This window comes from Streptomyces sp. NPDC002206 (assembly GCF_053593595.1).
On the sequence record NZ_JBSFCW010000031.1, the window covers coordinates 1 to 56,064 of the forward strand.

Annotated in this window: 48 protein-coding genes and 3 pseudogenes; 25 read left to right on the forward strand and 26 right to left on the reverse strand. The window is 70.7% G+C overall.

All coding sequences use genetic code 11. The annotated features are described in order from the left end of the window. The first annotated feature begins 271 nt into the window (after nt 1–271). On the forward strand, nt 272–1,570 hold the full coding sequence (locus ACWCP8_RS33455) for a DUF6986 family protein (protein ID WP_451119984.1): 1,299 nt from the start codon (nt 272–274) through the stop codon (nt 1,568–1,570). Nucleotides 1,571–1,632: 62 nt separating this feature from the next. Here the strand turns inward: ACWCP8_RS33455 and ACWCP8_RS33460 are convergent, their stop codons facing one another. Then, on the reverse strand, nt 1,633–2,475 hold the full coding sequence (locus ACWCP8_RS33460; RefSeq protein ID WP_451119986.1) for an alpha/beta fold hydrolase: 843 nt from the start codon (nt 2,473–2,475) through the stop codon (nt 1,633–1,635). A gap of 143 nt (nt 2,476–2,618) precedes the next feature. Here ACWCP8_RS33460 and ACWCP8_RS33465 point away from each other — a divergent pair, with 143 nt between their 5' ends. Next, entirely contained in the window at nt 2,619–3,836 is a 1,218-nt protein-coding gene (locus tag ACWCP8_RS33465; RefSeq protein WP_352267210.1) for a M20 metallopeptidase family protein, read from the forward strand. Nucleotides 3,837–3,978: 142 nt separating this feature from the next. On the opposite strand, the gene ACWCP8_RS33470 is transcribed toward ACWCP8_RS33465, so the two are convergent. Continuing rightward, a complete protein-coding gene (locus ACWCP8_RS33470; protein ID WP_030975253.1) occupies nt 3,979–5,007 on the reverse strand; it encodes a LacI family DNA-binding transcriptional regulator in 1,029 nt (342 codons plus the stop codon). Nucleotides 5,008–5,190: 183 nt separating this feature from the next. Here ACWCP8_RS33470 and ACWCP8_RS33475 point away from each other — a divergent pair, with 183 nt between their 5' ends. After that, the gene (locus ACWCP8_RS33475) at nt 5,191–6,156 is read left to right on the forward strand and encodes an ROK family protein (RefSeq protein ID WP_451119988.1); all 966 of its coding nucleotides are present in this window, start codon (nt 5,191–5,193) and stop codon (nt 6,154–6,156) included. A gap of 464 nt (nt 6,157–6,620) precedes the next feature. Here the strand turns inward: ACWCP8_RS33475 and ACWCP8_RS33480 are convergent, their stop codons facing one another. Then, nucleotides 6,621–8,663 (reverse strand): NPCBM/NEW2 domain-containing protein, encoded by a 2,043-nt coding sequence (locus ACWCP8_RS33480; protein ID WP_451119990.1) that lies wholly within the window; start codon nt 8,661–8,663, stop codon nt 6,621–6,623. A gap of 267 nt (nt 8,664–8,930) precedes the next feature. On the opposite strand from ACWCP8_RS33480, the gene ACWCP8_RS33485 reads away from it, so the two are divergent. From ACWCP8_RS33485 to ACWCP8_RS33500, 4 genes are all read left to right on the forward strand, one after another. Then, nucleotides 8,931–10,220, forward strand: a complete 1,290-nt coding sequence (locus ACWCP8_RS33485; protein WP_451119992.1) for an ABC transporter substrate-binding protein — start codon at nt 8,931–8,933, stop codon at nt 10,218–10,220. Between the two features lie 16 nt (nt 10,221–10,236). Beyond that, nucleotides 10,237–11,151: a carbohydrate ABC transporter permease gene (locus ACWCP8_RS33490; RefSeq protein WP_352267206.1), complete on the forward strand. Its 915-nt coding sequence runs from the start codon at nt 10,237–10,239 to the stop codon at nt 11,149–11,151. Further along, nucleotides 11,148–12,074: a carbohydrate ABC transporter permease gene (locus ACWCP8_RS33495; protein ID WP_326602023.1), complete on the forward strand. Its 927-nt coding sequence runs from the start codon at nt 11,148–11,150 to the stop codon at nt 12,072–12,074. The genes ACWCP8_RS33490 and ACWCP8_RS33495 overlap by 4 nt, the downstream gene beginning before the upstream one ends. A 147-nt stretch (nt 12,075–12,221) precedes the next feature. Continuing rightward, nucleotides 12,222–12,902, forward strand: a complete 681-nt coding sequence (locus tag ACWCP8_RS33500) for a formylglycine-generating enzyme family protein (RefSeq protein ID WP_451119994.1) — start codon at nt 12,222–12,224, stop codon at nt 12,900–12,902. 242 nt (nt 12,903–13,144) lie between these two features. Here ACWCP8_RS33500 and ACWCP8_RS33505 read toward each other — a convergent pair whose 3' ends face one another. Next, the gene (locus tag ACWCP8_RS33505; protein ID WP_267006746.1) at nt 13,145–13,321 is read right to left on the reverse strand and encodes a hypothetical protein; all 177 of its coding nucleotides are present in this window, start codon (nt 13,319–13,321) and stop codon (nt 13,145–13,147) included. A 198-nt stretch (nt 13,322–13,519) separates the two neighbouring features. On the opposite strand from ACWCP8_RS33505, the gene ACWCP8_RS33510 reads away from it, so the two are divergent. Next, the gene (locus ACWCP8_RS33510) at nt 13,520–14,557 is read left to right on the forward strand and encodes an NUDIX hydrolase (RefSeq protein ID WP_352267205.1); all 1,038 of its coding nucleotides are present in this window, start codon (nt 13,520–13,522) and stop codon (nt 14,555–14,557) included. On the opposite strand, the pseudogene ACWCP8_RS33515 reads toward ACWCP8_RS33510, so the two are convergent. Beyond that, nucleotides 14,516–14,907 (reverse strand): annotated as a pseudogene (locus ACWCP8_RS33515) (MBL fold metallo-hydrolase); the annotation flags it as partial. The gene ACWCP8_RS33510 and the pseudogene ACWCP8_RS33515 sit on opposite strands and share 42 nt — an antisense overlap. Nucleotides 14,908–14,931: 24 nt before the next feature. After that, on the reverse strand, nt 14,932–16,296 hold the full coding sequence (locus ACWCP8_RS33520) for a M20/M25/M40 family metallo-hydrolase (protein WP_451119997.1): 1,365 nt from the start codon (nt 16,294–16,296) through the stop codon (nt 14,932–14,934). A gap of 184 nt (nt 16,297–16,480) precedes the next feature. Here ACWCP8_RS33520 and ACWCP8_RS33525 point away from each other — a divergent pair, with 184 nt between their 5' ends. Continuing rightward, entirely contained in the window at nt 16,481–17,695 is a 1,215-nt protein-coding gene (locus ACWCP8_RS33525; protein ID WP_352267203.1) for a geranylgeranyl reductase family protein, read from the forward strand. A gap of 201 nt (nt 17,696–17,896) precedes the next feature. Here the strand turns inward: ACWCP8_RS33525 and ACWCP8_RS33530 are convergent, their stop codons facing one another. Further along, nucleotides 17,897–18,346 (reverse strand): nitroreductase family deazaflavin-dependent oxidoreductase, encoded by a 450-nt coding sequence (locus ACWCP8_RS33530; protein WP_382843033.1) that lies wholly within the window; start codon nt 18,344–18,346, stop codon nt 17,897–17,899. 129 nt (nt 18,347–18,475) lie between these two features. Between ACWCP8_RS33530 and ACWCP8_RS33535 the strand changes: the two genes are divergently transcribed. The 3 genes from ACWCP8_RS33535 to ACWCP8_RS33545 all read left to right on the forward strand — a co-directional run bounded on the left by ACWCP8_RS33535 (nt 18,476) and on the right by ACWCP8_RS33545 (nt 21,389). Continuing rightward, nucleotides 18,476–19,213 carry a TetR/AcrR family transcriptional regulator gene (locus ACWCP8_RS33535; RefSeq protein WP_451120000.1) on the forward strand — a complete coding sequence of 246 codons (738 nt, stop codon included), beginning with the start codon at nt 18,476–18,478 and terminating at the stop codon, nt 19,211–19,213. Between the two features lie 128 nt (nt 19,214–19,341). Further along, nucleotides 19,342–20,727: a sensor histidine kinase gene (locus ACWCP8_RS33540; protein ID WP_451120002.1), complete on the forward strand. Its 1,386-nt coding sequence runs from the start codon at nt 19,342–19,344 to the stop codon at nt 20,725–20,727. Next, the gene (locus tag ACWCP8_RS33545; protein ID WP_356002287.1) at nt 20,724–21,389 is read left to right on the forward strand and encodes a response regulator transcription factor; all 666 of its coding nucleotides are present in this window, start codon (nt 20,724–20,726) and stop codon (nt 21,387–21,389) included. The genes ACWCP8_RS33540 and ACWCP8_RS33545 overlap by 4 nt, the downstream gene beginning before the upstream one ends. Here the strand turns inward: ACWCP8_RS33545 and ACWCP8_RS33550 are convergent. Both ACWCP8_RS33550 and ACWCP8_RS33555 read right to left on the reverse strand, forming a co-directional pair. Further along, nucleotides 21,350–21,664 carry a DUF6332 family protein gene (locus ACWCP8_RS33550; protein ID WP_451120005.1) on the reverse strand — a complete coding sequence of 105 codons (315 nt, stop codon included), beginning with the start codon at nt 21,662–21,664 and terminating at the stop codon, nt 21,350–21,352. The genes ACWCP8_RS33545 and ACWCP8_RS33550 overlap by 40 nt on opposite strands. Nucleotides 21,665–21,767: 103 nt before the next feature. After that, the gene (locus ACWCP8_RS33555; protein WP_451120007.1) at nt 21,768–23,282 is read right to left on the reverse strand and encodes an MFS transporter; all 1,515 of its coding nucleotides are present in this window, start codon (nt 23,280–23,282) and stop codon (nt 21,768–21,770) included. Nucleotides 23,283–23,369: 87 nt separating this feature from the next. On the opposite strand from ACWCP8_RS33555, the gene ACWCP8_RS33560 reads away from it, so the two are divergent. Beyond that, on the forward strand, nt 23,370–23,771 hold the full coding sequence (locus ACWCP8_RS33560) for a MarR family winged helix-turn-helix transcriptional regulator (protein ID WP_352267196.1): 402 nt from the start codon (nt 23,370–23,372) through the stop codon (nt 23,769–23,771). Nucleotides 23,772–23,821: 50 nt separating this feature from the next. Here the strand turns inward: ACWCP8_RS33560 and ACWCP8_RS33565 are convergent, their stop codons facing one another. The 3 genes from ACWCP8_RS33565 to ACWCP8_RS33575 form a co-directional block, all read right to left on the reverse strand. Then, nucleotides 23,822–24,577 (reverse strand): maleylpyruvate isomerase family mycothiol-dependent enzyme, encoded by a 756-nt coding sequence (locus tag ACWCP8_RS33565; protein ID WP_352267195.1) that lies wholly within the window; start codon nt 24,575–24,577, stop codon nt 23,822–23,824. 21 nt (nt 24,578–24,598) lie between these two features. Then, the gene (locus ACWCP8_RS33570) at nt 24,599–24,967 is read right to left on the reverse strand and encodes an SCO4225 family membrane protein (RefSeq protein WP_352267194.1); all 369 of its coding nucleotides are present in this window, start codon (nt 24,965–24,967) and stop codon (nt 24,599–24,601) included. A gap of 121 nt (nt 24,968–25,088) precedes the next feature. Next, nucleotides 25,089–26,306 (reverse strand): MFS transporter, encoded by a 1,218-nt coding sequence (locus tag ACWCP8_RS33575; RefSeq protein WP_451120010.1) that lies wholly within the window; start codon nt 26,304–26,306, stop codon nt 25,089–25,091. A 241-nt stretch (nt 26,307–26,547) separates the two neighbouring features. Here ACWCP8_RS33575 and ACWCP8_RS33580 point away from each other — a divergent pair, with 241 nt between their 5' ends. Further along, nucleotides 26,548–27,762, forward strand: a complete 1,215-nt coding sequence (locus tag ACWCP8_RS33580) for an ROK family protein (protein ID WP_352267192.1) — start codon at nt 26,548–26,550, stop codon at nt 27,760–27,762. On the opposite strand, the gene ACWCP8_RS33585 is transcribed toward ACWCP8_RS33580, so the two are convergent. Beyond that, entirely contained in the window at nt 27,687–28,202 is a 516-nt protein-coding gene (locus ACWCP8_RS33585; RefSeq protein WP_451120012.1) for a TetR/AcrR family transcriptional regulator, read from the reverse strand. The two genes, ACWCP8_RS33580 and ACWCP8_RS33585, sit on opposite strands and share 76 nt — an antisense overlap. Before the next feature lie 203 nt (nt 28,203–28,405). Here ACWCP8_RS33585 and ACWCP8_RS33590 point away from each other — a divergent pair, with 203 nt between their 5' ends. From ACWCP8_RS33590 to ACWCP8_RS33600, 3 genes are read left to right on the forward strand one after another with little or no spacing between them, the layout of a single operon-like run. Beyond that, nucleotides 28,406–28,708, forward strand: coding sequence for an SHOCT domain-containing protein (locus ACWCP8_RS33590; protein WP_356002297.1), 303 nt, complete (start codon nt 28,406–28,408; stop codon nt 28,706–28,708). Next, entirely contained in the window at nt 28,705–29,484 is a 780-nt protein-coding gene (locus ACWCP8_RS33595; RefSeq protein WP_451120014.1) for an ABC transporter ATP-binding protein, read from the forward strand. The genes ACWCP8_RS33590 and ACWCP8_RS33595 overlap by 4 nt, the downstream gene beginning before the upstream one ends. Further along, nucleotides 29,481–32,051: an ABC transporter permease gene (locus ACWCP8_RS33600; RefSeq protein WP_451120016.1), complete on the forward strand. Its 2,571-nt coding sequence runs from the start codon at nt 29,481–29,483 to the stop codon at nt 32,049–32,051. The genes ACWCP8_RS33595 and ACWCP8_RS33600 overlap by 4 nt, the downstream gene beginning before the upstream one ends. 79 nt (nt 32,052–32,130) lie before the next feature. On the opposite strand, the gene ACWCP8_RS33605 is transcribed toward ACWCP8_RS33600, so the two are convergent. Together ACWCP8_RS33605 and ACWCP8_RS33610 are read right to left on the reverse strand one after the other, a co-directional pair. Next, complete coding sequence (locus ACWCP8_RS33605; protein WP_352267187.1) at nt 32,131–32,652, reverse strand: ATP-binding protein; 522 nt, start codon at nt 32,650–32,652, stop codon at nt 32,131–32,133. Between the two features lie 242 nt (nt 32,653–32,894). Continuing rightward, nucleotides 32,895–33,212 (reverse strand): hypothetical protein, encoded by a 318-nt coding sequence (locus ACWCP8_RS33610; protein WP_352267186.1) that lies wholly within the window; start codon nt 33,210–33,212, stop codon nt 32,895–32,897. 254 nt (nt 33,213–33,466) lie between these two features. Here ACWCP8_RS33610 and ACWCP8_RS33615 point away from each other — a divergent pair, with 254 nt between their 5' ends. Further along, complete coding sequence (locus tag ACWCP8_RS33615) at nt 33,467–34,600, forward strand: PLP-dependent cysteine synthase family protein (RefSeq protein WP_451120019.1); 1,134 nt, start codon at nt 33,467–33,469, stop codon at nt 34,598–34,600. 29 nt (nt 34,601–34,629) lie between these two features. On the opposite strand, the gene ACWCP8_RS33620 is transcribed toward ACWCP8_RS33615, so the two are convergent. From ACWCP8_RS33620 to ACWCP8_RS33630, 3 genes are all read right to left on the reverse strand, one after another. After that, nucleotides 34,630–35,115 carry an SRPBCC family protein gene (locus ACWCP8_RS33620; RefSeq protein WP_451120021.1) on the reverse strand — a complete coding sequence of 162 codons (486 nt, stop codon included), beginning with the start codon at nt 35,113–35,115 and terminating at the stop codon, nt 34,630–34,632. A gap of 102 nt (nt 35,116–35,217) precedes the next feature. Beyond that, nucleotides 35,218–35,664 (reverse strand): SRPBCC family protein, encoded by a 447-nt coding sequence (locus ACWCP8_RS33625; RefSeq protein WP_352267181.1) that lies wholly within the window; start codon nt 35,662–35,664, stop codon nt 35,218–35,220. A 75-nt stretch (nt 35,665–35,739) separates the two neighbouring features. Then, nucleotides 35,740–36,585, reverse strand: a complete 846-nt coding sequence (locus ACWCP8_RS33630) for a DeoR/GlpR family DNA-binding transcription regulator (protein WP_326601995.1) — start codon at nt 36,583–36,585, stop codon at nt 35,740–35,742. 289 nt (nt 36,586–36,874) lie between these two features. Between ACWCP8_RS33630 and ACWCP8_RS33635 the strand changes: the two genes are divergently transcribed. Then, complete coding sequence (locus tag ACWCP8_RS33635; protein ID WP_451120056.1) at nt 36,875–39,226, forward strand: hypothetical protein; 2,352 nt, start codon at nt 36,875–36,877, stop codon at nt 39,224–39,226. Here ACWCP8_RS33635 and ACWCP8_RS33640 read toward each other — a convergent pair. The 3 genes from ACWCP8_RS33640 to ACWCP8_RS33650 all read right to left on the reverse strand — a co-directional run bounded on the left by ACWCP8_RS33640 (nt 39,196) and on the right by ACWCP8_RS33650 (nt 43,260). After that, nucleotides 39,196–41,628, reverse strand: a complete 2,433-nt coding sequence (locus tag ACWCP8_RS33640) for a right-handed parallel beta-helix repeat-containing protein (RefSeq protein WP_356002305.1) — start codon at nt 41,626–41,628, stop codon at nt 39,196–39,198. The genes ACWCP8_RS33635 and ACWCP8_RS33640 overlap by 31 nt on opposite strands. 151 nt (nt 41,629–41,779) lie before the next feature. Beyond that, nucleotides 41,780–42,370: an Rv1733c family protein gene (locus tag ACWCP8_RS33645; protein WP_382842347.1), complete on the reverse strand. Its 591-nt coding sequence runs from the start codon at nt 42,368–42,370 to the stop codon at nt 41,780–41,782. A gap of 410 nt (nt 42,371–42,780) precedes the next feature. Next, nucleotides 42,781–43,260 (reverse strand): DUF6643 family protein, encoded by a 480-nt coding sequence (locus ACWCP8_RS33650; protein ID WP_352267177.1) that lies wholly within the window; start codon nt 43,258–43,260, stop codon nt 42,781–42,783. 257 nt (nt 43,261–43,517) lie between these two features. On the opposite strand from ACWCP8_RS33650, the gene ACWCP8_RS33655 reads away from it, so the two are divergent. Next, nucleotides 43,518–44,873, forward strand: coding sequence for a TerD family protein (locus tag ACWCP8_RS33655; protein WP_451120024.1), 1,356 nt, complete (start codon nt 43,518–43,520; stop codon nt 44,871–44,873). Nucleotides 44,874–44,879: 6 nt separating this feature from the next. Here ACWCP8_RS33655 and ACWCP8_RS33660 read toward each other — a convergent pair. Together ACWCP8_RS33660 and ACWCP8_RS33665 are read right to left on the reverse strand one after the other, a co-directional pair. Next, nucleotides 44,880–46,548, reverse strand: a pseudogene (locus ACWCP8_RS33660) (IS200/IS605 family accessory protein TnpB-related protein). A gap of 225 nt (nt 46,549–46,773) precedes the next feature. Continuing rightward, nucleotides 46,774–47,952, reverse strand: a complete 1,179-nt coding sequence (locus tag ACWCP8_RS33665) for a glycosyltransferase (protein WP_356002311.1) — start codon at nt 47,950–47,952, stop codon at nt 46,774–46,776. Between the two features lie 58 nt (nt 47,953–48,010). Between ACWCP8_RS33665 and ACWCP8_RS33670 the strand changes: the two genes are divergently transcribed. Continuing rightward, nucleotides 48,011–48,796, forward strand: coding sequence for a glutamate racemase (locus ACWCP8_RS33670; protein WP_352267175.1), 786 nt, complete (start codon nt 48,011–48,013; stop codon nt 48,794–48,796). A gap of 68 nt (nt 48,797–48,864) precedes the next feature. After that, nucleotides 48,865–49,428, forward strand: coding sequence for a hypothetical protein (locus ACWCP8_RS33675; RefSeq protein WP_352267174.1), 564 nt, complete (start codon nt 48,865–48,867; stop codon nt 49,426–49,428). Between the two features lie 38 nt (nt 49,429–49,466). Here the strand turns inward: ACWCP8_RS33675 and ACWCP8_RS33680 are convergent, their stop codons facing one another. Continuing rightward, entirely contained in the window at nt 49,467–50,624 is a 1,158-nt protein-coding gene (locus ACWCP8_RS33680) for an O-antigen ligase family protein (RefSeq protein WP_352267173.1), read from the reverse strand. A gap of 194 nt (nt 50,625–50,818) precedes the next feature. On the opposite strand from ACWCP8_RS33680, the gene lnt reads away from it, so the two are divergent. Next, nucleotides 50,819–52,411: an apolipoprotein N-acyltransferase gene (lnt, locus tag ACWCP8_RS33685; protein WP_352267172.1), complete on the forward strand. Its 1,593-nt coding sequence runs from the start codon at nt 50,819–50,821 to the stop codon at nt 52,409–52,411. Between the two features lie 33 nt (nt 52,412–52,444). After that, nucleotides 52,445–52,924 carry an NUDIX hydrolase gene (locus ACWCP8_RS33690; protein WP_352267171.1) on the forward strand — a complete coding sequence of 160 codons (480 nt, stop codon included), beginning with the start codon at nt 52,445–52,447 and terminating at the stop codon, nt 52,922–52,924. An 88-nt stretch (nt 52,925–53,012) separates the two neighbouring features. On the opposite strand, the gene ACWCP8_RS33695 is transcribed toward ACWCP8_RS33690, so the two are convergent. Next, nucleotides 53,013–54,395 (reverse strand): MFS transporter, encoded by a 1,383-nt coding sequence (locus ACWCP8_RS33695; protein ID WP_451120029.1) that lies wholly within the window; start codon nt 54,393–54,395, stop codon nt 53,013–53,015. 512 nt (nt 54,396–54,907) lie between these two features. Here ACWCP8_RS33695 and ACWCP8_RS33700 point away from each other — a divergent pair. Further along, nucleotides 54,908–55,429, forward strand: a complete 522-nt coding sequence (locus ACWCP8_RS33700; protein WP_451120031.1) for a hypothetical protein — start codon at nt 54,908–54,910, stop codon at nt 55,427–55,429. Nucleotides 55,430–55,640: 211 nt separating this feature from the next. Here ACWCP8_RS33700 and ACWCP8_RS33705 read toward each other — a convergent pair. After that, a pseudogene (locus tag ACWCP8_RS33705) lies at nt 55,641–55,880 on the reverse strand (2,3-diaminopropionate biosynthesis protein SbnA); the annotation flags it as partial. Between the last annotated feature and the right edge of the window lie 184 nt (nt 55,881–56,064).

Genomic DNA, 56,064 nt, shown 5'->3' on the forward strand with positions numbered 1-56,064 from the left:
CCCCGATCTTCGACCTCGTCGACTACGGCGTCGTCGGCGACCTCTTCCAGGTCGTCCCCCAGCTCACCGACGAGGTCAACACCCGCAAGGGCTGATCCTCCGGGGAGCTGTACCCGTTGTCGACGGTTCGGGGCCGCGTGGTGTGTTCTCGCCGCGCGGCCCCGGACCGTTTCTGATCACCGTTGACGCAGGTCCGACAGCCTTATAACTTCACTATACGGATTGTTGATTCCGGGAAGCGGAAACAGCGAGAGTGTGGAGGGTGCCGAAAATGGGTCAGCAGGAGAAGGTGGCAACGAGCCTCGCCGGTGCGGTCAGCGAGGAGATCAGCGCCTCCCTCACGGCAGTGGACGCCGAGCTCGCCCGCCGCTACCCGGGAGACCCCGGCACCCGCCAGCCCGTCCACACGGTCTACGTCCCCGGCGACACCTTCACTGCCGGCACCATCCGCTCCTGGGGCGACCAGGCGCTGAAGGCCCTCGACGAACATGCCCCCGACGCGGCCTCGCTCGCAGCCGTCCTCGGCATCCCGGAGGAGCTCGCCGCACCCGTCCACGACCGCGTACGCGCCAAGCTGAGCCGCGAGCCCGTCGAGGACCTGCGCATCGACTTCGAGGACGGCTACGGACCCCGGCCCGATGCCGAGGAGGACGAGGCGGCAGCCCGAGCCGCCCGGCTGATCTCGGAGGCATACCGGAACGGCACGGCGGCCCCGTACATGGGTATCCGGATGAAGTGCATGGAGGCCGCCGTACGCGACCGGGGCATCCGCACCACGGACATCTTCCTCACCGGGCTCATGCAGGCGGGTGGCCTCCCCGACGGCCTGGTCCTCACCCTTCCCAAGGTGACGTACCCCGAACAGGTCACCGCCTTCGTCCGGCTCCTCGAAGCCTTCGAAGAGGCCCACGGTCTGCCGTCGGGACGACTCGGCTTCGAGATCCAGATCGAGACCAGCCAGTCGATCCTGGCCGCCGACGGCACCGCCGCCGTGGCCCGAATGATCGGCGCCGCGCGGGGGCGCGCGACCGGCCTGCACTACGGCACCTTCGACTACAGCGCCTGTGTCGGCGTCAGTGCCGCCTATCAGGCGAGCGACCACCCGGCCGCGGACCACGCCAAGGCCGTCATGCAGGTGGCTGCCGCAGGCACCGGCGTGCGCGTCTCCGACGGCTCGACCAACGTCCTCCCTGTCGGCCCCACCCACCAGGTCCACGAGGCCTGGCGACTCCACTACGGCCTCACCCGCCGCGCACTGGCCCGCGCCTACTACCAGGGCTGGGACATGCACCCGGGCCACCTGCCGACCCGTTACGCGGCTGTCTACACCTTCTACCGCGAGGGCCTGGAACAGGCCGCGGCCCGACTCACCGCATATGTGGCCGAGGCGGGCGGCGATGTGATGGACGAGCCCGCCACCGCAAAGGCCCTCAGTGGCTATCTGCTGCGCGGTATCGACTGCGGAGCCCTGGACGCCGCCGAGGTCGCCCGCCTGACGGGGCTGACCCGGGCAGACCTCGACGCCTTCGCCTCGCCGCGGCGCGGGGGACTGACGGTGACGGCGCCGTAGCGCGCGCGGTTCAGGCCCGTACCGTCGCCCCCTCAGGAAGGCACGGGCTTCGGCCCGTGCCGTCAGCCCCGCAGGAAGGTCTCGACGGTCCCGCCGAAGCAGAAGGGATCGTCGAGCCACGGGAAGTGGCCGGCGCCCGGCTGGACGGCGAGTTCGCCCTTCGGGAACAACCGTGTGACGGTGGCCGCGACGCGAGGAAGCGGACCACCGTCCAGCTCGCCCGCAAGGATCAGCACCCGGGCATCCAGCGCGGCGATGGCGTCGCGGGCCGCGGCAGGGGCGAAGGCGCCGTCGGACGCGTAGATGTCCGCGGCCTCGTAGTTGCTCTGCTCGACGTCGGCTGCGGCGTGGGCCTGGGCGGCCGTGTCCCAACGCCCGTAGAAGAACGGGGCGATGGCATCCCAGTCGGCGTCGGTGGCGGAGCCTGCCCAGACTGCCTCGTACGCGTCCCGCGCGGTCTTGAACCACGGCTCGGCCGTGCGCAGGGCGGCGGCTTCGCGACGATGCTCCTCGGTGAAGTCGACACCGAGGGCACGCGCACGGGCAGTGATCAGCGTCAGGGTCCGGATGCGCCGGGGGTGCCGGGCCGCGTGGAGGATCGCGAGATCGCCGCCCGCGGAGTGCGCCAGAACGTCCACCCGGTCCAGACCGAGGTGTTCGCGGAAGGCCTCCACATCGGCCACCTGACGGTCGACGCGGTAGGTGGCCGGGTCGGCGGGGATGCCTGAGTCGCCGGTGCCCCGCAGGTCGAGCATGACCAGTTGGTGCCGGCTCGACAGGCCACCCAGATCGCCGAGATAGGCGGAGGCGCGCATGGGACCACCGGGCAGAACGAGCAGTGGCTCGCCCTCGCCCACGAGGTGATAGGCGAGTTCGGTTCCGTCGGGAGCGGTGAAGGCAGGCATGGCGCAATCCTGGTGACCGTACGACAGAGACAACAAGCGGTTTACGCAGAGTTCCCCGGCCATGCCGGTCGCGCTCGTGAGGACCGGGTGGCACGGGAGCGGAAAACAGTGAGGATAGGGGGACCGACTCGCGAGGAGACGCCATGACCGATGCAGCTCGCCGCACCGCCGACCTCCGTGGATCCGCCGCCGCGCTCCTGCCCGAACTGGTCGCGCTGCGCCGCGCTCTGCACCGGGAGCCCGAAATCGGCCTGGAACTGCCGCTGACCCAGGCGAAGGTACTGGCAGCGCTGGACGGGCTGCCTCTGGAGATCACCCTGGGCAAACAGCTCGCCTCGGTCACGGCCGTGCTGCGCGGCGCGCTGCCCGGTCCGGTGGTGCTGCTCCGCGGCGACATGGACGCGCTGCCGGTTCAGGAGACCAGCGGGCTGCCGTACGCCTCCGAGATCCCCGGCGTGATGCACGCCTGCGGCCACGACCTGCACACCGCCGGACTGGTCGGCGCCGTACGGCTGCTCTGCGAGCGGCGCGACGCACTGGCCGGAACCGTGGTGTTCATGTTCCAGCCCGGCGAGGAGGGCGACGCCGGGGCCCGGGTCATGATCGACGAAGGTGTGCTCGAAGCTGCGGGCACCAGGCCGGTGGCCGCATACGCCCTCCATGTCGCGTCCGCGCTGCTGCCGCACGGATTCGTCAGCACCCGCCCCGGGCCGATCCTGGCCGCCGCCGATGTCCTCGACGTGACGGTGCGCGGGCGCGGCGGACACGGGTCCAGTCCGCACAGCGCCCTGGACCCGATCCCGGCCGCCTGTGAAGCCGTAACAGGCCTGCAGACCATGGTGACCCGCCGCTTCGACGCCTTCGACCCGGTTGTCGTGACCGTCGGCAGCTTCCACGCGGGCACCACCCACAACGTCATTCCCGACGAGGCCGTGTTCTCCGCGAGCATCCGGTCCTTCTCCGCGGAGGCACGGGCCCGTGTACGCGAGGAGGCGCCCCGGGTCGTACGCGGCATCGGGGAGTCGCACGGGATGATCGTGGAAGCAGTCGTCGACGAGGGCTACCCGGTCACCGTCAACGACCCCGCCGAGGCGGCGTACGCGGCCGACACGGTGGGCCAACTGTTCGGAGCCGACCGCTACTTCCAGCTGCCGAACCCGATCGCCGGGGCCGAGGACTTCGCCTTCATCGGTCAGCACATCCCTTCCGCCTATCTGATGCTCGGCGCCTGCCCCGCCGATCTCGACCCCGCGACAGCCCCCTACAACCACTCCCCGGAAGCCGTCTTCGACGACTCCGTGCTGGGTGACGCGGCGGCGCTCCTTGCGGAGCTGGCGCTCGGACGGCTCAGCAAGGGCTGAGGGACCGGGCGCACCCGCCGCTCGGGCCGACCAGTTCGTGGTCCGTACGGCGTGTGATCCGGCCGACGAGGGCACGGGGCACAGGCGAGCAGAGGACACCGCCGAACAGCGCGTCCATCGATCTGTCTGTCGACGTCCCGGCTCAGGCAGGCGGCAGTTCACCGGAGCCGCGGGCGATGAGCGACGTCGGCAGCTCCACCCGCGCCGGGGCGTCGTCCGCGCCGTCCAGCCGGCGGAAGAGGTGCTCGGCCGCCGTCCGGCCCACGGCCGCGGCGTCCTGGGAGATGACCGTGATGCCCAGCAGGTCGGCGAGTTCGATGTCGTCGAAACCGACGAGGGCGACCGGGCGCTCCCGGTCCGCCAGCACACGTACCGCCGTGACCGTCACACGGTTGTTGCCGGCGAACAGGGCGGTGACGGGTTCGGGGCCGGAGAGCATCGCCTCGGCCGCCGCCCGGACCCGCGCGGGGTCGGTGGAGCCGAGGGAGACCCAGGAGTCCTGGACCGTGATCCCGGCGTCCACCATCGCGGCGTGATAGCCGCGCAACCGCTCGGTGGCGGTGTGGATACGGGGCTGGTCACCGATGAATCCGATCCTGCGGTGGCCGTGCGCGATCAGATGGGCGACACCCTCGCGGGCGCCGCCGAAGCTGTCGGAGAGGACGATGTCGGCGTCGATCCGGCCGGCCGGGCGGTCCACGAAGACGGTCGCGATGCCCGCTTTTATCTCCGGTTCCAGATAGCGGTGGTCGTCACCGGCCGGGATCACGATCAGTCCGTCCACCCGGCGGGCGCACAGCGCGAGCACGAGCTCCTGCTCGCGCTCCGGGTCCTCCGCGCTCGACCCGTTGATGAGCAGGGCGCCGTGGGCGCGGGCGACTTCTTCCACGGCGCGGCTCAGCGGCCCGTAGAAGGGGTCGGCGAGGTCCTCGAGGACCAGGCCGATCGAGGCGGTGCGGCCCTTGCGGAGTACTCGCGCGCTGTCGTTCCGGCGGAAACCGAGCGCCTCGATCGCTTCCTGCACCCGGCGCTCGGTGTCGGGTGTGACTCCGGGCTCGCTGTTGACCACGCGGGAGACCGTCTTGAGGCCCACTCCGGCGCGGGCGGCGACATCCTTCATGGTCGGCCGGTTGCCGTAACGGGGCTCGTGATGACGGGCGGTCTCTGCCACGGTGCGCTGTCCTGTCGTCGGGTGCGGGGCTGTCCGGCGGGCCCGCGGTCGGTGCTGCGGAGCGGGCCGGAGGCTGTGGCGTCGAGCATAGGCCCTGGACAACGTTGTCAGCTGACTGGAGACTATGCAGACTATTTACCGAAGATGCAGGTCCGCCCCCTCACCCATCCGGAGCCCACACCCATGCATACCGACCTCGTCGCCGCGCTCGACATCGGCGGCACCAAGATCGCCGGCGCCCTGGTGGACGGCACCGGTGCGCTTCTCGTACGGGCGCAGCGGCCGACGCCCGCCCGGGAGAGCGGCGAGACGGTGATGGGTGCGGTGACGGATGTGCTGACCGAGCTGACCGCCTCGCCGCTGTGGGGGCGGGCGACCGCCGTCGGTATCGGCAGCGCGGGTCCGGTGGATGCGTCGGCGGGTACGGTCAGCCCCGTCAACGTTCCCGGCTGGCGCGACTTCCCGCTGGTGGAGCGGGTACGGAGGGCCGCCGGCGGGCTGCCCGTCGAGCTGGTCGGCGACGGGGTCGCGATGACCGCTGCCGAGCACTGGCTGGGTGCGGCCCGCGGTTATGACAGCGCGCTGTGCCTGGTCGTGTCGACCGGGGTGGGCGGCGGGCTGGTCCTCGGCGGCAAGCTTCACCCGGGCCCCACCGGCAATGCAGGTCACATCGGTCACATCAGTGTGGATCTGGACGGCGACCTTTGCCCGTGCGGTTCGCGCGGCTGCGTCGAGCGGATCGCCAGCGGACCGAACATCGCGCGACGCGCTCTGCAGGGTGGCTGGCAGCCCGGCCCGGACGGCGACGCCACCGCCGCTGCCGTGGCCGCCGCCGCGCGGGCCGGACATCCGGTAGCCATCGCGTCGTTCGAGCGCGCCGCCCAGGCGCTGGCTGCCGGAATCGCCGCCACCGCCACGCTCGTCGAAATCGACATCGCGGTGATCGGCGGGGGAGTGGCGGGCGCGGGCGACGTCCTCTTCGCCCCGCTGCGCCGCGCCCTGCGCAGCTACGCAACGCTCTCCTTCGTGCAGCAGCTCACGGTGGCCCCTGCGGTGATGGGCACGGACGCCGGCCTGGTGGGCGCAGCGGCCGCCGCCTCGTCGGTCAGGCCCGGCGGGACGGCAGCCACGGCGGCGCTGACCGGCTGAACGCGAGGCAGCTGTCGGGCAGGTCCTGCTTCGGAATCGCGCGTTGATCGATGCGGTCCGGCAGCCGGGCCCGCCCGGTGGTCGCGCCCATGTCCGGAACCGGTCCGGAAGCGGCACCAGGTCCGTACGCTGCGCCCGCCCGGCCCCCGTACCGACCCCGGCTCCCGTACCGGACCTGGCACCCGTACCGGACCTGGCACCCGCGCCGGACTCGGCACCAGGTCCGTACGCTGCGTCCGCCCGGCCCCCGTACCGACCCCGGCTCCCGTACCGGACCTGGCCCCCGTACCGACCCCGGCTCCCGTACCGGACCTGGCACCCGTACCGCCCCCGGCACCCGTACCGGACCTGGCCCCCGTACCGACCCCGGCTCCCGTACCGGACCTGGCACCCGCGCCGGACTCGGCACCAGGTCCGGACCGAGGCCGGCCCGGCACCGGGCCGGCCTCGGCTGCCGATCCGGCTCAGCACCCCATCCGCAGGTCCGCCCAGTCCGCGTGGTCGGAGTCGACCCCGTCCCCGCCGTCGGTGACCACCAGACGTACCACCTGCGCACCGCTCACATCCGCAGTGATCGGCTGCGCGGCCATCGCATTGGTCAGCACCCCGGTCGACGCCACCTTCGTGCCGTCCGCCCAGATCTCGAACGCCACGGTGCCCTTGGCGCCCTTCTCGTCGTCGACGCCCACCTGCGCGGTCACCGCGCTGCACGCGCCGGCCGCGTAGAACTCGACGGTGCTCTGCGCGTGTACCCCGAGCCCCTTGGCGAAGACCGTGCCGCCGATGGTCAGCGGATTGCCGTCGCCCGGATTGCTCTCACCGTTGCTGGTGTCCTTCTCGACCGGCCCCCAGCCGTTGGACGCGGAGAGCTGCGGCAGATCGCTGAGATAGCTGCTGCCCGCAGGTGGCGCCACCACCACATGAGCCCGGAACGGGACCGAGGACCGGACCCGCGTGCCGGCCGGTGAGCGGTACTGGGCGGAGAGCGTCAGATCGTACGTGCCGGTGGCGGCGCCCGCGGGTGGCGTCACCTGCCAGCGCGTGGTCAGCGCCTTGCCGGTCGGCACGGTCGCGGATCTGGTCGGCGACAGCGCCTTGATCTGCCAGCCCGACGGGCCGGTGAGCGCCGTGGACACCCTCTTGGCGGGCGTGCGGCCCAGATCGGTGACCGTCGTCGTCAGCGGTGCGGTGCGGCCCGCCTCCACCAACGGGTTGCCGTTCAGGCCCAGTTCCACGGCGGGCGGGTGCGCGGCCCACTTGCGGTCGGCGGCGACGCGCAGCAGGACCGTGCCGTGTGCCGGGACGGTCGCCGAGACGGTGCCTGCCGTGTTGTACGTCGCGTGCTCCCACAGGTCGCGCATGGTGTACGCAGCGGCCTGCGGCAGCCCCGCCGCCTCGGCGGTCGTCGAGATGCGCTGAGCGCTCCCGGACTCGTTGAAGAGTGCCACGACCCGGCTGCCGTCCTTCATCTCCTTGGCGACGACCCACCGTCCGTCGGTGGAGGAGAGCACAGTGCCCTGCTTGCCCAGCGGGTCCTGATCGACGGCGATGACTTCTCGGTTGGAGAGGATCTCGAAGGTCTCCGGCGTCGCCTTGCGCAGATCGGAGCCGATCAGCAGCGGCGCCGCCATCACGGACCACATGGAGAAGTGGGTGCGGTACTCGGTGTCCGTCATTCCGCCGTTGCCGACTTCGAGCATGTCGGGGTCGTTCCAGTGCCCCGGTCCCGCGGCGGGGGCGAGCGGCAGGTTCTGCTTCATGATCGACAGCATGCTGCCCCAGCTGTCGCTGATGTCGCCCGTCGTGCGCCAGAGATTGCCGACGTCGGCGGCCCACTCCCAGGGCTTGTTCTCGCCCCACTCGCAGATGCTGTAGACGATGGGACAGCCGGTGGCCTCCAGCGCGTCACGCATGGTTGTGTAACGCAGCTTCGCATTGACGCCTTGGTTGTTGCAGTTGTCGTACTTGAGATAGTCGACGCCCCAGTCGGCGAACTGCTGCGCATCGCTGTACTCATGGCCCAGCGCACCCGGCAGGCCGACGCTGTCGCACGTCTTCGTGCCGGCGCTGGTGTAGATGCCGAGCTTGAGCCCCTTGGAGTGGACGTAGTCCGCGACGGCCTCGATGCCGTTCGGGAAGCGCACCGGGTCGGCCTCCAGCTTGCCGTCCGCATTGCGCTGCGGCTTCGCCCAGCAGTCGTCGAGGTTGACGTACTGGTAGCCGGCGTCCTTGAGGCCCTTCTCGACGAAGATGTCGGCGATGCCCTTGACCATCGACTCGTTGAACTCGGCCCGGCAGTGGGTCGAGTTCCAGTTGTTGAACCCCATCGGCGGGGTGAGCGCGAGCCCGTTGCCGGACTGCGGGGCGGCCGCCGTCGCAGTGGCCGGAGCCGGTGAGTCCGCCACGGCGGGAGCGGTTGCCCCTGCCGCACAGAGCAGCCCGGCCGTCAGCGCTCCGATGACTCTTCTGTGGCTTGTGCGGGTTGTACGGGTTGGAAGATGACGCATCGTTACGTTCCTCCATACTCGTGCCGGATCGGATGACGTCATGCGCACGCCAGTGACGCGCGATTACGTTAGGGCGTGTTGAAGTCTGTTGGAAGGGGAGCAGTAACGGTTGTTCGGCATCTCGTCAAAACCCTTGACGGCACCCAGGCTTGGAGGTGAGATCCAATCGCACGTTCGGTTGTGTTGGGTTGGCATCCCGGAGGAGGGGTCATGGCGCACTCTTCGTACGACAGTTCAGGCGTGCCGGGCAGTGTGGCAGGACATCGGATGTCCCGACGAGATCTGTTGCGTGGTGCAGCAGTTGGTGCGGGCGCGATCACGCTGCCTTCGCTGCTCACCGCATGCGGCAGTGGCCCCGGTGGTGACGGCAAGACGATCCACATGGGGTCGAATTCGTCCGACCCCGTTCCGAAGAAGGCGTTCGCCGAGGCGTTCAAGGCATACGAGGCGCAGTCCGGTGGCCGCAAGATCGCGGTGAACACCGTTGACCACAACACCTTCCAGGAGAACATCAACAAGTATCTGCAGGGCAATCCGGACGACGTATTCATGTGGTTCGCCGGCTACCGGATGCAGTTCTTCGCCAAGAAGGGCCTGCTGTACGACATCAGTGACAACTGGGAGCACTACGAGGGCTTCTCGGACGCGCTGAAGGCCCAGTCCACCGGTGAGGACGGCAAGCAGTACCTCACGCCGTACTACTACTACCCGTGGGCCGTCTTCCACCGTAAGAGCCTCTTCGCCGACCGCGGCTACCAGGCGCCCAAGACACTCGACGAGTACGTGGCGCTCGCCAAGCAGATGAAGAAGGACAAGCTCGACCCCATCGCGTTCTGCGACAAGGACGGCTGGCCCGCGATGGGCACCTTCGACTACATCGACATGCGGACCAACGGCTACGAGTTCCACAAGAGCCTGATGGCCGGCGAGGCAGCCTGGACGGACAAGCGGGTCAAGGAAGTCTTCGACACCTGGCGCCGTCTCCTCCCGTACTGCCAGCAGGGCGCCAACGGCCGCACCTGGCAGGAGGCCGCGACCAGCCTGCAGAAGAAGGAAGCCGGCATGGCGGTCTTCGGACTGCCGCACCCCGGTGCCCAGTTCCCGAAGGGCGAGCAGGAGGACATCGACTTCTTCCCGTTCCCGGTCATCAACCCGGAGCACGGCCAGGACGCGGTCGAGGCCCCCATCGACGGCTTCCTGCTGGCGAAGAAGTCCAAGAACCTCAAGAACAAGAAGAGCGTGGAGAGCGCCAAGGACCTCCTGAAGTGGCTGGCCACCGGGAAGGCCGAGGACATCTACCTCACGAGTGACCCCAACAACATCGCGGTCAACGACCAGGCGGACATCTCCCAGTACTCGGCGCTGCAGAAGAAGGCCGTGGAGCTAGTCTCCGGCGCGAAGCAGATCTCGCAGTTCCTGGACCGCGACACCCGGCCGGACTTCGCCTCGACCGTCATGATCCCGGCCATCCAGAAGTTCATCAGCAACCCGAACGATGTGGACGGTCTGGTCAACGACATCGAGCGGCAGAAGAAGACCATCTTCGCCTCCGACTGAACCTGGAGTACCGACCGTGTCGTTCCTCTCGGGGCGGCGCACCGAACGACGGGGGCCGCGGCGATTCTCCGGCCGCGACCTCGTCGTCATCGGTCTGCTGCTCGGTATACCGGTCCTGCTCGACATCGCCGTCGTGTGGGGCCCGACCCTCGCCTCCGTCGTGCTCTCCTTCACCAGCTGGGACGGCATCGGCGACATCAAGTGGGTCGGTACGCAGAATTACGCGAACCTCTTCACCAACTACCCGCAGTTCTGGCCCGCCGCCCGGCACAACCTGCTCTGGCTGGCCTTCCTCGGCCTCGTCGCCGCGCCGTTCGGACTGCTCCTCGCCGTACTCATCGACCGGGGCGTGCGGTTCAGCCGCTTCTACCAGTCGACGCTGTACATGCCGGTCGTGCTGTCGCTCGCCGTGGTCGGCTTCATCGCGCAGCTCGTCTTCTCCCGCGACCAGGGAGCCCTCAACGCGATCATCGGGGACACCGAGTCGCCGACCGACTGGCTCGGCGACCCGGACCTCAACATCTGGATGGTCCTGCTCGCCGCGGCCTGGCGGCACACCGGCTATGTGATGATCCTCTACCTCGCCGGGCTCAAGGCCGTCGACCCCTCGCTGAAGGAAGCTGCCGCCATCGACGGGGCGAACGAGGCCCAGACCTTCTTCCGCATCGTCTTTCCCACACTGCGGCCGGTCAACGTCATCGTCGGCGTCATCACCGTCATCGAGTCCCTGCGCGCCTTCGACATCGTGTACGCCGTCAACCACGGCCGCAATGGACTCGAACTGCTCTCGGTGCTCGTCACCGACAACATCATCGGCGAGGCCAGCCGGGTCGGCTTCGGCTCCGCCATCGCCGTCGTCCTGCTGACCGTCTCCCTCGGATTCGTCGTGACGTACCTGGTCCAGGAGCTCCGAGGGGAGAAGAACCGATGACCGTCGACACCGCCCCCGCCCGCCCCGCCGCACAACCCGCGCCTTCGGCACCCGCAGTCGGGCGCCGCAGAATCCGCCCCGGCCGGCTCGGGGTGCACGCCTTCCTGATGGCGGTCTCGCTCGCGTTCCTCGCCCCGCTGCTGCTCGCGGTGTACGCCTCGCTGCGGCCGTACGACGAAACCTCCGAGTACGGCTACTTCTCGCTGCCGAAGCATCTCTCGTTCGACTACTACCGGCAGGCGTTCACCGACTCGGGGATGACGAAGTACTTCGTCAACACGATGATCATCGCGGTCCCCGGGGTACTCGTCACGCTCTTCCTCGCCTCGTTCGTGGCCTTCGCGCTGGCCCGGCTGAAAATGCGCGGCGGGATCGTCCTGCTGATGCTCTTCACAGCCGGGAACCTGCTGCCGCAGCAGGTGATCGTGACGCCGCTGTACGTGGTGTTCAACCGTATCCCGCTGCCGTACTGGATGTCCGACTCGATGACGATGTACGACTCCTACTGGGCCGTCGTCGTCGTGCAGATCGGCTTCCAGATCGGCTTCTGCGTCTTCGTCCTCGCCAACTTCATGCGCACACTGCCGCAGGAGATCCTGGAGGCCGCGATCGTCGACGGCGCGGGCGTCTGGACGCAGTACTGGCGGATCACCCTGCCGCTGTGCCGCCCGGCTCTCGCCGCGCTGGGCACACTCCAGTTCACCTGGATGTACAACGACTTCCTCTGGGCACTGGTCTTCGTCTCCGACGGCGACAAGCTCCCCATCACCTCGGCCCTCAACAACCTTCGTGGGCAGTTCTTCACGGACTACAACCTCCTGGCCGCGGGCTCGGTGATCGTCGCCCTGCCGACACTCGTGGTCTTTCTGTTGCTCCAGCGCCACTTCATCGCGGGGCTGACGCTGGGGTCGAGCAAGGGGTAGCGGTCCCAGGCGCGAGGTACAGGGGGATGGTGACGTGTTCGACCTCGAGCGATGGCCGCATGTGAGGTCGTGTCAGTTCCTGACGTCGTCCCACAAGTGACTGTTGGCACTGCCGTTGGATCAATGGCCCACTATGATCACCTGCCCATGGACGTGAACGCGGGAAACGAGATGATTGCCGTTGCGCCGGGCCGCGTGACGTTGTCGGACCGGCGAACGCAGCGGAGCTGGTCGGCCGGTCTTGCGCCCTATCGGCTGGGTGCGTTCCCGACCACTCAGGCGCAGTACGCACAGATCACCGGTCGACGGCCGAGCAGTGGGCACGGCGACCGGTTGCCCGTCGAGGGCGTTTCATGGTGGGACGCGGTCCGGTTCTGCAACGCCTTGTCCCGACGCGAGGGGCTGACGCCCGTCTATCGCCTCGATGCCGACGCCGAGGGCATCGAGTGGGACACATCTGCTGACGGATACCGGCTGCCGACCGAAGCCGAGTGGGAGCACGCATGTCGTGCCGGTACGGCCGACGCGCGGTACGGGCGGCTCGACGAGATCGCTTGGTATCGCGGCAACTCGTGCGAGCGGATTCACGACGTGGGCGGCAAGCAGCCCAACGCGTGGGGTCTGTACGACATGCTGGGCAACGTGTGGGAGTGGTGCTGGGACATCTACGATGCCGAGGTCTACGGCACCTATCGGGTGCTGCGCGGCGGCGGGTGGTTCGACGAGCACTGGAGCTGCCGGGCCTCGGTTCGGCGCCGGAGCCACCCGACCTTCCAGGTCGACGACGTAGGATTCCGCGTCGCGCGTTCCGTCTTCTCCGAACTTTGAGAGCGACGTCGCTCCAGCGACATGGATTGCTGCTGCCCGCTGCGCGCCGACCGCCGGGCGCTCCCCGCGGCATCCGATCGTGCCTGCTGACCCCCCGCCTGCGGCTGTTTGCCGTCCTGCCCGGGCTCGTGGTCCTGCTGCTGCAGTTCCACTCCGAGCGGGGCTCACGCCGGGGCCGGGCGAGGGTGAGGGAGCGTCGGCGGACAGCGCCTCCCGGCCGGCGGCGGCTCCCACGAGCCGGATCAATGCCCCCGGTCCGCCGACTGCTGCGGTACGACCACCAGGAACGCGTCCTCCTCCAGGTCCATCACGACCTCGGCCGCCATGCCCTCGCCACGGCGTGCTGCCGCGAACTCCTCCGCAGGCCAGCTGCCCCGCGGACCGCCCGCCGGAAACCGCTCCAGTACTGTGCGCCGCACGGTGTACCCCCTTGCCCTCGACGGCTCCAACGACCTCCCGCCGCCGTCGTTACGGCCGGGCGGACGTCCGGACTCGTACGGTGGGACGCCCGTCGACGGCTTCCGGCGGCCCCGTTCGTGCAACAGGATCGCCACGGTCGGGTTTTCGCGGCAGGGTGTTGCGGGCAAGCCACAGGGGTCTACGGAAGAGGGGGAACCGTGATCGTCTGGGTCAACGGTGCGTTCAGCGCGGGCAAGACGAGCGCCGCGCGCGAACTGATCGATCTGATCCCGAACAGCACCTTCTACGACCCCGAACTGATCGGCGGGGCGCTGCGGTACCTGCTGCCCCAGAAGAGACTGGCCGAGGTGACCGACTACCAGGATCTGCCGATCTGGCGGCGGATGGTGGTGGACACCGCAGCGGCTCTGCTCGCCGAACTGCCCGGGGTGCTCGTGGTGCCGATGACGCTGCTGCGGCAGGAGTACCGCGACGAGATATTCGGAGGGCTCGCCTCCAGGCGCATTCCGGTGCGTCATGTGCTGCTCTCACCTGAGGAAACGATCCTGCGGCAGCGGATCGCCGGTCGTGAGGAAGTACCGGACGATCCGGAAGCGAGCGAACGCGTGCGGCAGTGGGCCTACGAGCACATCGAGCCCTACCGGGCGGCTCTCGACTGGATCACCGCGGACGCCCATACCATCGACACCAGCACACTGACCCCGCAGGAGACGGCCGAGCGCATCGCCGAGGCCGTCCGCACCGGAGCGGCCGGCGCGTGCGAGATCGTGCAGACGCCCGAGCCGACCGCCGAGACCCTCGCCGCCGGGGTGCTGCTCTTCGACGAACACGACCGGGTCCTGCTCGTCGACCCCACGTACAAGCCCGGCTGGGAGTTCCCAGGCGGAGTGGTGGAGCCGGGTGAGGCACCGGCCCGGGCCGGGATAAGGGAAGTGGCCGAGGAGATAGGGATACAGCTCGACCGGATACCGAAACTGCTGGTCGTCGACTGGGAACCGCCGAACCCGCCCGGGTACGGAGGATTGCGGCTGCTCTTCGACGGCGGCCTGCTGCGCCGCGAGGAAGCGGACCGGCTGCGGCTGCCCGGCTCCGAACTGCGCGGCTGGCGGTTCGTCACCGAGGCGGAGGCCGCGACGATGCTGCCGCCCAACCGGTACGAACGGCTCCGCTGGGCCTTGCGGGCCCGCGAGCGGTCAACCGTGCTCAACCTGGAAGCCGGAGTCCCGGTCGGCTGACGCCCGCAGCACCGCCGCCGCGTCGATGGTGAGCGGATTGCCGGGCCGAAGCGCACGGTGGACGGTACCGGCGCGGCCGGCCGCCGGAACGAGGCCAGGGCCTCGGCCCGGTCGGCGTTGAAAACACCTGGCCTCCCCTGGCCCACCCCGGCCACACAGTCCCCCGCGAACAGCACACCGTGGTGCGGCAGATAGACCGTGAGGGAGTCGGGGGTGTGGCCGGGGGAGCGGACCACGCGGGCCCCACCGCCGAAGGCGAGCTCGTCGCCGTCGGCCACCTCACGGTCCACCCGGGTCGGTGGGGCCGCGGGCACGGTCAGCGCATGCTCGTACAGGGGCCGGTCCCGGTCGGGACCGGAGACGGCAATGCGGGATCAGGCCCGCTTGGACTCCGCGTAGTTCTGCAGGAACAGCGCCTCGGCGACCGAAAGCCGCTCCAGCTCCTCGGGCGACACGCTCTCGTTCACCGCGTGGATCTGGGCCTCCGGCTCGCTCAGGCCGATCAGCAGGATCTCCGCCTCCGGGTAGAGCGTCGCGAGAGTGTTGCAGAGCGGGATCGAGCCGCCCATGCCGGACGACTGCATCTTCTCGCCGGGGTAGGCGGTCTCCATGGCCTGCGCCATCGAGGTGTACGCCGGGCTGGAGATGTCCGCGCGGAACGCCTGGCCCTGGCCCACCTGCTCGACAGCCACCCGTGCGCCCCACGGGGCATGCGCCTTCAGATGGGCGGTCAGCAGCTGCGTCGCCTCGGCGGCGTCCTGGCCCGGCGGCACCCGCAGGCTGATCTGCGCCCGCGCCGTCGCCTGCAGCGACGGCGTCGCGCCGACCACGGGCGGGCAGTCGATGCCGATGACGGTGACGGCCGGCCGGGCCCAGATGCGGTCGGCGACCGTACCGGTGCCGATCAGCTCCACACCGTCGAGCACCTTCGCGTCCGCGCGGAACTCGGCCTCCGGGTACTGCAGTCCCTCCCAGTCGGCGTCCGTGGCGAGCCCGTCGACGGTCGTGGTGCCGTCCTCGGCGCGCAGCGACGCCAGCAGCTGGATCATCGCGGCCAGCGCGTCGGGCGCGGCGCCGCCGAACTGTCCGGAGTGCAGGTTGCCTTCGAGGGTGTCGAGCGTGACCCGGAGCATCGTCATCCCGCGCAGCGTCGCGGTGACCGTCGGCAGGCCCACCCGGAAGTTGCCCGTGTCGCCGATGACGATGGTGTCGGCGGTCAGCAGATCGGGGTGCGCCTCGGCGTATCGCTCCAGACCGCCGGTGCCCTGCTCCTCCGAGCCTTCGGCGATCACCTTGACGGAGACCGGGACGCCGCCGTTCGCCTTGAGCGCGCGCACGGCGAGGAGGTGCATGATGAAGCCGCCCTTGCAGTCCGCCGCGCCGCGGCCGAACCAGCGGCCGTCGCGCTCCGTCAGCTCGAACGGCGGGGAGAGCCAGGCGGACTCGTCGAGCGGCGGCTGCACGTCGTAGTGCGCGTAGAGCAGCACGGTCGGGGCGCCGGCCGGACCGGGCAGGAAGCCGTAGACCGACTGGGTGCCGTCGGGGGTGTCGAGCAGGGCGACGTCCTGGAAGTCCTCGGCGCGCAGTGCGTCGGCGACCCAGTTGGCGGCCGCCTCGCATTCGCTCTTCGGGAACTGCGCGGGATCCGCCACCGACTGGAAGGCCACCAGCTCGGCCAGCTCCGCCTTGGCACGAGGCATCAGCGAGGCGACAGTCTCGGAAATCGGATGGGCGGTCATGGGCACGCTCCTCGTGGGTGCGACGTTATGTGTACGAATCCGTCTGCACGAACGCCGTGGGTGCGGCGTTGCATGTATGGCGAACACACGGTCGATCCTCCCACAGCGGGGGACGGCCGCAACGCGCCGTAGGATGCCGTGAGCAGTGTGGGCCACTGGTCGGGATCGGGAGCAGAAGCACATCGTGAGCAGCGAGAACGCAGACGCCGGACGTGAGCTGGAAGAGTCGTCCGTGTGGGACGTCGTCGTAGTCGGCGCCGGACCGGCCGGAGCCTCCGCGGCATACGCGGCGGCGGTTGCCGGCCGACGGGTATTGCTGCTGGAGAAGGCGGAACTGCCCCGGTACAAGACCTGCGGCGGCGGCATCATCGGGTATTCGCGTGATGCGCTGCCGCCCGGGTTCGAACTGCCGTTGCAGGACCGGATCCACGCGGTGACGTTCTCGCTCAACGGCAGGCTGGCGCGGACGCGCCGTTCCAAGCGGATGCTCTTCGGGCTCATCAACCGGCCCGAGTTCGACGCGGGTCTGGTCGAGGAGGCGCAGAAGGCGGGCGCCGAACTCCGGACCGGAGTGACGGTGACACGGGTCGAGCAGCACGGCGCCGCGGTCCCGGACCGGCGCACGGTCGCCGTGGTGCTGGCCGGCGGCGAGACCGTCCTCGCCCGTGCGGTCGTCGGTGCCGACGGCAGCGCGGGACGCATAGGGGCCCATGTCGGGGTGAAGCTCGACCAGGTGGACCTCGGCCTGGAGTCGGAGATCCCGGTCCCGGCCACGGTCGCGGAGGACTGGGCGGGGCGGGTACTGATCGACTGGGGCCCGATGCCCGGTAGTTACGGCTGGGTGTTCCCGAAGGGCGACACCCTGACCGTCGGTGTGATCTCGGCGCGCGGTGATGGCGCGGGGACCAAGCGGTATCTGGAGGACTTCATCGCCCGGCTCGGCCTCGCCGGTTTCGAGCCGAAGATCTCCTCCGGTCATCTCACGCGCTGCCGCAGCGACGATTCGCCGCTGTCGCGCGGGCGGGTGCTCGTCTGCGGCGACGCGGCGGGCCTGCTGGAGCCGTGGACCCGTGAAGGCATCTCGTTCGCGCTGCGTTCGGGGCGGCTCGCCGGTGAGTGGGCGGTCCGGATCGCGGAGTCGCACGACGCGGTGGACGCCCGCCGTCAGGCGCTCAACTACGCGTTCGCCATCAAGGCCGGACTGGGCGTCGAGATGGGTGTCGGCAGGCGCATGCTGAAGCTCTTCGAGCGCCGCCCCGGCATACTGCACGCGGTGCTGACCGGATTCCGCCCGGCCTGGAAGGCGTTCGCCGGGATCACCCGGGGGACGACTTCGCTGGCCGAGCTGGTCCGTTCGCATCCGCTGGCACAGCGTGCCCTGTCGGCGATGGACCGCTGACGGACCAGGGGAAGGGTCCGCACCGGCGGACCTGCAGACCGACGGGCCGGAGGAGTTTGGAGAGGCCGGAAGGTTCGGAAAGGCGGACCGGAATCGGCCGGGGGCGGTCGGGACGGGCTGGAAGGTCCTCAGCGGCGGGTCGGAGGGACGGCGCAGGGCGAGGCAGGCCCGGTCCGGGCCGGATGCAGGTACTCCGGTCCGTCAGGCCTCGATCGTGACCCGGAAGATCGGGTGGTCGGGGGCGATGCGGCGCAGCTCCTCGACGGACGAGTCCGGGCCGACGCCGCCGAAGAAGACGCCGACCTCCGCCTTCCACCGCTTGAGGTACGCGCGCAGCAGCTCGGGCTTCTCGTCGTCGGGAACCTCGGTGGCGGTGAAGACGTCGGCCTTCTTGCCCAGGTGGAGCTCGCCGCCGCCGGCCGCGCGCATGTTGTGCGTCCACTGGACGTGGCCACGGGGCGCGACGAGGTACTGTCGACCGTCCACGGTCAGGAGGTTGACCGGGGTACGGCGCCACTCGCCGCTCTTGCGGCCGCGGACGGCCAGGACCCGCGAGCCCCAGACGCTGATGCCGCGCCGGGTGATCCAGGCGACAGTGCGGTTGAAGACGTTGACGGTGAACCAGCCGGGCTTTTGCACGTGCACGGACATCGAGATCCCCTTCGGAAAGTGTGAGCACTGCTCTCGCTTGAGATCAGTGTGCGCGCACTTGGTGCTCAAATGCAAGAGCACTGCTCTTGTTATTAGTCGGTGCTCCAGGTTCATGGCAGACTGATCGCCATGAGCACCATCCGAGGAGCCAGGGAACGGGCCCGTATCGAAGTCACCGCCGCCATCAAGGACGAGGCTAGGAAGCAGCTCGCGGCCGACGGCGCCGCAAGACTCTCGCTGCGCGCCGTCGCCCGTGAACTGGGGATGGTCTCGTCCGCGCTCTACCGCTACTTCCCCAGCCGCGACGAGCTGCTCACGGCCTTGATCGTGGATGCGTACGACGCCGTGGGCGAGGCCGCCGAAGCCGCCGACCAGGCATCCTGCGCAGGACCGTCCGCCCCTGCCCGCCACCTCGCCCGCTGGACCGCGGTCGCCTGCGCGGTACGCGACTGGGCCCTCGCCCACCCCCATGAGTACGGTCTGATCTACGGCTCGCCGGTGCCCGGTTACAGCGCGCCCCAGGCGACGGTCGGCCCCGCCTCCCGCGTCGGCTTCGTTCTCATCGCGATCGTCGGCGACGCCCATCGCACGGACGGTCTCGCGCTGCCGCCGCTCGCCGCCGAGCTGCTCCCCGAGGCCGAACGGATGGCCGCCGACTTCGCCCCCGACCTCCCCCCGGCGGTGGTCCCCCCGCTCGTGGCCGCATGGTCGCAGCTCTTCGGGCTGATCTCCTTCGAGATCTTCGGGCAGTTCAACCGGATCGTCGAGGCTCGGGAGGCCTTCTTCCGGCAGGCCGTCGGTGAACTGGCGCGTCATGTCGGACTGCTCGGCGACCGGGGCGGCAGCACGACGGGCACCGGCGCCTGAGCCCGCCGCGGCCCCTTGCCCCCGACCCCGCTCGCAAGCCGCGCCGACGGTGTACTCCGCCGGGAGTACGCGTGATCACCACGCCCGGCTGACGCCGTTGCCGTGGCCCGCCGTCTAGCGTTGCCGGTATGGAAGAGCAGCGCTCACACGGAAGCGGCGGTCCCCCTCGGGTGCAGGGCGGACCGCCGCAGCGGCGGTCCTGGATGCACGCGGGCCCCGGCGGACCGTGGGAGCACGGCGGGCCGCCGCGCTGGCCGACAGCCAGCAGCGCGCGGTCCGCCGCCCGCCTGCCGTGGCCGTCCACCCTCCTGGTCGGTGCGATCGTCATGATCGGCTCGTCCGTCGCGGCCCGGGGCCAGCTCGGCGAACGCGCCCCGTTGGACCTCTTCGCCCGGGCGCTGCTCATCATCGCCGTCGCCGTACTGCTGCTGCGCCACCGCCACCCCGTCCTGGCGGTGTTCGTCTCCGCGGCAGCGGCCGTGATCTATCTCGGGGCCGGCTATCCGTACGGTCCGGTCTTCCTGGCGGTTGCCGTCGGATGCTTCAGCGCCGTTGTCGCGGGGCACCGGCGGGCCGCCTGGTCGGCCGTGGGGATGGTGTGGGTGGGGCATCTGCTGGTGGCCCACTGGCTCTACCGCTGGCTGCCGCCGAGCGGCGACTCGGCCGCACCGTGGGGGCAGGAACTGGGCATCGCCGCCTGGGTGGTGGCGATCGTCGCGGCAGCGGAGTTCGTGCGTGTACGTCGTGAGCAGTGGGCCGCACAGCGGGCCGAACGGGCTGCTGCGGAGAAGCGGCGGGCCGACGAGGAGCGGCTGCGCATGGCCCGGGAGCTCCATGACGTGCTCGCCCACAGCATCTCCGTCATCAATGTCCAGGCGGGCGTCGGACTCGCGCTGCTCGACTCCGATCCCGAGCAGGCCCGCACGGCCCTCACCACGATCAAGGCAGCCAGCAAGGAGGCGCTCGGCGAGGTCCGTCAGGTCCTCGACACGCTGCGTACCCCCGGCGACGCGCCCCGCGCCCCGGCCCCTGGCCTCGACCGGCTGCCCGAGCTGGTCGACCAGGCGGCGAGCGCCGGACTGACCGTCACGGTGGAGACGGACGGCGTACGGAACGCCGTCCCGCCCGGTACGGATCTGGCGGCTTTCCGGATCGTGCAGGAGGCGCTGACGAATGTGGTGCGGCATTCGGGCTCGCGCAGCGCGCGGGTCCGGATCGGTTACGGGGCCGGCCGCATCCGGCTCCGTATCGACGACGACGGACCCGCCACCGGCAGCGAGGCCGGGGGCAGCGGCAACGGGCTGGCCGGCATGCGGGAGCGGGCCGCCGCGCTGGGCGGCACGATCGAAGCGGGCCCCCGCCCCGACGGCGGCTTCCGGGTGCGGGCCGAGCTTCCGCTGCGTCCGGCGTCACCGGAAGACACCGTGCAGGCCGCGACGGGTGAACCCGAACGGGACGCGACGCGGAACACGACGGGGGACACTGTGCAGGACACGACGGAGGAGACACCGTGATCCGCGTACTGCTCGCCGATGACCAGCTGTTGGTACGAGCCGGTTTCCGCGCCCTGCTGGACGCCCAGCCGGACATCGAGGTGGCGGGGGAGGCCGCCGACGGCGAGGAGGCCGTACGTCTGGCGCGCGAACTGCGGCCGGACACCGTGCTCATGGACATCCGGATGCCGCATCTCGACGGCCTCGCCGCCACCCGCGCGATCACCGGGGATCCGGAGCTCAACGACGTCAAGGTGGTCATGCTCACCACGTTCGAGCTCGACGAGTATGTCTTCGAGGCGATCCGCTCCGGCGCCTCCGGCTTCCTGGTCAAGGACACCGAACCCGAGGAGCTGCTGCGGGCGGTGCGGGCCGTGGTGGGCGGCGACGCCCTGCTCTCGCCCGGAGTGACCCGACGGTTGATCGCCGAGTTCGCCGCCCGCTCCAAGGAGCCTGCGGCCGCGACGGGACTGAGCGAACTCACCGAACGGGAACGGGAAGTGATGGCGCTGGTCGGCATCGGCCTCTCCAACGAGGAGATCGCCCGCCGACTCGTCGTCAGCCCGCTCACCGCCAAGACCCATGTCAGCCGCACCATGGTGAAGCTCGGAGCCCGCGACCGGGCCCAACTCGTCGTGCTCGCCTATGAGTCGGGGCTCGTACGACCCGGTTGGCTCGGCTGAGACGGAGCCTGCGAGCGGTGCGCGGCGGCCGGACGCCGGCTGCCGGGGCGGGGAAAGCCCCACAGCACATCGACGAGGCGGGCGACGAAGACGACGGCTGCGACGACGGCTCCGATCCGGTCCAGCACATGTTCCGCCCTACGGGGCAGATCGAGGTACACGGTGGTCATGGCGACCGCGACGAACGCGGCCGCGGCCAGAAAGGCCGCGCTCATCAGGGCGAAACCGATCTCGACGGTCATGGCGTCCCGGTCTTCCTGACTTCGGCGTCCCATGTCCGAAGTGTCACAGCGGCGGTGGGCGACGGACAAGGATGCCTCGCCGTCCACCGCCCCGTTCCCCTTGCCGGTCAGCCATGGGGGCAGTGGGCCGGCTCGGTCAGTCCCGGACCGCCACCTTCTGTGCGGCCGGCTGCTGGGCGGCCGATGCCTCGGCGGCGGCCCGGTCGCCCTCGGACAACGCGACCAGCACGGAGTGCTGCACGGGCCTGCGGCGACGCAGCCCGGTCAGCGTGATCAGCAGCCCGGCGAACGCGATCGCCGTCACCACCACGAGGCCCGGTCGGTAGCTGTCGAGGACCGCCTGCGAGGAGCCGTCGCCACTGCCGTGCGCCGTGATCACCGCCGTCACGACGGCCAGGAAGATCGCCCCGCCCACCTGGATCGACGTGTTCAGCAGGCCCGACACCATGCCCTGCTCATCGTCGTCGACCCCGTTGGTGGCCTGGATGTTGAGCGACGGGAAGGTCAGTGCGCAGGCCGCTCCCAGCAGCAGCATCGAGGGCAGGATGACCGCCGCGTACGACGGGGTGAGGGTGATCCGCAGGAAGAGCCCGTAGCCGACGACGAGGAAGGTGAAGCCGGCCGCGATCACGCGCGGCGTCCCGAACCGGTCGACCACATCGCCGATCTTCGTCGACGACAGCGCGACCAGCACACCCGCGGGCAGGAAGGCCAGCGCGGTCTGCAGGGCCGACCAGCCGAGCAGCGACTGCATGTACTGGGTGACCAGGAACTGGAAGCCGACGTAGCTGCCGAAGAACGCAGCGGCGCCCAGCTGCGCCCTGACCTGGCTGCCGGAGCGCAGCACACCGAGCCGGACCAGCGGGTTCGCGGTGCGTCGCTCGATGGTGACGAAGACGGTCAGCAGTGCGGCGACGGCGAGGAACGACAACAGGGTCCGGGCGGAGGCCCAGCCGGCCTCCGGGGCCTGGACGACGGTGAACACCAGCAGCAGCATGGAGGCCGTGCCGGTGACGGCGCCCGGCAGGTCGTAACCGCGATGGGTGTCCTCGCGATCGCTGTGCGGGATCAGCCTCAGCCCCGCTACCAGGGCGATCAGCGCGATGGGGGCGGGCAGCAGCATGGTCCAGCGCCAGGACAGCTGGGTGAGCAGACCGGACAGCACCAGGCCCATGGAGAAGCCGGTGGCCGCGCACGTGGTGTAGATGGACAGCGCCCGGTTGCGCTGAGGGCCTTCCTTGAACGTCGTGGTGATGATCGAGAGCCCGGCCGGTGCGGTGAACGCGGCGCTCAGCCCCTTGATGAAGCGGCTGGCGATCAGCAGCGGTCCGGAGTCGACGAATCCGCCGAGCAGCGAGGCGAGGGCGAAGACGCCGAGCGCGATCAGGAAGACCCGGCGTCTGCCGAGCAGATCGGCCGCGCGGCCGCCGAGGAGCAGCAGTCCGCCGTAGCCGAGGATGTACCCGCTGACGATCCACTGAAGGGTCGAGGTGGTCAGGTCGAGGTCGTCGGCGATGGACGGCAGAGCGACGCCGACCATGGAGACGTCCAGGGCGTCCAGGAACATCGCGGCGCAGAGCACGAGCAGGGTGCCCCACAGGCGCGGGCTCCAACGCGCATGGGAATCGGAGACGTTGAGCGGAGAGGTCATGACGACGAAGGTACATGCACATGCATTGAATGCAAGTGCATTTAATTCCGATGCAACAAACGGCCCCATCTCTGCTAACGTGCGGTCATGGCAGCGAACAAGCCCGAGCGGGTGCTCGTCGAGGAGTGGCGGGACATGCTTGCGCTGCATGCGAGGACGTTGTGCGAGCTCGATCGTGAGCTGCATCAGCACGGCCTCGGCGCCAGCGACTTCGAGGTGCTCGACGTCCTCGCGGAGGGCGCGTCGGAGGACGGCGGCGCCGCTTATCGCGTACAGGAGCTGGCCTCCCGGGTCCATCTCAGCCAGAGTGCGCTGTCACGCCTGGTCGCACGGCTGGAGAAGGACGACCTCGTGTGTCGCGGGATGTGCAGCGAGGACCGGCGGGGAGTCCGGGTCGAGCTGACGGCGAAGGGCCGGGCGCGTCATGCCGAGGTGAAGCCGCTGCAGCGGTCGGTGCTCGCTCGGATGCTGGGCGGTGCGACCGGCTGAATGCGGTACCGGCCGCGGCAGGGGTCCTCGTTCCCGTACGTCTGTCAGGATCAGGTGACCCCGGAGTTCTCGCACCACAGACGGGCCAGTCCCCGGTCGCCCGTCACCATGACCGCGGTGAGCGGCAGCCTGTTCCAGAGCGTCAGATAGAGCCCCTCGGCCGTCCCGCTCAATTCGCAGTCGCCGGACCCCGCTCGGTGTGCGTCGTCCTCCGATTCGCGTACGGCCTGCGGCGGTTCCGACGAGAGCCGTATGGTCCATGCGTCGCCCGTGTCCGTGGCGCGCACCCGCAGCGTGCGTGGTGCATCGGTGCGCACCTTGCTCTTCGGGCGGGCGTGGAACCCGCGCAGCAGTTCGTCGATCCCGTCCAGCGCCTGCCCGGCCGCCACCGGCGAGAGCGGGCCGCCGCGCGCGGACTCGGCGTCCACCCGGTGAATCGTCGTCTCGTGGGCCTGCCGCCGTGCCCAGAACGCCAGCGGGGAGGGCGCGGGCAGAAAGGTCCAGCACTCCAGGTCGCCCGAGGCGCTCTCCAGCGCGTTCACCAGCAGGCCGTGCCCCTCGCGGAACCAGTCGAGCAACTCCCCGCCGTCCAGATCGGGTTCGCCGCCGTCGGGACGGTACGAGGTGTGTCCCTCGGCGACGAACGCGGTCGCCCAGCGGTGCACCGTGCCGGTGTGCCGGAGCAGATTGCGCACCTGCCAGCCCGGGCATGTCGGCACCGACGCGCCGGGCCCGGCCTGCTCCGCCGCGGCGGCCAGCAAGTGTCCTGCGTCCGTGAGGGACTTGACGTGGTCGGTGGTCTCCATGGCAGAGATTGTGCCAGTGGCTCAGACGCCCTGGGGATGGGCGGTACGAGACCGTCCCCCGCCGCGCACCAAGCGCACGAACCAGCCGAGGGCGAGCGCCTGCGCGAGGACGGACACGACGAGGGCGAGATATATGAACCAGGCCGGTCCGGCCGCGTCCGCTCCCCACAGCTCACTGCCGACGAAGAACACGAACACCGTCGGCGCCGCGAGCAGGAACAGCCAGACGCCCGCGAACGAGGCGTCCTCGTGCGGGACGAACAGGGTGTCCACGGCGACGAACACCGCTGTCGCCAGCACCACCCCGAGGTAGATCAACGAGGCGGCATTGCCGAAGGTCAGCCGTGCGAGCGTGTGGAGGTGCTGCTTGTTCATGACCGGCTTGTTCATGGCCTGCTCCCCGTAGATGGTCGATGCCTCCATCGTGCGGCCGGAGAGCCGGTCCTGCCTGAGTACGCCTACTCAATCGGGCAGGTGTGCGTGCGGTGGAGGTCTGTCGCGCGTACGGCGATCAGGCGCGGGCCGTCGCATGCCGTGCCGCGTACCCCAGCGCCGCCGCAGCACCGGCGAGCACCGCCACCGTCGTGAGGGCCAGCGGCAGCGAGAACCAGTCGGCCAGGAACCCGATCGCGGGCGGCCCGAGCAGCATCCCGCCGTAGCCGATCGTCGACGCGACGGCCACTCCGCTCGGGCCGGCCAGCTCGCCGGCCCGGCCGACCGCGACGGGGAAGATGTTCGCCAGGCCGAGTCCGGCGACGGCGAAGCCGAGAAGGGCGAGCCAGGTGGTCGGTGCCAGCGATCCGAGGAGCATTCCGGCCGCGCCCGTCGCGCCGCCCGCGACGAGAGTGCGGGTCTGGCCGAGCCGTTCGAGCAGGGCGGTACCGGTGAGCCTGCCCGCGGTCATGGCCAGGGCGAACAGCGAGTATCCGGCGGCAGCGACGCCCGGACGGGCATGCAGGTCCTGAGCCAGATGGAGCGCGCTCCAGTCGGCCAGGGCCCCTTCCCCGTACGCGGTGCAGAGCGCGATCACGCCGAACAGCAGCACCAGGTTGCGGGCTCGCCCCGACATCCGGCGCGGCGGCTCGGCAGGGTCCGCCGCGGTCGCCGCCCGGGGAGCCGGGTACCGGAGCAGGGTCGGTCCGGCGGCGGCGGTGACGAGCAGCCCGACCCCGGTGAGGATGAAGAGATGGGTGGCGGGGGAGAGGCCACCGGCGACCAGTCCGCCGAGCCCGGCGCCGAGCATGCCGCCGAGGCTGAACGCGGCATGGAAGCTCGGCATCACCGGGCGCCGCAGGCCGGCGACCAGATCGACCGCGGCGCTGTTCATCGCGACGTTCATCGCGCCGTATGCGGCTCCGAAGACCAGCAGGACCAGACCGAGCGTGAGGGCCGAATGCGTCTGCGCGGGCAGGGCGATGGCGAGCGAGAGGAGTGTTCCGCAGACCACCGTCAGGGGGTGGCTGCCGAACCGCCTGCACAACCTCCCGGCGAGCATCATGGTGATGACGGCTCCGGCGGAGACCCCGAGCAGGGCGAGGCCGAGGGTGGATGCGGAGGCGCCGGTCTGATGCTTGATGGCCGGGATACGGACCACCCAGCCGGCGAAGAGGAAACCGTCGAGGGCGAAGAACACGGTCAGCGCGGTACGGAGGCGGGCCGACGAGGGTGGGGCGGTGTCTCCGCCTGGTCCCCCCGGTAGGGCCGTCCGCAGTTTGTTTAGTTGCGGCACAAAAGAAGCATAGGGGCCCGTGGACAACGGACGCAAGACAGCGGACCGCCAGGGCCGACACGGTCGGATAGTGCGATCACGGTGACCGGGAGGAGCGATGACAGTGACGGGAAGGGGTGATCACGGTGACCAGGAGGGGTGGTCGCCGCGGGCCGAAAGGGCGTCCGCCGTGGCAGCACGCGGACAGGAGCGCCCGACCGGAGCGTCGGCAGTCTCTCCGGATCATGGGAGACTCGCCCCCATGAACGGCAAGGCGACCACCACCCGGACGAAGTTGGAGAGGGGCCGGAGCGCGCTCGGGCCCGCCCTGGAGCTGGTCCACACCGGACGCGCGCCCACCCGCGCCGTGCTCACCTCCGAGCTCGGCGTCACCCGCGCGACCGCCGGTGCGGTCGCCGCCGAGCTGGAGGCGCTCGGTCTCATCCGCGTCGACTCCAGCCCCGGTTCCGCGGCAGGCTCCCAGGGCCGCCCCTCGCACCGGCTGGCGATCCGCGAGACCGGCCCGGTCGCCATTGCCGCGCAGGTGCATGCCGACGGGTTCCGCGCCGCGCTGGTGGGGCTCGGCGGCCGACTCGTCGCCACGGATCCCGGCTGCGTCACCGTCACATCGGACCCGGCCCAGGTCGTGGGCGAAGTCGTAGACGCATGCGCCCGGTTGCTGCGCGACAGCGGGCTGCGCTGCGTCGGTGCGGGCCTAGCCGTCCCCTCCGCCGTGGCCGAACCGGAGGGCACCGCGCTCAACCCGCTGCACATCGCCTGGCCGGCAGGCTCCCAGGTCCGTGAGATCTTCGCCACGTGTGTACGCGAAGCGGGCATCCCCGGCCCCGCGTTCACCGGAAACGATGTCAACCTCGCCGCGCTCGCCGAGCACCGGCACGGCGCCGGCCGGGGAGCCCAGCATCTGCTCTGCGTGGCCACGGGCCACCGCGGCGTCGGCGGCGCCCTCGTCCTCGACGGCCGTCTGCACACCGGCAGTTCGGGGCTGGCCCTCGAGGTCGGCCATCTCACCGTGAACCCCGAGGGGCGTCCGTGCCACTGCGGCGGGCGCGGCTGCCTCGACGTCGAGACCGACCCGCTGGCCTTCCTCGTCGCCGCCCGCCGCGAACCGGGCCCCGAGGAGTCACTGCTCAAGCAGGCGAGCGACCTGCTGCGCACGGAGTACGAGGACGCGGCGGTACGGGCCGCGTCCGAGGAACTGATCGACCGGCTCGGCCTCGGACTGGCCGGACTCGTCAACATCCTCAACCCGGACCGGATCATTCTCGGCGGACTGCACCGCGCACTGCTCGACGCCGACCCGGAGCGGCTGCGCGCCGTCGTCGCCGATCGCAGCCTGTGGGGGCGCAGCGGCAGCGTGCCGATCCTGCCGTGCACCCTCGATCACAACAGCCTGGTCGGCGCGGCCGAACTGGCCTGGCAGCCGGTTCTCGACGACCCGCTGGCCGCACTGACCTGAACCGGCGGCCGCGGAGCGCCGGCGCCGAACTTGCCCCGGTCCAGGCCCTGCTGGACGATCTCGCCGAGCCGTCCGCGCAGCCGGCCGATCGTCTCGTGGACGGGTGCGCGCAGTTTGTCGCTGGCGACGACATCCGGGTCCATCGTCAGCCGGCCGACCGGGCAGCCGCGAAGCACGTCGCGCTCGCGCAGGAGATACGCCGAAATCCGTTCGTACGCCGATCCCGGGCCGCCCAGCACCAGTTCGGCGGTGGCCCGCAGCTCCGCCGCGGTGCGGACGATGGCGGCGAGCGCCAGATCGAGTTTGCCCGCGAAGCGGTGGTACATGCTGCCCTGGCCGGCGCCCGCGTGCTGCTGGATGGCCTTCGGGCCCGTGCCCACATGACCGCGCTCCCACAGGAGCTCCCGGGTGGCTTCGATCAGACGGTCCGGAGTGCTCATGAGCCCCCTGTACATACCAGTAGGTACAGAGCTCCAGGGATCTGGGCCGGTCAGCGGGAGCAGCTGCCCGAAGGCCGCGTACTCCCACGGGGGTACGCACACGGCCGCTGCCCGTACGACGACTCGGACCCCCTCCCGGAGCCAGGCTCGTCAGCGACAGAACAACAGCACAACAGAACCCCGCACCGAGGGAGCTGACCGAGATGAACACCCTGGCGTACTCCGGTGGACCCGGACCGTGGATCCTCCTCTTCCCGCTGATCTGGGCGGCCGTCGTCGTCACCGTTGTCACCGTGCTGCGCCGTACCGGCCGGCGCGGTGGCCGACCTGGCCCCTGGGGGCTGCGCACCGTGCACGGCGCTCCAGGTGTGCCCGGCGAACAGTCGCCCATCGCCCTGCTCGGCCGCCGTTTCGCGGCGGGCGAGATCGACGAGGACGAGTACTGGCGACGGCTCTCCGTGCTGGACGAGCAGTTCGGCCGTACCGGTCGGGGAGATGTCGCATGACCACCACGGTCGGCTCGACCGCCACCCTTACCGCCGCCCGCGTCGTCGACGCCGTGAAGATCTACGGCACGGGCGACACCGAGGTCAGGGCCCTGGACGGGGTGAGCGTCGACTTCCCGGCCGGCCGCTTCACCGCGATCATGGGGCCCTCCGGCTCCGGCAAGTCCACCCTGATGCACTGCGCCGCCGGACTCGACACACTCACCTCCGGCTCCGCCCTCATCGGCGACACCGACCTCAGCGCGCTCGACGACCGCAGGCTCACTCTGCTGCGCCGGCAGCGCATCGGCTTCGTCTTTCAGGCCTTCAACCTGATCCCGACCCTCACGGTCGCCGAGAACATCACCCTCCCCATGGACCTCGCCGGCGAGCGCGGTGACCAGGAGTGGATCGACGCCCTCATCGACACCGTGGGCCTGCGGGACCGGCTGCACCACCGGCCCAGCGAACTCTCCGGGGGTCAGCAGCAACGGGTCGCCGTGGCCCGCGCCTTCGCGGCACGCCCCGATGTCGTGTTCGCCGACGAACCGACCGGCAATCTGGACTCCCGCTCCGGCCAGGAGGTGCTGCGGCTCCTCGGCCGCACCGTCCGGCAGACCAGCCGTACGGTCGTCATGGTCACCCACGACCCGGTCGCCGCCGCCCACGCCGACGAGGTCGTCTTCCTCGCCGACGGACGCCTCGTCGACCGGATGCCGGATCCCACCGCGGAGCGCGTACTCGACCGCCTCAAGGCCTTCGACCTCACGCCCGGCACGACGGCGGGGACGCCATGACGGGCACCCGCGCATCCGTGCGCCTCAGCGTCTCCTCGCTCCGTGCCCACAAGCGCCGGTTCGCCGGCACCTTCACCGCCGTACTGCTCGGTGTCGCATTTCTCGCGGGCACGCTCGTCATGGGCGACACCCTGCGGGCGAGCTTCGACACGATGTTCGCCGACGCCGCGAGCGGTACGGACGCGGTCGTCCGCAGCGCCAATGTGGTGACGGTGTCCGGCGAGGGGGAGGGCACCCGGCAGCCGGTGAGCACCACCCTGGTGCAGAAGATCGAACAGACGCCCGGTGTCGCCGCCGCGGCCCCCGACATTCAGGGCGCCGGCCAACTGATCGGCGCGGACGGCAAGCCCATCGGGGGTCAGGGCCCGCCCACCGTCGCGGGCAACTGGATCCAGGACCCGGAGCTCAACCCGTACGAACTCGCCGAAGGGCGCGCCCCGTCCGCGTCCGGTGAGGTCGTCATCAACCGCGGCACCGCCGACAGGGGCGGGCTGAAGATCGGCGACACGACCGTACTGCGCACCCCCGACCCCGTGCGTGTCACGGTCGTCGGCCTGGCCACCTTCGGCGGCGAGGACGGCATGGGCCAGGTCACCTACACCGGGATGACGCAGGCCGACGCCGAGAAGTACCTCACCCCGAAACCCGGCGAGGCCGCCGGCATCCTGGTGCGTGCCGGGCCCGGCACCAGTCAGCAGGAGCTCGTGGACGCGCTGACTCCGGCGCTGCCCGAGGACACCGAGGCCATCACCGGCCAGGCCTCCGCCACGGAGAACCAGAACATGATCTCCGGCGCGTTTCTGGGCCTGTTCACCACGCTGCTGCTGGTGTTCTCCGGGATCGTCCTGCTGGTCGCCACCTTTTCCATCCACAACACGTTCGCGATCGTCGTCGCCCAGCGCACCAGGGAGAACGCCCTGCTGCGCGCCCTCGGCGCTTCCCGCCGGCAGATCCTCGGGTCGACCCTCGTCGAGGCCGCCGTCGTCGGCGTGATCGCGTCCGCCGCGGGACTGGCCGCCGGCATCGGCATCGCCGCCGGACTGCAGGCGCTGTTTCCCGCCGTCGGCTTCCCGTTCCCCGAGGGCGCGCTCGTGATCAGCAGTGTCTCGCTGCTGCTGCCGCTCGCCGTCGGCGTCATCGTCTGCCTCGGCTCCGCCCTCCTGCCTGCGGTTCGCGCGGGACGCACCGCACCGCTCGCGGCCCTGCGCGAGGCCGCCGTCGACGATTCGGCGGCCTCCCGGCCCCGCGCCGTCACCGGCGTCGCGTTGCTGCTCACGTCCGTCGGCGCGATCTTGACGGGCATCCTGGCCGATCCGTTCGTCTGGCTGTCGGCCGCGGGGGCGGTCCTGACACTGGCCGCGTTCGTCGTGCTGGGCCCGGTCGCCTCCTCGTACGCCGTACGGGTCCTGGGCGCCCCGCTCGACCGGCTGCGCGGGGTCACCGGCGGACTCGCCAGGCGCAACGCCCTGCGCAGCCCGAAGCGGACCGCCGCCACCGCCACCGCGCTGATGATCGGTGTTGCCGTCGTCTCGCTCTTCACGGTCTTCGGCGCGTCCCTGAAGGCAACCATGAACCAGACGGTGGACCGTTCCTTCGCCGGTGATGTCGCCATCAGCGCGCCCGCGTTCGGTGCTGGTGGCAGCGGTCTCAGCCCCGGGCTCGCCCCCGCCGTCGACCGGCTGCCCGATGTGGCGACCGCGGTCGGCCTCGGCAAGGGCGTGGCGGAGGTGAACGGGGCGGGTCGCGCCCTGACCGTCACCGACCCGGCCGCGCTCGCCAAGGTCTTCGACCTCGGCACGGTCCGGGGATCGATGAGTGCGCTCGGCGCGAACGGCATCGCCGTATCCGGCACCGAGGCTGCCCAACGCGATCTGCACACCGGTTCCACCGCCCGGCTCACCTTCACCGACGGCAAGCAGCAGACCTTCACGGTCCGCGCGCTCTACGACCGGTCGGAACTGGCGGGCGACTATGTGATCACCCGACAGGCGTGGGCTCCGCACCGTGCACAGGACTCCGACACGTTGGTCGCCGTCGCGTTCGAGGACGGGGTGTCCACCGCCGACGGCAAGGCAGCCGTCGAGAAGACCGCGGCGGCGTACGGCAGTCCGGACGTACAGACCCGTGGCGAGTACGCGCGGTCCTCGGCCGGCTCCATCGACATGATGCTCACACTGGTCTACGCGCTGCTGGCGCTCGCGGTACTGATCGCGCTGCTCGGCATCGCCAACACCCTCACCCTGGCCATTCATGAACGCACCAGGGAACTGGGCCTGTTGCGGGCCGTCGGCCAGACCCGGAGCCAGCTGCGGGCCATGGTCCGCTGGGAGTCCGTCCTGGTCGCCGCCTTCGGTACGGCGGGCGGCCTGCTGCTCGGCGGATTCCTCGGCTGGGTGCTGGTCAAGGCGTCCGAAGGCGCTGGTGACACCCCGTTCGCCTTCGCGCTGCCGCCGGCGCGGCTCCTGGTGATCGCCCTGGTGGGGATCATCGCCGGGGCGCTGGCCGGGTGGCGACCGGCGCGGCGTGCGGCACGCCTGGACATGCTCCGCGCCATCGCTGCCGATTAGACGACCACCGCGGGACGCACGACGAGCAGGGCGCCTCCGGGCGCCCCGCTCTTCGTGCGTCACTGATATGGGACAGCCCTCAGCCGACCGCGGCGGACCGCGCGTCGGTGTGGGCCACCTTCTCCAGGGACGGGGTGTCGACATCGCCGAACGGACCGTCGGTCGTCGCCCCGTACACCGAGTGCGGCCGCACCGCGGCGAACAGGGAGGGGGCCGGAAGGGTGAACCAGACGACCTTCCCGGCCCGGCCCCGCGGCCGGACCCCCCAGCTCTCACTGACCGCGGCGATCAGGGCCAGCCCGCGCCCCGATGTGCTGGACGCGTCGGCTTCGCGCACGGTCGGCAGCCGCGGGTCGTGGTCGTGGACGGAGACAGTCAGTCGTTCGAGCAGGAACTCGATCTCTACGGTGCACGTTTTGTCCGGCTGTGCATGCCGGTGGACATTGGTCAGCAGTTCGGTGACGCCCAGCGCTGCCTGGTCGATCAGAGGGTCCAGATGCCAGTAGTGCAATTGCGCCGAGATGATTCTGCGGACCTGACCGATCCGCGACGGCAGGGCCTGGAGCTCCACCGTGCAGTGCCTGCTTGGCTCGCTGATCACGGCTGCGACTCCCCGAAATAGGTCCGGAAGAAGACGGCGGAACGGAGTCGGCGGAGAGCCGGCTGCCGTTCCCGGGCCGGCGGACTGGATCGCAGTGTCACCGCCGGTGAACCATGAGTGACGTGTGTCCAATGTCGCTCAGGGGTAACGGCTCCGCAACTTGCGGTGACCGGACGACTCCGTTCCGTCAGTGCCGCCGTGTCGACCCTGCGGTATCGCCTCTCCGAGGCCGGCCCGTGATGTCAGTCCAGTCGGGCGCCCGCACTGCGCAGTGCCTCGAGGAACCGGCGCGACGGGCCCGCTCGGTCCCGCCCGTGATCGCGCTGTCCCATCGTCAGCCGGTAGCGCGTCCCGTTGAATCGCGCCACCGCCGAGTCCGCACCGGCGAACCATGGCCTGCCCGCGCTGACCACCCCCACCGGGGCGCTGTCGATCTCCCGGCCGTAGCTGGTCAGCAGCGCCACCCGGCCGTCCTTCACGATCACCTGTCCGGCTCTCGTGAGCGAGCGGGCCCATCGTTCGATCCGTACCCCCGTCGCGCTGAACTCCGTTTCCGTCATGACTGCTTCACCCCCCTTCGTCATGCTTCCGACGGCAAGTCTGCATGTGGCTCGGTCGGTGCGCCAGGCCGTGTCGGGGCCGGATGTCGCAATTGCGCCAGGGTGGGCGGCAGCGGTCCGGGCCGTCGACGCCAAGGCAGGGCTATGGACCCCCAAAGTCAATGTTTGTGCAGGTAGGGGGCATATCGTTGATGTGCAGAGTCCGGGGGGCCGGGGGGTCCGGCAGTCCGGTGACGACGAGCAGGAGCGTGCTGATGGACACCAATGGGCACAGCCTTGACGGCCAGGTCGTGGCGACCGTCGACGTCGACCGCACCGACCACGAGTACCGGGCCTGGCTGAATGAGGCCGTGCGCAAGGTCCAGGCCGACGCCAACCGCTCCGCCGACACGCATCTGCTGCGCTTCCCGCTCCTCGAAGCCTGGGGGATCGACCTCTATCTCAAGGACGAGTCGACGCACCCCACGGGCAGCCTGAAGCACCGGCTGGCCCGCTCGCTCTTCCTGTACGGGCTCTGCAACGGCTGGATCCGGCCGGGCAAGCCGGTGATCGAGGCGTCCAGCGGCTCGACGGCCGTCTCGGAGGCGTACTTCGCGAAGCTGATCGGGGTGCAGTTCATCGCGGTGATGCCGCGCACCACCAGCCCCGAGAAGTGCCGGCTGATCGAATTCCACGGCGGTCAGTGCCACTTCGTCGACGACGCCCAGAAGCTGTACGAGGAGTCGGCCAGGCTCGCCGCCGAAACCGGCGGTCACTACATGGACCAGTTCACCTACGCCGAGCGGGCCACCGACTGGCGTGGCAACAACAACATCGCCGAGTCGATCTACCAGCAACTGAGACTGGAGCGCTACCCGGAACCCACCTGGATCGTCGCCACTGCCGGTACCGGCGGCACCTCGGCGACCATCGCCCGCTATGTGCACTACATGCAGTACGACACCCGGATCTGTGTGCCCGACCCGGAGAACTCCTGCTTCTTCGACGGCTGGACCCACCACAACGCCCTCGCCACCAGCGACTGCGGTTCACGCATCGAAGGAATCGGCCGGCCCCGGATGGAACCCAGTTTCGTGCCCGGCGCCATCGACCGGATGATGAAGGTGCCGGACGCGGCCAGTGTCGCCACCGTACGCGCCCTGGAACAGGCCATCGGCCGCAAGGCGGGCGGTTCCACCGGCACCGGGCTGTGGAGCGCGTTCAAGCTCGTTGCCGAAATGCTGGAACAGGGCCGCACCGGCAGCGTCGTCACGCTGCTCTGCGACCCGGGCGACCGCTACCTCGACAAGTACTACTCCGACAGCTGGCTCGCCGGACAGGGTCTAGACATCGCCCCCTACGCCGCGACGATCGATCGCTTCCTGGCCACCGGCATCTGGCCTCGCTGAAGCCCGTCCCCCACCCTCGATCCGGGCCTTCAGGCGGAGGTGGCGGCGAGCCGCTCGTCGAGATTGCGCACCGCGTCCCGGAACGCCCGGGCCAGCCCGACGCGGCCCAGCCGCAGGGTGAACCGGAACGGCGTCGGCCCGTCGGCGGCGAAGGTCCACTGCACCCTCGTGCCCGTCCCGGTCGCGGCCGGGAAGAGCCGCCACTCCTCCAACAGGGCTTTCAGGGCGGGTGCGTTGGTCTCGTCGACCCGGTAGGCGTACCGCTCGCCCGGCTCCTTCGCGAGAACCGTCTCCTGGAACATGGTGCCGCCCTTGAGCCGGATCTCGCGGCCCGCACCGGCCGCGGTGGGGCGGGCAGCCGTCACCGCGGTGAACCAGGAGGGCCAGCCCTCGACATCCTCGGCGAGCGCCCGGTACACCTCCTCGGGGGGTGCGGACACCTCGGCGGCGAACACCAGCCGCAGCGGAGCGACCGGGACGAAATCGAGGTCCACGGAGCGGAGTCGACGTGCCATGGAACGCACCTCCCGTGCGATCGGCAGCGGACGCACCCCGTCCGCGAGGAGCCACACCATATCTGTCACGCCGTCAGATGTCCGCACCGGTACGTGCTGCAGCTACGGCCGCACCGGGCCGTCCAGGAGACCGTCCAGTACCCGGCGGAAGATCCGGCGGCCCGCGCCGGAGATCAGGGCGTCTCCCCACTGCGGCAGCAGCCGGATGCGAAGCTCCTCCACCCACACCACATGCGATCCGCACTCGGCCGGATACACGTCGATCGAGGCCCGGCCCAGCACCACGGAACCGCGCTTCTCCAGCCGGCAGAGCCCGGCCCGGCCGGCCGCGGGCGGTGTCCAGCGCACCACTTCCATCGGATCGTCGAACCCCAGCGGGCCCACGCCCGTGCGGGCCACGAAGACGGTCCCGATTCCGGTGGGAAGTCCCGTCGGGACGCTGATCCGGGTGAGCGGGACCTGCGCGGCGTGCCGTTCCCAGTCGGTCACCCGGCGCCACGACTCGGCGGCGGGAAGGGGAGTGAATCGCTCGATCCGGAAGACGGCCACAGCACGATCCTAGGACGTGACGGGCACGGCGCGCGCAGAGCGGAACGCGTGTCTCGGCTCTGCGCCGCCCATTTCCTAGCTGTCGGAGGGCTCGTCCTCGGCGGTCCCGCCCGCCACCACCAGGCCCGGCAGGTGCTCCTCGATCTCCTCGCGGGCCTGCGCCGACAGACCGGAATCGGTGACGAGGGTGTCCACCTGCTCCAGCGTCGCGAACGAACTCAGGCCCACCGTGCCCCACTTGGTGTGGTCGGCGACGACCACCACCCGCCGCGCCGAGTGCACGAAGCGCCGGTTGGTCTCGGCCTCCGCCAGATTCGGCGTCGACAGCCCGGCCTCGACCGAGATCCCGTGCACCCCGAGGAACAGCACATCGAAGTGGAGCGAACCGATCGCCTGATCGGCGACCGGACCGACCAGGGAGTCCGACGGAGTCCGTACCCCACCGGTGAGCACCACCGTGGCGGCCCCGGCCCGCGGTCCGCCCGTCGCCGCCGAACGCTGCGCGGTGTGGAACACATCGGCGACCCGCACCGAGTTCGTCACCACCGTCAACTCCGGTACGTCCAGCAGATGCTGGGCAAGCGCATACGTGGTCGTACCACCGGAGAGCGCGATCGCGCTGCCGGGCACGGCCATGGTCGCGGCCACCCGTGCGATGTCCTCCTTGGCGGTGAGCTCCAGCGTCGACTTCACCTCGAAGCCGGGCTCGTGCGTGCTCGCTTCGACGACCGGCACCGCGCCGCCGTGCACCTTCTCGATGACACCCTGCCGGGCCAGTGCGTCCAGATCCCGGCGGACGGTCATGTCGGAGACGCTGAGCTTGCGGGTCAGCTCATTGACCCTGACCCCGCCGCGCCTGCGCACCTCGTCGAGAATGAGGGCGCGCCGCTGCTCCGCGAGGAGGTTCTGATTCTCGCTCAACGCCGGATCCGGTCCTTCCCTCTCGCCTGTAGCAGGCTGGCCGTCTGTCGGACGGGGTCATCCTGCCACGCAGCTCCGTCCGGCGCCGCACTGGGGAGATTCGGTGAGACGGGTGCCACCGCGGCCGTTGTTCCGCGATTCTGGTGACTGCGCATCAGCACACGCCCGGAACGTCGCGAGAGCGAGAGAGCGAGTCACACACGTGCCCCCTGTCACTCAGGCCCCGCAGAGCACGGGGGCCGCGCTGGAACTGCTTGTCCATGGCGTCGGCGGAGCCACTCCCCAAGGCATGCTCGACGATCCGCGTATCGCCCGGGTCACCGGTGACGCGACGGCGGCCATCTACCGTCGCACTGGGGACATCGACGCCGAACAGCACCCCGAGCGGTACCGGGACCGGCCCATCGAAGAGGCCTACTGCTGGTCCAACCTCACCTCCGGCAACGGTTCCCGCGCGCTCTGGCTCCTGCTGCTCCCGTTCATGGTGGTCAACCTGGCCCACTGGATGCGGCCCACCGCCAAGGGCCGCACCCGCGCGGTGCGGCTGTACGGCGTGCTCGTCCGGCTCGTCGCCCTCAGCCTCACCGTGCTGTTCACCGCGGCAGCCTGCGAGGTCGCGCTCGATCTGGTGGCCTGGCAGTGCGCGGGCGTACCCGACTGCTCGAACCGGCGGTCCTGGCTCGGCTTCCTTTCGACGGCGCAGGGCGGCTGGTGGTCGCAGCCGGGCCGCCGGCTCGCGCTCGCGGCCCTGGTGCCCACCGCGCTGGTGGGACTGCTCTGGTACCTGTCCAACCGGACCTGGAGCGCGTACGAGTCGCAGCGCCCGCTCACCGGCGCCGAGCCGGACGACAACGCTCCTGACGAAGACGTTCTGGACGATGTTCCTGCCGACCCTCCCAGCGGTCGTTCCGGCGGCCCTTCCGTCGGCGGGATCGACGCCACCTCCACCCCCGTCGTCCGCCCCGCCCTCGGCCGCCCCGGCTTCTGGTACGGCCGGCGGCTCGTCGCCCGGCTGCGGGCCGCGCACACCGCCGCCGGGTTCCTGACCGTGGCAGCCTCCGTCGCGGGCGCCGCCGCCCGGCACGACCGCGCCGTCAGCGGCCCCGTGCCCGACCTCCTCGGCCGGCTGCTCGAGGCAATGCTCGTGCTGGGCACCCTCGTTGTGCTCTGGGTGGTCTGCCGTCGCGGCCGCAGTGAGCGGCGGATCGACAACCGGCTCGACCGCGCCGTCATCAGCTGTCTGCCGGGCGCCGCCCTCGCCCTGCTCGTCCTCGCCGTCGGGTACGCCGCCTGGTCCCGCCCCGGCTGGGTCTCCGCGGGCTCGCTCCCCGGAGACGTCACGTTCCGTGTCCTCACCGTCGGCCAGGGCGCTCTCGTGGTCGCCCTCACGGTGGTGGCGCTCGGCCTGTACCGCCGGACGCCCGAGCCGCGTACGGTCATGTACGGACTCGGTGGCCCCGCGGTCGCGATGCTCGCCTGCGCCCTCGGCGGCGTCATGTCCGGCGGGGTCGCCCAGCGCGTCGCCGACTGGCTCGACGGCTCCGGCACCCCCGGCATGGGGCGGGCGTCCGTCATCGACGGGCCGCCGGTGCTGCTCAGCTGGCAGGCCTCCGTCATCCCCGTGCTCCTGGTGCTGTTGCTGGTCCCCGCCGCCGTGCTGGGCGTACGCACCTGGCTCGCCGCCCGCGCCCTGGAGCCGGAGGTCGACCAGGAGTACGGGCAGAAGCGGCCGGACGCCGCCCGTACCCGGCAGATCGCCAGGATCCGGGCCACGGCCGCCCTGACCGACTCCGCACCCTGGCTGCTCGGCCTGGTCTCCGGCGCCACTCTGCTGCTCGGCGCGGGGGCCGTCGCCGGCGCGTGGGCGAGCGGAGAGGTGCCGGGACTGGCACTGGACGGTGCCGGCCCGTTCATCGAGTCGGTGGCGGAAGCGGCCCAGTCGACCGGATCGTGGATGGTCGGTTTCGGCTTCATCCTCTTCGTCAGCTGGGGGCGGCGCGCCTACCGCGATGCTTCCGCCCGGCGCACCATCGGCATCCTCTGGGACGTCGGTACGTTCTGGCCGCGCGCCGCTCACCCCTTCGCGCCGCCGTGCTACGCCGAGCGTGCCGTCCCCGACCTGGCGTCCCGGATGTCCGGCTGGACCGGCCGCACCCGCGGCAGGCTCGTCATCTCCGGCCACTCCCAGGGCAGCGTCCTCGCGGCGTCCGCGGTCTGGCAGCTTCCCGCAGAGACCCGGAAGCGGGTCGCCCTGCTCACCTACGGTTCGCCGATCGAGCGGCTGTACGGGCGCTGGTTCCCGGCCTACTTCGGTCCCGGACCGCTGCACGGACTGCACCGCTCCCTGCACTGCTGGCGCAATCTGTGGCGGGCCACCGACCCGATCGGCGGCCGGGTCCGGCTCGACGACGGGTCCGAGCCCGAGGTGGACCGGGGGCCCCTGCGGGACCCGCTGGTCTACGGGCGTACCCAGGAACATCCGCTGCCCGAACCGGTGCTGGGTCACTCGGACTACCAGGCCGACCCGGTCTTCGCCGAGGAGCGGGCCGCGCTGCTCGCCCGGCTCGGTCCGCTCCTGCCCCGCCAGGCCGACGGGGGCTCCGGCGAGACTCAGGGGAGTTCCGGCAGGTCCTCCGGGTAGAGCAGGGTGAGGTCGTCCGTGCTCGGCTCGGCGAGCTGGGCGACCCGGCCCGCATGCCGCTCGACCATCGACTCGAAGGTCTGGCGGGCCGTGCGGCCGTTGCCGAACGCGGGGCCCTTGGGCAGCTCGGTGAAGTACTTCAGCAGTGCATCCCCGGTGCCCTCGGCCAGGCTGTACTCGTGGTCCTCGGCCTGCTGCTCGACGATCCGCAGCAGTTCGGCGGGCTCGTAGTCGCTGAAGGTGATGGTCCGTGAGAAACGGGACGCCACGCCGGGGTTGACGGTGAGGAACCGCTCCATCTCGTGGGTGTAGCCGGCGACGATGACGACCACCGCGTCCCGGTGGTCCTCCATCAGCTTCACGAGCGTGTCGATCGCCTCGCGGCCGAAGTCCCGGCCAGAGTCCTCGGGCGACAGGGCGTACGCCTCGTCGACGAACAGCACGCCACCGCGCGCCCGGTCGAAGGCCTCCTGGGTGCGGATGGCGGTCGAGCCGATGTGCTCGCCGACCAGATCGACCCGGGACACCTCGACGAGATGCCCGCGCTCCAGCACGCCCAACGAAGCGAGGATCTCGCCGTACAGCCGGGCCACGGTGGTCTTGCCGGTGCCGGGGGAGCCGGTGAAGACGAGATGGCGCCGCACCGAAGCGGCCTTGAGCCCGGCCTCCAGACGGCGGCGGCCCACCTCGATCATGTCCGTGAGGGCCCGCACCTCGCGCTTGACGCTGTCCAGGCCCACCAGCGCGTCCAGTTCGCCGAGAACGGCGCCCGACGTACGCACCGGCTCGGCGGGCACGTCGATGACGGCGGGCGCGACCGCACGCTGCGTGGGTACCGCACCGAGCACCCCGGGGGCCGCCTCGGTCGCCGTCAGCACCGTGGGCGGCGGGGGAGGGGGAGCGCGCAGCCCGCTCTCGTCGCTGGTGCAGTCCTCCACGACCGGGCCCGTCCCCTGACCGTCGCCGTGCGAGCCGCCTTCGGCGAACTCGTAGCCCCCGCGGGCACACCGCTCCGTGCGGCATCGGGTCAGCGTCGTACGGCAGCCGTCCATCACATGGAAGCCGTATCCGTCGCTTCCGGTGACCCGGCAGCTGTGGAACGTCCCGCGGCCCTCGGCCGAGACATAGAAACCGGCCTCGGCGGGCGAGGTGACCGTGCAGCGTTCGATGGTCGGGTCGGCGCCCTTGGTGACGATGACGCCGGTCTGCGCCGCGTCGATGGTGCAGTTGTTCAGCGTGCCGCCGCTGCCGTGGTCACGGAACCAGGCGCCGGTCGACGCCTCCCGGATCCGGCAGTCGTCGAGCTGCGCGGTCGCCCCGTCGCTCACCGAAACGGCCGTGTTGCGGACCTGGGTGAGATCGCTGTCGACGACATCGGCGCGCGACCCCCGGTCGAGGACGAAGATCGCGTCCGGCACGTCGTGGACCCGGCAGGAGTCCAGTATCACGGTCGCCCCGTCGCTCACCCAGACCGCCGGGTAGTCACCCGTACTGTCGTGGATCTCGCACTGGTTGGCGTCGACCCGGGTGCCCGGGTCCCACACGGAGAGGCCGTTGCGGCCGAAGCGGCGCACCGTGGACCGGGTCAGCGTGAGGACCGAGCGGGAACGCAGGTCCACCGCGTTCTCCGGGATGTCATGGATGTCGCAGTCGGCGAGCGTCAGCACCGCATCCGTGTCGAGCGTGACCCCGTCCGACGAAGTGCGGTGCACCGTGCAGTCGGTGAGATGGGCGGTGGCGCGTGCCGTCACCTGTATTCCGCTGCCCTTGATCTCGTACACCTCGCAGCCGACCCCCTCCAGAGCGCTGCCCTCACCGGTGACACTCAGCCCCGCGCCCGAGGCGTGGTGGATGCGGCAGCGCTCCAGCCGCGGATGCGCACCGTCGCGCACCGAGACCCCGGCCTGCCCGGCCGCGACGATCTCGCACTCCTCGAACACCCCGCCCGCACCGTCGAGCACGGCGATGCCGACCCCGGCAGGGTTGTCGACCGTGCAGCGGCGCACGGTGGGACGGGCCGCACCGCGCACCTCGATCCCGGCGGCGGACCGTGTCACGATCCGCAGATCCGCCAGTTCCGGAGCGCCGTCCTCGATGAGGAGCGCGGGGGCCGCCGAGTCCTGGCCCTCCACATGCAGATCCTGGACGACGGCGGAGGCGCGGAGCGTCAGCGGTACGCCGTCGACCGGCGCGATCCGTACGGAGCCGACGGAGCCCTCAGGGCCGCGCAGCGTCACCGCGCGGTGCAGGACCAGATTCTCCCGGTAGGTGCCCGGCGCGACGGTGAGGACATCACCGTCCGCCGCGGCCTCCAGGGCCGCGGTGAGGGAGGCGTATTCGCCAGTGCGGCGCCGCCACCGCGATGTGCCGGTGTGCGTCACCTGGACCGTGCCCTGTGCCATGGCGCTGCTGTGCCCCCACCTCGTGCGTGTGCGATGCCCTGACCACCGGTCTCGCGGCAGCGGTCATTCCGGGTCCGCCCGCCGAAGAGGCGGGCGGGCCGGTCCACCGTAGCGCGCGCGGAGGGCGGGAGTTGACGCGATCAGCAGCTCGTCAGCTGCCGGTGCCCGTCCTGCCCCAGTCCGGACCGGCCTCCGCCCATGCTCGGTCGAGTTCTGCGTACCGCCGTTGCACCATGCGCCATACGACCAGACGCCGCCCGGCCTCGACCAGACCGATGCCGATCAGCGTCACCCCGAACCCGGCCAGCACCGCATGCGTGTGGGCCGTCGCCGCGTCCATGGGGCGCGGCGCCGGGTGGCCCTGCGGATCTGTCCAGATCCGCACCCGGGCGCCGGGTTCCGTGACCCGGGAGGAGGTCATCACCGTGCCCCTGAGGGGTGTGCCGTCCGGGGCCTTCCAGCGCGCCAGCACCGGCGTCTGTGTCGCACGCTCCGAGTACACCTCGGGATCGGTGACCAGGTGCCGCGCCCCCGGCGCCCGGCGCACCACGACCGCCGTCGTGGCATGGCGCTGCGTCTGCTGGAACCGCACCGACTGCTGCAGGACGTCGTCGGTGAGCGCCCCGCACAGCCAGCCGAGCGCCGGCGCCGCCAGCACCATCAACAGCAGTGCGACCAGAGCTACCCATGCCTCGCGCCGATCGGTGGCCCGGCGCAGGGGATTGTGTCTCCAACGCCACACTCCCGATACCGCTCGCACAGTTCTGCACCCCCTTCCGCATCCGTCATAACCTGATACGGCAAAGTTCGCGCGCTGGAGCAGCGAAGAGAGAGCTACTTCACCCCGTTCAACGCACGGGCGACCCCGGTGAGTTCCCCCTCGACCGGTCCGTGGTGAGCAGGTGGTGACGAGACGGCCGGCCGGTGCCGTGCGCGGCCGCTGACGTGGTGCGACGGCCCGGTCCGCGGCGGCGGACGGCATCCGGCGGCGGTCGCCGTCGAGTCCCCATGGCTCGACGGCGCACTTGACTGGATGCATGGGCACAGCACGCAGTGCGGAAGGACGCTTGCGCGCATCCTGCCGGTCCGCCGGACAGGCCCGTGTGCGGCGGGTCCCTGCGGCTCGGTACGCCCTTGCTCCGTACCTCCGGCTCAGTACCCCCGGCCCTGGTACGGGCGGTTGTACGGGTCCTCGTACGGAGAGGGCGTGGGTGCGGGCCGTGGCGAGGCCGGGCGCATCGACTCGTACCCGGTACTCGGCGCGGGGCGCTGCTGCTGGGGCTGAGGCGCCTGATAGCCGCCACGCATTCCGGTCGGCTGCTGCGGGATGTACGGCGCCGGGGCGTGCTGCAGATGAGCCGGCTGCATCGGCGCGTAACCCTGCTGCTGGGCGGCCATCGGCTGCGGGTAGCCGTACGACGGGTTGGGCTGGGACGGCGCCGCGGGAAGAGCCGGGAGCGCCGCCGGGAGGGCCGGCAGGTAGCTGTGGCCGCTGTCATAGGCGGCAGGCACTCGGATCGGGGCGATCTGAGGGGTACCCCGCTCCGCGACCAGGGAGTCGTAGATCGGAGTGTCGGGGAACGACGGTGCGGCGTAGTAGCCGCCGCCGTAGGTGGAGCGGGGGGAGGTCATGGAACATAAGTTAAGCCCACGATGTGCTGGTTGGGGAGCCCGATAAGAGGGTTGGTTTACGAGATGTGAGTGAACCAGGATCCCCAATGCGAGCGAACTTGGGAAAAAAGGGCGCCCGAGCGCGTTGGAATCGTGTAAAGGGCGAGTTCACGGGGGGTTACCGGCGGATCGCCGGACGGGGTCGGTCATCGCTGTGGGCTCCGCAAGGGAGGGCGGATTAGGTTGACCCGGGAAAGACTTCGGCAGCCGTACTCGCGATGGGGGCGAGCATGACCATGCTAAAAGGAACCAATGTTCCGGTGGCGGCTCAGGCCGTGCGGGTCGAATTGGGGTGGCGTACCACGCCGGGCGCACCGGACGTCGATGGATCGGCGCTCCTGCTCGTGTCGGGAAAGGTACGCAGCGACGCGGACTTCGTGTTTTACAACCAGCCGGTGCACGCCTCGGGCGCGGTACGTCACGAGGGCAGACGGAGCGTGGCCGACGGCGTCACGGACAGCCTCGCGGTGGACCTGGAGCGGGTGGAGCCCGCCATCGATCGCGTCGTCCTGGCCGCCTCCGCGGACGGTGGCACCTTCGGACAGGTGACGGGACTCCACGTACGGATCATGGACGCGTCGGACGGCACCGAGATCGCGCGCTTCGACAGTGCCGACGCGACGGTGGAGACCGCGTTCATTCTCGGTGAGCTGTACCGGCGGCAGGGGGCCTGGAAATTCCGGGCCGTGGGCCAGGGGTACAGCAGCGGTCTCGAAGGTCTCGCGACGGACTTCGGTATTTCCGTCGACGAACCACAACATCCCCAGCAACCTCAGCAAGCGCAGCAGCCTCAGTCGCCTCAACTGGCGACGCGAGTTGACCTGCCGCCACCGCCACAGGTGTCCCCCGGGCAGTACCCCCAGTCCCCGCCTGCCGCCCCGATGGCACCACCCGCACCTCCGACACCCCCTCCCGCCCCGCCGGTCGCTCAGCCCGTCCGGCTGACCAAGGTGACGCTCACCAAGGAAGCGCCCTCGGTCTCCCTCGCCAAGCAGGGCGGAACTTCGGGAGCCATGCGCGTCAATCTCAACTGGCAAGTGCGCAAACAGTTCACGGGCTGGGGCAGCAAACTCGGCAGAGCCATCGCCAACCACGCGGACCTCGATCTTGATCTCTGCGCCCTCTACGAACTGACCGACGGCAGGAAGGGAGTTGTCCAGGCGCTCGGAAACGCCTTCGGCGCTCTCGGGCAGCCCCCTTATATCCATCTCGACGGAGACGACCGCACCGGCGCCGTCTCCACCGGCGAGAACCTGACCATCAACCTCGATCACAAGGACCGGCTCCGCCGCGTCCTGATCTTCGTCACCATCTATGAAGGCGCCCGGAGTTTCGCCGATCTGCACGCGACCGTCACCCTGCAGCCACAGCACGGTGCCGCGATCGACTTCTCGCTCGACGAATGCACCGTCCCCTCCACAGTCTGCGCGCTCGCACTCATCACCAACAACGGCGGAGACCTCACCGTGCAGCGCGAAGCCCGCTATCTCGTACCCGAGCGCGGGGTGAGTCCGCAGCGCACCATCGACTACGCCTACGGGTGGGGGATGAACTGGACACCCGGCCGTAAATGACCGTTCCTAACCAGCGTGCATGAGTGAGTCTTGGGCCCTCTGCTGCGTGCTGGGTGCATCCCGAACGGTGTTGGATGCACTGGTCCCCCGCTTTCGCTTCCCGCTCGGCGACGGCCCTCCAGGGGGCCGGTCCGTTGTGGGTGGGCGGGTTCCCTCACGCCCCCGGTCACCTGGTCCGGCCTGGGCGGTCCGATGCCCCGCACGATCACTCCGGTCATGCGGGGGCGGTGCCGTCCTTCCCCAAGCTCTCAACTCCGTTCGAGCAGGGGATACCCCATCCCGGACCGGGTGTCCGAGGGCGCGTCTCCCGATCGCGATGCCCGCGGCATCGTGACGGGACATCTTTCGGCGTGGGGTGGCCAGCGGTTTCTGCCAGTGCTGGGCACCCCACAGGCTGGTGTAGGCGGGGTCGACCGCGACGATCGCGAGGCCGCGTTCGGCGGCCATGGAGACCAGCCGGGCCTTGAGCTTCCCGGTGGGGATGCCGGAGATGAGCTGGCGGAACCGCTTGCGGCGGCCGTGCTTCTCCCTGGTCTTCTCAGGCGTGAAGTCGAGGTCTTCGATGCCGATCGCGGCGACACCGACACACTTGGCCCAGTTGATCAGGCGGGTCAGGGCGTGGCGGATCTGGGCGTCTCGGTGACCGGCCGAACCGGACAGGTCGTAGCCGAAGCGGTGCGGATCGCCGACCGGGTTGCCGTGCCGGTCGAGAAGGTAGGCGGCGAAGTGGTCGGCGTTGGTGTCGACGCCGATCATGCCCCGGGCGCGGGCAGTCTCGAACGGGATGGTCTGCACGAGGGGGCGCTGCCAGGATGCGGTGAGGTACCAGCGGCCGCGCTCCGTGTCGAGGTGGATGCGGTAGGCGACGGCCCGGTTCGCGGTGATGCGGTCGGCCCACTCCTGGCCCCGGTGCGCGAACGACACGGTGGAGGTGAGGGTGTACCGGCCGTGCCGGGCGTTGGCCAGGTGCGCGAGCGGGGCAGGCAGTCTGATGGACACTTCGCCGTCCGGAGTGACGCGGATCGTCTCGTTCCCGAACCGCTTCCCCGACTCACCATCGGCAGCGATGAACCAGCGTTCCGCTTGCCAGCGTTCCCGCCACTGCGCCTCGGTGAGACCGGCCTGGGCGAGGTGGTGGCGGGTGTTCAGGAGACGCTTGCCGCCCCGCACCACCCGCACCCGTCCGGCCTGCCGGTCGGCGACAGCCGCCGTGTGCCGCGCCTCCAGCGCCGCGAGGCGCCGGGACTTGCGGAACCACTCGCTCTTCGACCGGTAGCCGCCCGCCACGCGCTTGGCGCCCTTCTCCCCGACCGGGAGGGACAGGCGGTGCCGCAGGGTCCTGATCCCGGCATCCAGCTTCCGGATATACGCCGCCTGGCAACGCCGCGCCAGCGCCCACTGATCGTGCGTGGCCTTTGGTGATCGCACCCGCGATCCGCGACGACGACAGCGCCGTCAGCTCCCGCTTACGCGACGCCCAGGTGTCCGCACCGTGCTCCAGACCGTCCACACAGCGAGCCCTGAGATCACGGGACGCCAGCGCACCCTGATGCTCACCGACCGCACGCAGCACCCTCTCGTCCTGGGCGGTCAGGTGCTTGAGACGGTCCCGGACCGCCACCCCGCACGGCCCGGGCACCACAAAGGGGGCCGTCAGCTCTCGCAAGGTACCCACCACATCACCCCTCCTCAGGCCGGACACCTGCCACCCAGCCCAACGAGCAACAGCCACCAAGGTCACCCATTCGGCCCCAGAACCCCCGTTCCCACCTCCGCAAACCCACCCACAGAACTCACTCCCGCACGCCACCACTCACTTCGGCTCAGTAAACCGACAGCAGCTCACCACCCCCGGTCCGTCCGGTCCCGCCACCGCCGGCGGACCGGTACCGCCATCCGCTCAACGGTCCGGCGCGGCCTCGGGACGGGCGTAGGTACGCCCCTTCCAGGCCGCGCCACGGCCCCGGTAGTGCTGCAGCGCCGAGTCGACCGTCATCAGCAGATAGAGCACGGCCGTGAACGGCAGCAGTGGCGCCAGCCAGAGCGACTGCCGGTAGAAACCCAGCATCGGCATATACGTCCCGGCCATCACCACCCACGCCGCGCCACCCGCCCACGCCGCCGGCGGATCCCCGCCCAGCAGCCCCGCCGCGAGCGTGACCGGCGGTGCGAGATAGACGAGCGCGAGGCCCAGCACCGTACCGACGAGCAGCAGCGGGTTGTGCCGCAACTGGGCGTACGCGCTCCGCGAGACCATCCGCCAGAGATCCGCCAGCCGGGGATACGGCCGCACACTGTCCACCCGCTCCGCGAGCCCCAGCCAGATCCGGCCGCCGCTGCGCTGCACCGCGCGCGCCAGCGACACATCGTCGATCACCGCCTGCCGGATCGACTCCGGCACCCGCGCCTGCTCCGCGGCCCCGGTCCGCAGCAGCACGCACCCGCCCGCCGCGGCCGCGGTCCGCGCCGTCGCCCGGTTCACCCACCGGAACGGATAGAGCTGCGCGAAAAAATACACGAAGGCCGGCACGACGAGGTGCTCCCATGCGCTCGCCACCCTCAGTCGCGCCATCTGCGAGACCAGGTCGAACCCGCCGGAGCGGGCAGCGGCGACCAGCTCCCGCAGGCTGTCCGGCTCATGCGCGATGTCCGCGTCCGTCAGGAGCAGGTACTCCGGCGCCGGCTCCCGGGCCCGCGCCAGGGAGATCCCGTGCCGCACGGCCCACAGCTTGCCCGTCCAGCCCGGCTCGGGCTCCCCGGGCGACACCACCGTCACCGGAAGCCCGCCGTACTGCACGGACAGCGCACGGGCCAGGTCCCCCGTGCCGTCCTTGCTGCAGTCGTCGACCAGGATGACCTCCGCGGCCCCCGGATAGTCCTGCGCCAGCAGCGACGGCAGACTCACCGGCAGCATGTCCGCCTCGTCGCGGGCGGGCACGACGATCGCGACCGACGGCCAGCCGTCCGGGGTCGTGCGCCGCGGCAACCGCTGGTCGGTCCGCCAGAAGAACCCTTGTCCCAGCAGCAGCCACATCCATGCGGCAAGCGAACCAACGGCGATCCAGGCAACGGCACTCATTCGCCGCAGTCTGCCCCACTGTGACGAGACCGCAAGGGCGGTCGACTATGGTGACCGGGTGAAGATCGCGCTCATGGACTCCGGAATCGGCCTGCTCGCGGCGGCCGCCGCGGTACGCCGGCTGAGACCCGACGCCGATCTGGTGCTCTCCTCCGACCCCGACGGCATGCCGTGGGGTCCTCGTACGCCGCAGGACGTGACCGCACGCGCGCTCGCCGTGGCCCGTGCGGCGGCTGCCCACCGGCCCGACGCACTGATCGTCGCGTGCAACACCGCCTCCGTACACGCCCTGCCGACGCTCCGCGCCGAGCTGGAACCCACGCTGCCGGTCGTCGGCACCGTCCCCGCGATCAAGCCGGCCGCGGCCGGTGGCGGTCCGGTCGCGATCTGGGCCACTCCCGCCACCACGGGCAGCCCGTACCAGCGCGGACTCATCGGTGACTTCGCCCGCTCGGTCGCCGTCACCGAAGTTCCGTGCCCCGGTCTCGCCGACGCCGTGCAGAACGCGGACGAAGCCGCGATCGACCGTGCCGTCGCGGCGGCGGCCGCTCTCACCCCACCGGACGTAAGGGCCGTCGTTCTGGGCTGCACCCACTACGAACTGGTCGCCGAGCGGATCCGGTCCGCCCTACAGCAGCCCGGCCTGCCGCCCGTCACGCTGCACGGCTCCGCCGGGGCCGTCGCCGCCCAGGCGCTGCGCCGGATCGGCGCCGTACCCGCTCCTTCGGCCGAACCGGCCACCTCGCTCACCGTGCTCCTCAGCGGCCGCGCCGCCGAGTTGCCGGACGTCGCCCTGGCCTACGCCGAGGGCCTGCTGCTGGGGGCCGTCAGCCCTGCCCGCTGAGCCTGCGGCGGCCCGGTGAGGGCCGTCGGAGCCGTCGCGGCTGCCCGGATTCTGAGTACGCTGCTGGCATGAGGGACCAGCCCCGAAAACCGACGCATGCCGGAGCCGAGACATCTCCCGCCGTCTGGACCGGCCGGGCCACCAACAAGGTGCAGTGGGTACTCGCGGCCGCCGGTGCGGCCTGCACGGCCCTGGGTATTCAGCTCGCGGTGAGCTCCAACTGGACCTCCGGCGTCATCCCGCTGCTGATGTCTGTGATCGGCTGCGTGGCGGCCGGACTCCTCATGCTGTTCGGCACGCTCGCCTTTGTGAACGTGGCCGTCCGGGTCGACGGGCACGCCCTTGAAGTGCGCTGCGGCCACATGGGGCTGCCGCGCCGCCGGATCCTGCTCACCCACGTGGTGGGCGCGGATTTCGTACCCCGGGTCACCCCGCGCCAGTGGGGCGGCTGGGGCTACCGCTGGCGCCCCGAGAAGGGCACGGCGGTGGTGGTCCGCAAGGGGGAGGGTCTGGTCGTCAGGCTCGGCGACGGCAGGAGCTTCACGGTCACGGTGGACGACGCGGAGGCGGGCGTACGGTTCATCCGCGAGCAGCTCCAGATGCCGGCGGCCGGCGCAGCGGCCGGTGCCTGAGCGGGTAAGAGCCTGAGTGGTTCAGCCGCCCCGGCCGGTCAGAGCGGGGTGCGATCCGCCCGTGGGCCACGTTCGGCCGTGGTCTGCGTCCCGTGCGCGGAACGTCCCGCATCCTCGTCACCCTCCGTGCGGGTCCCGTCAGCCGCTCCTGCCGTGTCCGAAGGGGCTCTGCCGTCCCCGATGGGCAGCCGGGCCGATGCCAGCCCTGCGAGCAGTCCTGCGCCCGCCGTCACGGGCGTGAAGCTCAGTGCGTTTCCGACACTCGCCAGGGCCGCCAGCGCGGTGAGCGCGGCACCCGCCGTCAGGACGACTGCCGTGGAGCGGGGCGAGCGCCGGAGCACGTACAGCAGCCAGCCGAAGGCCGCACCCAACAGCGTCACCCCCACCACGCCCTGTTCGGCGGCCTGCTGCAGCGGCGCCGAGTGAGGCTTACCGTCGGACCGCAGAGTGTGCTGGGCGGTCGGGCTCATCTCGGCGAACCGGTCGGGTCCGACGCCCAGCACCGGATGCTCCTTGGCGAGCGTCACCGCGTCCTGCCACAGAAGCACGCGGTTCCCGGTGAGCTGGCCCTCCAGGGAGATCATCAGGCCGTCGGGCAGCGCTTCCTCCGCCACCGCCCACGACGCACCGACGACCAGCGCCGTGACCAGTGCGAACCCGGCGAGCCCGAGCAGCCTGCGGCGCACTCTCGCCGCGGCCAGCGAACAGAGCAGTACCCCGAGCGCCGCGACGAATCCGGCCACCGACCGCATGGTCAGCGCGGCGCAGGCGGTACCGAACGCGAGCAGCCGCAGTGCGAGGCGTAACGGAGCCCGCCGGGCCGCCGCGGCCGCGCAGCAGGCGGCGCCCGCAGCCAGTACCAGCAGCGCGGCCGCCGCCCCGGTGTGCCCCGGCGCGATGTCGACGGCGGCGGTGGCCCCCGGCATGCCACTGCTGCGTGAGAGGAGGGCCATGACGAGGGCGGCGACGGCGGCAGCCGAGGCGGTGGCCACCGGCAGCAGCGTGCCGCAGATCCGACCGCAGGCGAAGCCCGCGGCGACGGCCAGCAGTGCCAGCAGCACGCCCTCCGGCCTGGTCTCCCGCCCGGCCGCGCTGACCAACGACCAGATCGCGCAGGCGGCGAGAATCACCGCTCCGGCTCCGTCGGACGCGTTGCCGCGTTCCCGAGCCGCGTACCCGCCTACCGGTGCAGTCATCCGTCCGACCCCCCGAACTGTGACCGTCCCGTCCGCGACGGCCGGATGCGGCCGGTCGGCGGGGGACTGGCGCACACGGTAACGGCAGTGGTGCGACTTTGTGGAGGAAAAGCGCAGGAACGATCCGGCATGGATGATTCCGGCAATGGCACGGGACTGCCCCGCACACAGCCGACCACCGTAGACTCCGCCTGGTGAGCGCCACCATCACCGCAGTCGACGACCCACAGTCCACCCCTACGGCCGGGGGCAGACGGCTTCTGCCGGGGCTCGTACGGCCTGCCGCGGCCGTGCTCGCGGGGGTGATGCTGTACCTGAGCTTCCCGCCCCGGCCCCTGTGGTGGCTGGTTCTGCCCGGCTTCGCACTGCTCGGCTGGTGCCTGCACGGCCGTCGGCTGCGCGCCGGATTCGGCCTGGGCCTGCTGGCCGGCCTCGGCTTCATGCTGCCGCTGCTGCACTGGACGGGCGAGGAGGTCGGCCCCGTCCCATGGCTGGCGCTCGCCGTCGCCGAAGCGCTGTTCGTCGCGGTGGGCTGCATCGGGATCGCCGCCGTGTCCCGGCTCGCCTGGTGGCCGGTCTGGGCCGCCGCCGTCTGGACGCTGGACGAGGCGGTCCGGGCCAGGGCGCCCTTCGGCGGCTTCCCCTGGGGCAAGATCGCGTTCGGACAGCCGGACAGTGTGTTCCTGCCGCTCGCGGCCGTCGGTGGCACACCGCTGCTCTCGTTCGCGGTGGTGCTGTGCGGCTTCGGCCTCTTCGAAGCGGTGCGTTCCTTCCGTACGTACCGCAGCACCGGTCAGGTCCCCCGAGCCGCGGTCGCCGCCGCGGCCGTGACCGTCCTCGTACCCCTTGCCGGGGCGCTGGCCGCGCTGCCGCTCGTCGACGACTCGGCGGAGGACGGCACCGCGACCGTCGCAGCGATCCAGGGCAATGTGCCCCGTCTCGGACTCGACTTCAACTCCCAGCGCCGCGCCGTCCTCGACAACCACGCACGCCGTACCGAACAGCTCGCCCGCGAGGTGAAGGCGGGCAAGGTACCGCAGCCCGACTTCGTCCTGTGGCCGGAGAACTCCTCCGACCTCGACCCCTACCGCAACGCGGACGCGCGGATCGTCATCGACGACGCCGTGAAGGCGATCAACGCCCCCACCGTGGTCGGCGCGGTCGTCGAGCCCAACACCGGCAAACTGCGCAACACCCTCATCCAGTGGGACCCGAACGGCGGCCCCGTCGCCACGTACGACAAGCGCCACATCCAGCCCTTCGGCGAGTACATGCCGATGCGCTCGATCGCACGCGTCTTCAGCTCGGACGTCGACCGGGTGCAGCGCGACTTCGGACCGGGCAAGAAGGTCGGCGTCTTCGATCTGGCGGGCACCCAGGTGGGGCTCGTCACCTGCTACGAAGCCGCCTTCGACGATGCCGTACGGGACACCGTCGAACACGGCAGCCAGCTGATCGCCGTCCCCAGCAACAACGCCACCTTCGGCCGAAGCGAGATGACGTACCAGCAGCTGGCCATGAGCCGGGTGCGGGCCGTCGAGCACAGCCGGTCCGTCGTCGTCCCCGTCACCAGCGGGGTCAGCGCGATCATCCGCCCGGACGGGACGATCGTCCAGCAGACGAAGATGTTCACCGCGGACGCGCTGGTGGACAAGGTGCCGCTGCGCTCGTCCCTGACCCCCGCGACCCGGCTGGGCACGCTCCCCGAAGGGCTGCTCGTGCTGATCGCCGTGGCGGGACTGGGCTGGGTGGCTGTCCGGTCGGTACGGGTCCGCCGCGCGCGGTGAGCGGCACCGGGCGGGCCACGTATGGTCGTCCCCATGGCCACTCCTGACTTCATCCGCGAACTCCGTGTCACTGCCGGTACACAGCTGCTCCTGCTGCCGGGCGTCACTGCCGTGGTCTTCGACGACGAGGGCCGGGTTCTGCTCGGGAGACGCGCCGACACCGGCAAATGGTCGGTCATCGGTGGCATCTGCGAGCCGGGGGAGCAGCCGGCCGTGTCGGCGGTCCGCGAGGTGTACGAGGAGACCGCCGTGCACTGCGTGGCGGAGCGGGTGGTGCTCACGCAGATGCTCGATCCCGTGCAGTACGCGAACGGCGACCGGTGCCAGTTCCTGGACGTCACCTTCCGCTGCCGGGCGACCGGGGGCGAGGCGCGCGTCAATGACGACGAGTCGCTGGAGGTGGGCTGGTTCCCGGTCGACGCCCTGCCGCCGCTCAACGAGTTCGGGCTCCTGCGAATCAAGCAGTCGCTCACGGACGAACCCACCTGGTTCGAGCCCGCGGGGCAGCAGTGACGCAGTAGCAGCAGCCGCTCATGCAGACGCCGGACGGGCTCGACCACTCAGCCCGTCCGGCGATTCCAGGACTCACACAGTCAGATGCTCATGCGGTACGGGCGTCGGCGACCACAGCCGCGGACGCGTCCCGCTCCGGTGCCGCCTCGATGTTTTCGAGGTCGCGGTGCCGGGTCTCCTTGGCACAGACGACCGCCAGCACGGTGATGAGCGCCGCCGCGATCACATACAGCGAGATCCATGTCGAGCTGTGGTGGTTCTCGTATAGGGCGGTGGCGATGAGCGGCGCCGGGGCACCGGCTGCGACCGAAGAGAACTGAGCACCGATCGACGCACCCGAGTACCGCATCCGGGTCGCGAACATCTCCGAGAAGAAGGCCGCCTGAGGCGCGTACATCGCCCCGTGGAAGATGAGCCCGACCGTGACGGCGAGCAGCAGGCTTCCGAAGCTGCTGCTGTCGATCAGCGCGAAGAACGGGAACATCCACAGCCCCACACCGACCGCCCCGATCAGATAGATGGGCTTGCGGCCGAACCGGTCCGACAGCGCGCCCCACACCGGGATGACCGCGAAGTGGATGGCGGAGGCGATGAGTACGGCGTTCAGCGCCGTCTGCCTGCTCAGGTCAGCGGCAATCGTCGCGTACACGAGGATGAACGCCGTGATCACGTAGTAGCTGATGTTCTCCGCCATCCTGGCCCCCATGGCGATGAGGACATCCCGCCAGTGGTGCCGCAGCACGGCGACGAGCGGCATCTTCTCGGCCGCCGCGGCGGCTCCCTTGCGCTGCTCGGCCTGCGCCAGCGCAGCCTTGAACACCGGTGATTCATCGACAGAGAGACGAATCCACAAGCCGACGACCACCAGCACACCGGAGAGCAGGAACGGGATGCGCCAGCCCCAGGCCCCGAAGGCGGAATCCGACAGCAGCGCGGTGAGCGCGGAGAGCACCCCGGTCGCGAGCAGCTGCCCGGCTGGCGCCCCGGTCTGCGGCCAGGAGGCCCAGAACCCACGCCGCTTCGCATCCCCGTGCTCCGATACGAGCAGCACAGCCCCGCCCCACTCACCACCGAGGGCGAAGCCCTGCACCAGTCGCAGGGCCGTGAGCAGTACCGGAGCGGCGGCACCGACGGTGGCATGCGTCGGCAGCAGCCCGATGGCGAAGGTCGCCGCACCCATCAGCAGCAGACTCAGAACCAGCAGCTTCTTGCGGCCGAGCCGGTCGCCGTAGTGTCCGAACACCAGGGCGCCGAGTGGCCGGGCTGCGAAGCCGACCGCGTAGGTGAGGAAGGAGAGGAGCGTTCCGACGAGCGGGTCGGACTGGGGGAAGAACAGCGTGGGGAAGACGAGCGCGGCTGCTGACCCGTAGAGAAAGAAGTCGTACCACTCGATGGTGGTCCCGATGAGGCTTGCGGCGACGATGCGCTTGAGCGAGCGGGTGGTTGGCGGTGCGGATGCCGAGGCGGCCATGGGTACCACTTCCGGACGGTTGCGGGGACGTTTCCGTGTCGCCACACCGTAGGAAGGGGCAGGTCAGGGGCGTATGTGGTGGGAGACCATAGTTACGGACGCGGCTGTGCGCGCGGCCACCATGAGGCAGAGGTTCGGGCTCCGATGAGGTCGGCTGAGCGGGCACGGGCGCCTGTCCGAGTTGCGTCGTACGACATGGTTCGGGGGCTGGTGCTGATGCCCGGGCTCGTTTGGTGCTGACCTGGAACCCCACGTCAGCACCCCTGATTGCCTCCGCCGTCAGCTGGTGCGTTTCGCCGACCCGAGGCCGGCCGACGCCGCCCACCGTCCCGCCTCGCAGTCGGGGCACCGAGTACCGGATCCGGCAGGGAGGCCGTGTCCGGCCCACAGGTCATGAACTGGCCGGTGAGGCCCGTCACCAATTGCCGCGCCCGCACCGTCTTCCGGCTCGACGCAGGCCCTGGATACTCTCTGCGCGACGCAGCACGCGCCGAGGCGGTCGGGGGATGGTCATGAAGTGCATGATGGGCGTGACCGGGCTGGTGATCGTGACACTGTGCGTGACGGGCTGTGCCGGGAACGGGGACCCGCCCGAGAGCAGGGCCGGTGGAACGCCCACTGCAACCCGCTCCGACTCGGCCAGGACGACCTCTGGCGGCACACCGGCACCGGGTACCTCCGCGAGCGCACCGGCCCTGGAGCCGGACGCCGTCCTCGTCGCCTTCACGGAAAGCGGCGGCATCGACGGACGGCACAACTCCCTCGTCATCTACGGTGACGGCAGATACGTTGCCGTCACCCCCAAGAGGAAGAACCGGTCTGGCAGGATGAAGCCGGGCGATCTCACCGAACTCCGCGCCGCGCTGGCGGAAGTGGACTTCTCCCGACTGCCCTCCCGGCCGACCGGCCCGCCCGTGTTCGACGGCATCACCCGCGTGATCGTGCACGACGGCCACACGGCCGTCGACAACGGTGGCACGTCCCCCGCCGGGGCCTTGGCCGCGGTGTACCAGGCGCTGCCGCCGATACCTTGAGGCGACTTGGACTTGGCGGCGCAACAACGGTGCCGGCACGGTGATCGCGAGGGCTGGGAATCGTCAGCCGGCGCGCATCGCCTGCACTGCCCCCGCCGTGGTGGGTTGTGGCCGGGCAGACCGCTGCCACGGCGGCGAAATCGGGGTCGGCCGGCAGGCAGGCCGTCCAGCTGACGATTCGTCCACCCAGGTGCGCCAGGCGTAGTTCGGCTCAGGTCCTACGACCCTGCAGCTGATGGCGCTGGTTGCCATTGCGGTCGCCGGTCTGCAGGTCCGGCCGCCGGCGCCACCGTACCGGTGACGTGGCGGAGGCTGCCCAGGAATCGGCGGGCGCCTCGTGGGAGTTGAGTACGTCCTCACCGTAGATGTCCTGCAGCCAGTTGGTGTGGTAGATGGTGTCGAGGTAGCGCTCGCCGAGGTCCGGGCCGATGGCCACCGCGGTGAGCTCGCGCGCGGATCCGTTGTCCGGTTCGAAACCGTTGCCTCAGTCTCAGCTGACCACCGTCGAGCTGCCACTCGAATTCGATCGCAATGACGAGGCCGGGAACTCTCGACGGCACCAGGGAGTCCTCTCTGCCGGACGTCTGGTACCGGTAGCGCGGAGTGCGAGGGAGCTGTGCCGAGGCGCCGCATCT

What these genes read in the sequence shown, in the direction of transcription:
- ACWCP8_RS33455 (WP_451119984.1), top strand. Translation starts at nt 272, where the DNA reads ATGGGTCAGCAGGAGAAGGTGGCAACGAGCCTCGCCGGTGCGGTCAGC.
- ACWCP8_RS33680 (WP_352267173.1), bottom strand. Translation starts at nt 50,624, where the DNA reads ATGACTGCACCGGTAGGCGGGTACGCGGCTCGGGAACGCGGCAACGCG.
- ACWCP8_RS33500 (WP_451119994.1), top strand. Translation starts at nt 12,222, where the DNA reads ATGGACGTGAACGCGGGAAACGAGATGATTGCCGTTGCGCCGGGCCGC.
- ACWCP8_RS33635 (WP_451120056.1), top strand. Translation starts at nt 36,875, where the DNA reads ATGCTCGACGATCCGCGTATCGCCCGGGTCACCGGTGACGCGACGGCG.
- ACWCP8_RS33700 (WP_451120031.1), top strand. Translation starts at nt 54,908, where the DNA reads ATGAAGTGCATGATGGGCGTGACCGGGCTGGTGATCGTGACACTGTGC.
- ACWCP8_RS33465 (WP_352267210.1), top strand. Translation starts at nt 2,619, where the DNA reads ATGACCGATGCAGCTCGCCGCACCGCCGACCTCCGTGGATCCGCCGCC.
- ACWCP8_RS33695 (WP_451120029.1), bottom strand. Translation starts at nt 54,395, where the DNA reads ATGGCCGCCTCGGCATCCGCACCGCCAACCACCCGCTCGCTCAAGCGC.
- ACWCP8_RS33675 (WP_352267174.1), top strand. Translation starts at nt 48,865, where the DNA reads ATGAGGGACCAGCCCCGAAAACCGACGCATGCCGGAGCCGAGACATCT.
- ACWCP8_RS33590 (WP_356002297.1), top strand. Translation starts at nt 28,406, where the DNA reads ATGAACACCCTGGCGTACTCCGGTGGACCCGGACCGTGGATCCTCCTC.
- ACWCP8_RS33615 (WP_451120019.1), top strand. Translation starts at nt 33,467, where the DNA reads ATGGACACCAATGGGCACAGCCTTGACGGCCAGGTCGTGGCGACCGTC.
- ACWCP8_RS33540 (WP_451120002.1), top strand. Translation starts at nt 19,342, where the DNA reads ATGGAAGAGCAGCGCTCACACGGAAGCGGCGGTCCCCCTCGGGTGCAG.
- ACWCP8_RS33610 (WP_352267186.1), bottom strand. Translation starts at nt 33,212, where the DNA reads ATGACGGAAACGGAGTTCAGCGCGACGGGGGTACGGATCGAACGATGG.
- ACWCP8_RS33565 (WP_352267195.1), bottom strand. Translation starts at nt 24,577, where the DNA reads ATGGAGACCACCGACCACGTCAAGTCCCTCACGGACGCAGGACACTTG.
- ACWCP8_RS33640 (WP_356002305.1), bottom strand. Translation starts at nt 41,628, where the DNA reads ATGGCACAGGGCACGGTCCAGGTGACGCACACCGGCACATCGCGGTGG.
- ACWCP8_RS33650 (WP_352267177.1), bottom strand. Translation starts at nt 43,260, where the DNA reads ATGACCTCCCCCCGCTCCACCTACGGCGGCGGCTACTACGCCGCACCG.
- ACWCP8_RS33535 (WP_451120000.1), top strand. Translation starts at nt 18,476, where the DNA reads ATGAGCACCATCCGAGGAGCCAGGGAACGGGCCCGTATCGAAGTCACC.
- ACWCP8_RS33620 (WP_451120021.1), bottom strand. Translation starts at nt 35,115, where the DNA reads ATGGCACGTCGACTCCGCTCCGTGGACCTCGATTTCGTCCCGGTCGCT.
- ACWCP8_RS33485 (WP_451119992.1), top strand. Translation starts at nt 8,931, where the DNA reads ATGTCCCGACGAGATCTGTTGCGTGGTGCAGCAGTTGGTGCGGGCGCG.
- ACWCP8_RS33475 (WP_451119988.1), top strand. Translation starts at nt 5,191, where the DNA reads ATGCATACCGACCTCGTCGCCGCGCTCGACATCGGCGGCACCAAGATC.
- ACWCP8_RS33600 (WP_451120016.1), top strand. Translation starts at nt 29,481, where the DNA reads ATGACGGGCACCCGCGCATCCGTGCGCCTCAGCGTCTCCTCGCTCCGT.
- ACWCP8_RS33580 (WP_352267192.1), top strand. Translation starts at nt 26,548, where the DNA reads ATGAACGGCAAGGCGACCACCACCCGGACGAAGTTGGAGAGGGGCCGG.
- ACWCP8_RS33560 (WP_352267196.1), top strand. Translation starts at nt 23,370, where the DNA reads ATGGCAGCGAACAAGCCCGAGCGGGTGCTCGTCGAGGAGTGGCGGGAC.
- ACWCP8_RS33480 (WP_451119990.1), bottom strand. Translation starts at nt 8,663, where the DNA reads ATGCGTCATCTTCCAACCCGTACAACCCGCACAAGCCACAGAAGAGTC.
- ACWCP8_RS33665 (WP_356002311.1), bottom strand. Translation starts at nt 47,952, where the DNA reads ATGAGTGCCGTTGCCTGGATCGCCGTTGGTTCGCTTGCCGCATGGATG.
- ACWCP8_RS33520 (WP_451119997.1), bottom strand. Translation starts at nt 16,296, where the DNA reads ATGACCGCCCATCCGATTTCCGAGACTGTCGCCTCGCTGATGCCTCGT.
- ACWCP8_RS33690 (WP_352267171.1), top strand. Translation starts at nt 52,445, where the DNA reads ATGGCCACTCCTGACTTCATCCGCGAACTCCGTGTCACTGCCGGTACA.
- ACWCP8_RS33530 (WP_382843033.1), bottom strand. Translation starts at nt 18,346, where the DNA reads ATGTCCGTGCACGTGCAAAAGCCCGGCTGGTTCACCGTCAACGTCTTC.
- ACWCP8_RS33595 (WP_451120014.1), top strand. Translation starts at nt 28,705, where the DNA reads ATGACCACCACGGTCGGCTCGACCGCCACCCTTACCGCCGCCCGCGTC.
- ACWCP8_RS33585 (WP_451120012.1), bottom strand. Translation starts at nt 28,202, where the DNA reads ATGAGCACTCCGGACCGTCTGATCGAAGCCACCCGGGAGCTCCTGTGG.
- ACWCP8_RS33655 (WP_451120024.1), top strand. Translation starts at nt 43,518, where the DNA reads ATGGGGGCGAGCATGACCATGCTAAAAGGAACCAATGTTCCGGTGGCG.
- ACWCP8_RS33495 (WP_326602023.1), top strand. Translation starts at nt 11,148, where the DNA reads ATGACCGTCGACACCGCCCCCGCCCGCCCCGCCGCACAACCCGCGCCT.
- ACWCP8_RS33570 (WP_352267194.1), bottom strand. Translation starts at nt 24,967, where the DNA reads ATGAACAAGCCGGTCATGAACAAGCAGCACCTCCACACGCTCGCACGG.
- ACWCP8_RS33460 (WP_451119986.1), bottom strand. Translation starts at nt 2,475, where the DNA reads ATGCCTGCCTTCACCGCTCCCGACGGAACCGAACTCGCCTATCACCTC.
- ACWCP8_RS33555 (WP_451120007.1), bottom strand. Translation starts at nt 23,282, where the DNA reads ATGACCTCTCCGCTCAACGTCTCCGATTCCCATGCGCGTTGGAGCCCG.
- ACWCP8_RS33550 (WP_451120005.1), bottom strand. Translation starts at nt 21,664, where the DNA reads ATGGGACGCCGAAGTCAGGAAGACCGGGACGCCATGACCGTCGAGATC.